At 72.2% G+C, this 55919-nt stretch carries 57 protein-coding genes (2 of these 57 only partly in view); 37 read left to right on the top strand and 20 right to left on the bottom strand.

What is annotated here, in order from left to right; translation table 11 throughout:
- The 3 genes from B0675_RS29400 to B0675_RS29390 all read left to right on the top strand — a co-directional run.
- Positions 1-1131, top strand: partial view of a sulfite oxidase gene (locus B0675_RS29400; RefSeq protein WP_081222632.1) — the 3' portion only. Its footprint begins 525 nt before the window's first position; only the last 1131 of its 1656 coding nucleotides appear in the window; its start codon lies off the left edge, out of view; it ends in the stop codon at positions 1129-1131.
- A gap of 112 nt (positions 1132-1243) precedes the next feature.
- On the top strand, positions 1244-1894 hold the full coding sequence (locus B0675_RS42250) for a helix-turn-helix transcriptional regulator (protein WP_081222631.1): 651 nt from the start codon (positions 1244-1246) through the stop codon (positions 1892-1894).
- Between the two features lie 125 nt (positions 1895-2019).
- Positions 2020-2877, top strand: a complete 858-nt coding sequence (locus tag B0675_RS29390) for a DMT family transporter (RefSeq protein ID WP_081222630.1) — start codon at positions 2020-2022, stop codon at positions 2875-2877.
- A gap of 93 nt (positions 2878-2970) precedes the next feature.
- On the opposite strand, the gene B0675_RS29385 is transcribed toward B0675_RS29390, so the two are convergent.
- The 4 genes from B0675_RS29385 to B0675_RS29370 all read right to left on the bottom strand — a co-directional run bounded on the left by B0675_RS29385 (position 2971) and on the right by B0675_RS29370 (position 11748).
- Positions 2971-3396, bottom strand: coding sequence for an SsgA family sporulation/cell division regulator (locus B0675_RS29385; RefSeq protein WP_081222629.1), 426 nt, complete (start codon positions 3394-3396; stop codon positions 2971-2973).
- 252 nt (positions 3397-3648) lie between these two features.
- Complete coding sequence (locus B0675_RS29380) at positions 3649-6075, bottom strand: SpoIIE family protein phosphatase (RefSeq protein ID WP_107482939.1); 2427 nt, start codon at positions 6073-6075, stop codon at positions 3649-3651.
- A gap of 162 nt (positions 6076-6237) precedes the next feature.
- A complete protein-coding gene (locus B0675_RS29375; protein ID WP_081222627.1) occupies positions 6238-10509 on the bottom strand; it encodes a HAMP domain-containing protein in 4272 nt (1423 codons plus the stop codon).
- 357 nt (positions 10510-10866) lie between these two features.
- The gene (locus tag B0675_RS29370; protein ID WP_081223956.1) at positions 10867-11748 is read right to left on the bottom strand and encodes an RNA polymerase sigma factor SigF; all 882 of its coding nucleotides are present in this window, start codon (positions 11746-11748) and stop codon (positions 10867-10869) included.
- 422 nt (positions 11749-12170) lie between these two features.
- Between B0675_RS29370 and B0675_RS29365 the strand changes: the two genes are divergently transcribed.
- The gene (locus B0675_RS29365) at positions 12171-13106 is read left to right on the top strand and encodes a sensor histidine kinase (RefSeq protein ID WP_081223955.1); all 936 of its coding nucleotides are present in this window, start codon (positions 12171-12173) and stop codon (positions 13104-13106) included.
- 131 nt (positions 13107-13237) lie between these two features.
- On the opposite strand, the gene B0675_RS29360 is transcribed toward B0675_RS29365, so the two are convergent.
- On the bottom strand, positions 13238-13795 hold the full coding sequence (locus B0675_RS29360) for a DNA starvation/stationary phase protection protein (protein ID WP_081222626.1): 558 nt from the start codon (positions 13793-13795) through the stop codon (positions 13238-13240).
- A 306-nt stretch (positions 13796-14101) separates the two neighbouring features.
- On the opposite strand from B0675_RS29360, the gene B0675_RS42620 reads away from it, so the two are divergent.
- Positions 14102-14461 (top strand): DUF5133 domain-containing protein, encoded by a 360-nt coding sequence (locus B0675_RS42620; RefSeq protein WP_081222625.1) that lies wholly within the window; start codon positions 14102-14104, stop codon positions 14459-14461.
- A 103-nt stretch (positions 14462-14564) separates the two neighbouring features.
- Here B0675_RS42620 and B0675_RS29350 read toward each other — a convergent pair whose 3' ends face one another.
- On the bottom strand, positions 14565-14966 hold the full coding sequence (locus B0675_RS29350; protein WP_081222624.1) for an STAS domain-containing protein: 402 nt from the start codon (positions 14964-14966) through the stop codon (positions 14565-14567).
- Between the two features lie 450 nt (positions 14967-15416).
- Here B0675_RS29350 and B0675_RS29345 point away from each other — a divergent pair, with 450 nt between their 5' ends.
- On the top strand, positions 15417-15860 hold the full coding sequence (locus B0675_RS29345; RefSeq protein ID WP_143661132.1) for a hypothetical protein: 444 nt from the start codon (positions 15417-15419) through the stop codon (positions 15858-15860).
- Positions 15861-15946: 86 nt separating this feature from the next.
- On the opposite strand, the gene B0675_RS29340 is transcribed toward B0675_RS29345, so the two are convergent.
- Together B0675_RS29340 and B0675_RS29335 are read right to left on the bottom strand one after the other, a co-directional pair.
- On the bottom strand, positions 15947-16531 hold the full coding sequence (locus B0675_RS29340) for a DUF4383 domain-containing protein (protein WP_081222622.1): 585 nt from the start codon (positions 16529-16531) through the stop codon (positions 15947-15949).
- 127 nt (positions 16532-16658) lie between these two features.
- Positions 16659-17120 (bottom strand): SRPBCC family protein, encoded by a 462-nt coding sequence (locus tag B0675_RS29335; protein ID WP_081222621.1) that lies wholly within the window; start codon positions 17118-17120, stop codon positions 16659-16661.
- A gap of 169 nt (positions 17121-17289) precedes the next feature.
- Here B0675_RS29335 and B0675_RS40760 point away from each other — a divergent pair, with 169 nt between their 5' ends.
- The 8 genes from B0675_RS40760 (at position 17290) to B0675_RS29300 (ending at position 23458) form a co-directional block, all read left to right on the top strand.
- A complete protein-coding gene (locus B0675_RS40760) occupies positions 17290-17466 on the top strand; it encodes a hypothetical protein (RefSeq protein ID WP_107482873.1) in 177 nt (58 codons plus the stop codon).
- Between the two features lie 178 nt (positions 17467-17644).
- Positions 17645-19312 carry a PP2C family protein-serine/threonine phosphatase gene (locus tag B0675_RS29330; RefSeq protein ID WP_107482872.1) on the top strand — a complete coding sequence of 556 codons (1668 nt, stop codon included), beginning with the start codon at positions 17645-17647 and terminating at the stop codon, positions 19310-19312.
- Positions 19309-20412, top strand: coding sequence for a cobalamin-dependent protein (locus B0675_RS29325; RefSeq protein ID WP_081222619.1), 1104 nt, complete (start codon positions 19309-19311; stop codon positions 20410-20412). Before B0675_RS29330 ends, B0675_RS29325 begins: the two co-directional genes overlap by 4 nt.
- Entirely contained in the window at positions 20409-20792 is a 384-nt protein-coding gene (locus B0675_RS29320; RefSeq protein WP_081222618.1) for an STAS domain-containing protein, read from the top strand. The genes B0675_RS29325 and B0675_RS29320 overlap by 4 nt, the downstream gene beginning before the upstream one ends.
- A gap of 213 nt (positions 20793-21005) precedes the next feature.
- Entirely contained in the window at positions 21006-21371 is a 366-nt protein-coding gene (locus B0675_RS29315) for a PRC-barrel domain-containing protein (RefSeq protein ID WP_081223954.1), read from the top strand.
- Positions 21372-21527: 156 nt separating this feature from the next.
- Positions 21528-21899, top strand: a complete 372-nt coding sequence (locus B0675_RS29310; protein WP_081222617.1) for an STAS domain-containing protein — start codon at positions 21528-21530, stop codon at positions 21897-21899.
- On the top strand, positions 21896-22435 hold the full coding sequence (locus B0675_RS42480) for an ATP-binding protein (protein ID WP_081222616.1): 540 nt from the start codon (positions 21896-21898) through the stop codon (positions 22433-22435). Before B0675_RS29310 ends, B0675_RS42480 begins: the two co-directional genes overlap by 4 nt.
- Positions 22436-22798: 363 nt before the next feature.
- Complete coding sequence (locus B0675_RS29300; protein ID WP_081222615.1) at positions 22799-23458, top strand: fasciclin domain-containing protein; 660 nt, start codon at positions 22799-22801, stop codon at positions 23456-23458.
- Between the two features lie 235 nt (positions 23459-23693).
- On the opposite strand, the gene B0675_RS29295 is transcribed toward B0675_RS29300, so the two are convergent.
- The 3 genes from B0675_RS29295 to B0675_RS29285 are packed head-to-tail and all read right to left on the bottom strand — an operon-like array spanning position 23694 to position 25242.
- Positions 23694-24032, bottom strand: a complete 339-nt coding sequence (locus tag B0675_RS29295; RefSeq protein WP_081222614.1) for a hypothetical protein — start codon at positions 24030-24032, stop codon at positions 23694-23696.
- Positions 24029-24664: a hypothetical protein gene (locus B0675_RS29290; RefSeq protein WP_081223953.1), complete on the bottom strand. Its 636-nt coding sequence runs from the start codon at positions 24662-24664 to the stop codon at positions 24029-24031. Before B0675_RS29290 ends, B0675_RS29295 begins: the two co-directional genes overlap by 4 nt.
- The gene (locus B0675_RS29285; RefSeq protein WP_241540052.1) at positions 24661-25242 is read right to left on the bottom strand and encodes a sigma-70 family RNA polymerase sigma factor; all 582 of its coding nucleotides are present in this window, start codon (positions 25240-25242) and stop codon (positions 24661-24663) included. The genes B0675_RS29290 and B0675_RS29285 overlap by 4 nt, the downstream gene beginning before the upstream one ends.
- 217 nt (positions 25243-25459) lie before the next feature.
- Between B0675_RS29285 and B0675_RS29280 the strand changes: the two genes are divergently transcribed.
- From B0675_RS29280 to B0675_RS29245, 8 genes are all read left to right on the top strand, one after another.
- Complete coding sequence (locus tag B0675_RS29280) at positions 25460-25990, top strand: Asp23/Gls24 family envelope stress response protein (RefSeq protein ID WP_081222612.1); 531 nt, start codon at positions 25460-25462, stop codon at positions 25988-25990.
- A gap of 69 nt (positions 25991-26059) precedes the next feature.
- Entirely contained in the window at positions 26060-26245 is a 186-nt protein-coding gene (locus B0675_RS29275) for a hypothetical protein (RefSeq protein WP_081222611.1), read from the top strand.
- Positions 26242-27360, top strand: a complete 1119-nt coding sequence (locus tag B0675_RS29270) for a DUF6286 domain-containing protein (RefSeq protein ID WP_179165465.1) — start codon at positions 26242-26244, stop codon at positions 27358-27360. Before B0675_RS29275 ends, B0675_RS29270 begins: the two co-directional genes overlap by 4 nt.
- A complete protein-coding gene (locus B0675_RS29265; RefSeq protein ID WP_081222610.1) occupies positions 27360-27941 on the top strand; it encodes a hypothetical protein in 582 nt (193 codons plus the stop codon). The genes B0675_RS29270 and B0675_RS29265 overlap by 1 nt, the downstream gene beginning before the upstream one ends.
- A gap of 100 nt (positions 27942-28041) precedes the next feature.
- Positions 28042-28845 carry a YihY/virulence factor BrkB family protein gene (locus tag B0675_RS29260; protein ID WP_241540102.1) on the top strand — a complete coding sequence of 268 codons (804 nt, stop codon included), beginning with the start codon at positions 28042-28044 and terminating at the stop codon, positions 28843-28845.
- 77 nt (positions 28846-28922) lie between these two features.
- Positions 28923-29201: a GlsB/YeaQ/YmgE family stress response membrane protein gene (locus tag B0675_RS29255; RefSeq protein WP_081222608.1), complete on the top strand. Its 279-nt coding sequence runs from the start codon at positions 28923-28925 to the stop codon at positions 29199-29201.
- Positions 29202-29424: 223 nt separating this feature from the next.
- A complete protein-coding gene (locus B0675_RS29250) occupies positions 29425-29910 on the top strand; it encodes a DUF427 domain-containing protein (protein ID WP_081222607.1) in 486 nt (161 codons plus the stop codon).
- Positions 29911-30078: 168 nt separating this feature from the next.
- Positions 30079-31287: a cysteine desulfurase-like protein gene (locus B0675_RS29245; RefSeq protein ID WP_081222606.1), complete on the top strand. Its 1209-nt coding sequence runs from the start codon at positions 30079-30081 to the stop codon at positions 31285-31287.
- A gap of 80 nt (positions 31288-31367) precedes the next feature.
- Here B0675_RS29245 and B0675_RS29240 read toward each other — a convergent pair whose 3' ends face one another.
- From B0675_RS29240 to B0675_RS29225, 4 genes are all read right to left on the bottom strand, one after another.
- On the bottom strand, positions 31368-32420 hold the full coding sequence (locus tag B0675_RS29240) for a MerR family transcriptional regulator (protein ID WP_081222605.1): 1053 nt from the start codon (positions 32418-32420) through the stop codon (positions 31368-31370).
- 339 nt (positions 32421-32759) lie between these two features.
- Positions 32760-33014 carry a DUF6480 family protein gene (locus B0675_RS29235; RefSeq protein ID WP_277625267.1) on the bottom strand — a complete coding sequence of 85 codons (255 nt, stop codon included), beginning with the start codon at positions 33012-33014 and terminating at the stop codon, positions 32760-32762.
- 60 nt (positions 33015-33074) lie between these two features.
- Entirely contained in the window at positions 33075-35102 is a 2028-nt protein-coding gene (locus tag B0675_RS29230) for an NB-ARC domain-containing protein (RefSeq protein ID WP_081222603.1), read from the bottom strand.
- Positions 35103-35217: 115 nt separating this feature from the next.
- Positions 35218-36111 carry an oxygenase MpaB family protein gene (locus B0675_RS29225; protein WP_081222602.1) on the bottom strand — a complete coding sequence of 298 codons (894 nt, stop codon included), beginning with the start codon at positions 36109-36111 and terminating at the stop codon, positions 35218-35220.
- A gap of 271 nt (positions 36112-36382) precedes the next feature.
- On the opposite strand from B0675_RS29225, the gene B0675_RS29220 reads away from it, so the two are divergent.
- From B0675_RS29220 to B0675_RS29205, 5 genes are all read left to right on the top strand, one after another.
- On the top strand, positions 36383-36637 hold the full coding sequence (locus B0675_RS29220; RefSeq protein ID WP_081222601.1) for a WhiB family transcriptional regulator: 255 nt from the start codon (positions 36383-36385) through the stop codon (positions 36635-36637).
- Positions 36638-36805: 168 nt separating this feature from the next.
- A complete protein-coding gene (locus tag B0675_RS42475; RefSeq protein ID WP_277625263.1) occupies positions 36806-36931 on the top strand; it encodes a hypothetical protein in 126 nt (41 codons plus the stop codon).
- Between the two features lie 69 nt (positions 36932-37000).
- A complete protein-coding gene (locus tag B0675_RS29215) occupies positions 37001-37729 on the top strand; it encodes a DUF2071 domain-containing protein (RefSeq protein WP_179165464.1) in 729 nt (242 codons plus the stop codon).
- A 224-nt stretch (positions 37730-37953) separates the two neighbouring features.
- The gene (locus B0675_RS29210) at positions 37954-38580 is read left to right on the top strand and encodes a sigma-70 family RNA polymerase sigma factor (protein ID WP_081222599.1); all 627 of its coding nucleotides are present in this window, start codon (positions 37954-37956) and stop codon (positions 38578-38580) included.
- Positions 38581-38783: 203 nt separating this feature from the next.
- Entirely contained in the window at positions 38784-39122 is a 339-nt protein-coding gene (locus B0675_RS29205; RefSeq protein WP_081222598.1) for a hypothetical protein, read from the top strand.
- Between the two features lie 84 nt (positions 39123-39206).
- Here B0675_RS29205 and B0675_RS29200 read toward each other — a convergent pair whose 3' ends face one another.
- A complete protein-coding gene (locus tag B0675_RS29200; RefSeq protein ID WP_081222597.1) occupies positions 39207-40157 on the bottom strand; it encodes an NAD(P)-binding domain-containing protein in 951 nt (316 codons plus the stop codon).
- On the bottom strand, positions 40154-41116 hold the full coding sequence (locus tag B0675_RS29195; protein WP_107482870.1) for an IclR family transcriptional regulator: 963 nt from the start codon (positions 41114-41116) through the stop codon (positions 40154-40156). The genes B0675_RS29200 and B0675_RS29195 overlap by 4 nt, the downstream gene beginning before the upstream one ends.
- Positions 41117-41281: 165 nt before the next feature.
- Between B0675_RS29195 and B0675_RS29190 the strand changes: the two genes are divergently transcribed.
- From B0675_RS29190 to B0675_RS29170, 5 genes are all read left to right on the top strand, one after another.
- The gene (locus tag B0675_RS29190) at positions 41282-42673 is read left to right on the top strand and encodes an amidohydrolase family protein (RefSeq protein ID WP_081222595.1); all 1392 of its coding nucleotides are present in this window, start codon (positions 41282-41284) and stop codon (positions 42671-42673) included.
- On the top strand, positions 42670-43749 hold the full coding sequence (locus tag B0675_RS29185; protein WP_081222594.1) for a membrane dipeptidase: 1080 nt from the start codon (positions 42670-42672) through the stop codon (positions 43747-43749). Before B0675_RS29190 ends, B0675_RS29185 begins: the two co-directional genes overlap by 4 nt.
- 80 nt (positions 43750-43829) lie before the next feature.
- Positions 43830-44828 carry an LLM class F420-dependent oxidoreductase gene (locus tag B0675_RS29180; protein WP_081222593.1) on the top strand — a complete coding sequence of 333 codons (999 nt, stop codon included), beginning with the start codon at positions 43830-43832 and terminating at the stop codon, positions 44826-44828.
- A 250-nt stretch (positions 44829-45078) separates the two neighbouring features.
- Positions 45079-46428: a transaminase gene (locus tag B0675_RS29175; protein WP_081222592.1), complete on the top strand. Its 1350-nt coding sequence runs from the start codon at positions 45079-45081 to the stop codon at positions 46426-46428.
- Between the two features lie 43 nt (positions 46429-46471).
- A complete protein-coding gene (locus tag B0675_RS29170; RefSeq protein WP_081222591.1) occupies positions 46472-46912 on the top strand; it encodes an Lrp/AsnC family transcriptional regulator in 441 nt (146 codons plus the stop codon).
- Between the two features lie 18 nt (positions 46913-46930).
- On the opposite strand, the gene B0675_RS29165 is transcribed toward B0675_RS29170, so the two are convergent.
- Together B0675_RS29165 and B0675_RS29160 are read right to left on the bottom strand one after the other, a co-directional pair.
- The gene (locus B0675_RS29165) at positions 46931-49129 is read right to left on the bottom strand and encodes an FUSC family protein (RefSeq protein ID WP_241540101.1); all 2199 of its coding nucleotides are present in this window, start codon (positions 49127-49129) and stop codon (positions 46931-46933) included.
- Between the two features lie 271 nt (positions 49130-49400).
- A complete protein-coding gene (locus B0675_RS29160) occupies positions 49401-49736 on the bottom strand; it encodes a UBP-type zinc finger domain-containing protein (RefSeq protein WP_081222589.1) in 336 nt (111 codons plus the stop codon).
- Between the two features lie 488 nt (positions 49737-50224).
- On the opposite strand from B0675_RS29160, the gene proP reads away from it, so the two are divergent.
- Both proP and B0675_RS29150 read left to right on the top strand, forming a co-directional pair.
- Positions 50225-51721 carry a glycine betaine/L-proline transporter ProP gene (gene proP / locus B0675_RS29155; RefSeq protein WP_081222588.1) on the top strand — a complete coding sequence of 499 codons (1497 nt, stop codon included), beginning with the start codon at positions 50225-50227 and terminating at the stop codon, positions 51719-51721.
- A gap of 204 nt (positions 51722-51925) precedes the next feature.
- On the top strand, positions 51926-52546 hold the full coding sequence (locus tag B0675_RS29150; protein WP_179165463.1) for a GNAT family N-acetyltransferase: 621 nt from the start codon (positions 51926-51928) through the stop codon (positions 52544-52546).
- A gap of 161 nt (positions 52547-52707) precedes the next feature.
- Here B0675_RS29150 and B0675_RS29145 read toward each other — a convergent pair whose 3' ends face one another.
- Entirely contained in the window at positions 52708-54162 is a 1455-nt protein-coding gene (locus tag B0675_RS29145) for an MFS transporter (protein ID WP_081222586.1), read from the bottom strand.
- A 187-nt stretch (positions 54163-54349) separates the two neighbouring features.
- On the opposite strand from B0675_RS29145, the gene B0675_RS29140 reads away from it, so the two are divergent.
- The 3 genes from B0675_RS29140 to B0675_RS29130 all read left to right on the top strand — a co-directional run.
- Positions 54350-54805: a MarR family transcriptional regulator gene (locus tag B0675_RS29140; RefSeq protein ID WP_081222585.1), complete on the top strand. Its 456-nt coding sequence runs from the start codon at positions 54350-54352 to the stop codon at positions 54803-54805.
- Between the two features lie 74 nt (positions 54806-54879).
- A complete protein-coding gene (locus tag B0675_RS29135) occupies positions 54880-55446 on the top strand; it encodes a 3'-5' exonuclease (RefSeq protein ID WP_081222584.1) in 567 nt (188 codons plus the stop codon).
- Positions 55447-55587: 141 nt separating this feature from the next.
- A protein-coding gene (locus tag B0675_RS29130) for a beta-glucanase (RefSeq protein ID WP_081222583.1) crosses the window boundary here: on the top strand, positions 55588-55919 show its 5' end (the start). It continues 367 nt past the right edge of the window; the window shows 332 of its 699 coding nt (coding positions 1-332); the start codon lies at positions 55588-55590; its stop codon lies off the right edge, out of view.

Genomic DNA, 55919 nt, shown 5'->3' with positions numbered 1-55919 from the left:
GGCGGAGCTGCCGCCCCGGCCGTCGCGTCGAGGGAGTCCGGCTGGGACCGGCGCGGATTCATCATCGCGGCCACCGCGGCGGCCGCGGCCTCGGCCGGAGCGGGAGCCCTGGGCCGTTCGCTGAACGGCAACCGCGGCCAGGACGCCGTCGCCTCGCGCGACAAACTGGTGCTGCCGGCCGCGTCCTCCCGGGCCAGGCCCGTCCCCGGCGGCGCGCAGCTCCGTATCCCCGGGATCAGCCCCTTCGTGACCCCGAACGGCGACTTCTACCGCGTCGACACGGCCCTGGTGGTCCCCAAGGTCGACGCGAACGCCTGGCGGCTGAGGATCCACGGCAAGGGCGTGACCCGCCCGACGACCTTCACGTTCGACGACCTGCTCCGGCGCGAGCTGATCGAGCGGAACATCACGCTGACCTGCGTCTCCAACGAGGTCGGCGGCCCCTACGTCGGAAACGCCCGCTGGATCGGAGTGCGGCTCGCCGACCTCCTCGCCGAATGCGGAGTCCGGCCGCCGTCCAAGGGCGGTCCCGCCGATCAGCTGGTGGCCCGCTCGGTGGACGGCATGACGATCGGCAGTCCCGTGGACGACGTGATGGACGGCCGGGACGCGATGCTCGCCGTGGGAATGAACGGGCAGCCGCTGCCCTTCGAGCACGGCTTCCCGGTACGGATGCTCGTCCCCGGCCTCTACGGCTACGTGTCGGCGTGCAAGTGGATCAAGGACATCGAGCTGACCACCTTCGACGCCTACGACCCGTACTGGGTCAAGCGGAAGTGGGCACGCAGGGCACCGATCAAGACCGAGTCGCGCATCGACACGCCGAAGCCCTTCGCGCGGCCGAAGGCGGGCACCGTCATGGTCGCCGGGGTCGCCTGGGCGCAGCACCGGGGGATCGACAAGGTCGAGGTGCGGGTCGACGACGGAGCGTGGCAGGAGGCACGCCTGGCGTCCGAGGACACCGTCGACACCTGGCGGCAGTGGTCGTTCCCCTGGCAGGCCACGAGCGGTGGGCACACCCTCACCGTGCGGGCCACCGACCGCACGGGCCGGGTGCAGACGGCCAAGCGCACCCAGACGATTCCGGACGGCGCCAGCGGCCGGCACTCCGTGGTCGTCACCGTCGACTGACGACTCCACGCCGGGGCGGACCGCACAGGGGCCACGCTTCGCCCGCTACTGCGGACGGGTGTATTGCCCGAACGGACAGTCACATGACCTGGAGTGCGGTTGTCCTACGGTCATGACGACCGACCTCCTCGCGCACCCGTCGCATCCCATGCCGTCCCACCCGCGCCGCCATGACGGCATGTCCCCCCTCCCGGCGCCCGAGGCCAGGGAGCGGTTGCGGCGCTCCTGGGGCCTGTCCGAACGGCAGGTGGCGACCGCGTTCGGGGTGACTCCGGCGACGGTCCGTTCCTGGGAGGCGGGCCGCACCGCGCCCACGGGCCGGCGCCGGGCCGCCTACGCGGCGTTCCTCAGCGGCCTGGCCCAGGGCCTCGCCCCCATGGCACTCGCGGACCCGCCCCCGGCCCCGGCGAAGAAGCGAACCGCGCCTCCGCCGAAGAAGAGAGCGTCGGCCCCGCCGAAGAAGGGGACCCCGGTCGCCCTGGCCCTGGCCCTGGCCCCGTCACCGGTGAGGTCGCCCACTCCGCCGCCACGCAACGCGTCGGCGTCCCGCCCGTCCCGGCCGGCGACGCCACCGCCCGCCACCGTGATCGTGTCGACCCGGCCGCTCGCGGAGCCGGCCAGGAGGTCGGCCGGCCTGCCGGTCGCAGGCGGACCCGACCCGGTGTCGGCGGCCCGCCGACGCAGGCTCCGCCTCGCGGCCGTCGCCGCCGGTGTGTGGCTGACCTTCGTCCACCTCATGGTCACCACGGGCCCGTCCTGGTGAACGACGTCCTCGCAAGAAGTCCCGTTCGGAGCGCCGGGTGAGGGCACGGGGAGCTTCCGGCGGGCGGCCGTCCGACCGGCGGGCCCGGGATGCCACCGCCCGCCGTCCCGGGGCATGGTGGAGGGGTGATAGCGCTGGCCGTACTGTTCGCCCTGCTGGGAGCCGCCAGCAACGCCATGGGAACGGCGTTCCAGCGCAAGGCGGCCGCCCGCGTCCCCGAGGGCGGCGGACTGCGGCTCATCCTGGAACTCGCCCGGCAGCCCGCCTGGCTGATCGGCATCGCCGGGGTGGCCGGAGCGGCGCTCTTCCAGGCCCTCGCGCTGGTGAACGGACCTCTGTCCCTGGTCCAGCCGCTGTTCATCCTGGAGCTGCCGTTCGCCCTGATGATCGCCATTCCGCTGCTGCACCGCAGCCTTCCGGGCGCGGGATGGTGGGCCGTCGCGGGAGTGGTGGCCGGCCTCGGTCTGGTTCTCGTCGCCGCCGACCCGTCGGGAGCGGACACCTCCGCCCCCATGGCCCGCTGGATCCCGATCCTGATCCTGTGCCTCTCGGCGGTCGCCGTCGCCGTCGTGGTCTCACGCCCCGGACGACCGCCGCTGTTCCGTGCTGCCGTGCTGGGGTCTGCGTCGGCCATCAGCAACGCTCTGACCGCCGCGCTCCTGAAGTCGGCCGTCGGCACGCTGGAGGACGACGGCTTCGTCGCCTTCCTGAGCGTGTGGCAGACGTACGGGTTCGTCGTGACCGGCATCGGCGCCGTGCTGCTGCTGGAGAACGCGCTCCAGGCGGGCCCGTTGGCCGCCTCGCAGCCCGCCCTCACGATCGGCGACGCGACGGTGAGCCTGTTCCTCGGCGTCTTCCTCTTCGGAGAGACCATCCGCACCGGCTGGTGGCTGCTGCCCGAACTGGCCGGAGCCGGGCTCGTCCTGTGGGGTGTCCTGCGGCTGACCCGCGTGGTGCCGCACGTGGGGGAACTCGCCCACTGACCGGCCGTCGCACCGCCGCCCACGGAGCTTCGGCGGTCGCGACGCCGGGAGGCCGACGGGGACCACACTCCGGCAGGCGGCCCCCGGGCCGCCTCAGCTGCCGGCGATGACCTCCGCGAGGAACCCGTCGAGGGAGACCCGTTCCTCGCCGGGTGCGACGATCCGGTGGGTCTCGTCCAGGAACGACAGGACCGCGGGGGCCCACCCGACGACCACCGCGTGCTGCCGCCCGCCGTCGGAGTGGGGGCGGCCGAAGAACTCCAGCCGCACCTCCCGCCAGATGCCGGTGGCCCGCGGACCGATGCGCACGTCCCCTTCGCCGACCGGACGCTCGATCCCCTCGGCCAGCATCTCGCGGTCGAGCCGCCACCGGGCGAGCACCAGACCGTCGTGACTGAAGGTCATGGTGACGGCGAACGGATCGTCGGCGCGATACGCGAGGTGAGCCATGACGGGGGAGCGCCCGGTGGTCTCGGTGACCAGCTGCATGACGAGCGTTCGGCGCACGGATGTGATCAAGACAGGCCCCTGGGGAAGGACGGACGGAGACCTCCCTAGTACCCGCACCGACCGCGCCATGCTGCTCCATCCGGGGGAAAGAAGCGCGGAAACCCGTGTGCATACAGCGCTGAGAGCGGGGCACCAGCATGCTGAGACAGCTTGAGGACGCCATCCCCCCTGGCGGACCCGAGCTTCGCGGCCCCGCAGGCAGTCACCCCCCCCGGCTGTCGGCGGGGCCGCCTCACGTCTCCGGTCCCGGACCGGCGCCCGTCAGCCGACGGCACCTCCGGACCCGTCGGCCTCGCCCCCCGGCTTCTCCGTGCCGTCCCCGGGTTCTGTCCCCTCCACCTGGATTCCGACGATGCACGTGTCGTCGTCCGTATCGGACCTGCTGTACGTCAGCAGCCGGTCGAGCTGGTGGTCCAGGGTCCGGGAGGTCGTACGCGCGGCCTGGAGCAGTTGGCGCAGCGACACCTCCACCGAACGGTCGCGCCGCTCGATCAGACCGTCCGTGAACATCAACAGCGTGTCGTGGACGGCGAGTTGCACCTCGTCCTCCTCGAACGTCGCCTCGGGCACGGCGCCGAGCAGGATGCCCTTGATCAAAGGGAGCGGGGCGGCGTCCGCGTCACGGACCAGTACGGGCGGCAGATGCCCGGCCCGGGCCCAGCGCAGCACACGGCGGCGCGGATCGTAGATGCCGCACACCGCCGTGGCGGTGACCCCACCGGTCAGATGGTGCGCCACGGCGTTCAGCCACGACAGCAGCTGGCCCGGTCCGGCACCCGTCACGGCCAGTCCGCGCAGCGCGTTGCGCAGCACCACCATGCTGGTGGCGGCCTCTATGCCGTGTCCCGCGACGTCCCCGACGCACAGCAGGACCAGACCGGAGGGCAGGACGACGGCGTCGTACCAGTCGCCGCCGACGAGCTGCTCGGTCTCCGCGGGGCGGTAGCGGACCGCCACGCCGAGCCCCGGCGCCCGCAGCGGAGCCTGGGTGGGCGGCATGATCGCGTGCTGCAGCTGGAGGGTCAGCCGGTTGCGCTCGTGGGCCTGCTGCTCGGTGTGGGCGAGCTGGTCGCGGGTGACGGCCAGGGCGACCTCGGTCCAGTGCTGCGCCGAGATGTCCTGGTAGGCGCCGCGGACGACGAACAACCGGTCCTCGGCGTCGAGCACCGGCTCGGCCACCATCCGGATGTGCCGGGTGACCCCGTCGGGCCGCTGCAGCCGGAACGCGGCCGACGCGGGCCGCCGATGGTGCAGGACCGTCCGCAGGAAGCGGCCGATGGTCACGGCGTCGTCCGGATGCGTGTGCGTGGACAGCTCCTCCAAGGGCACCGGCCCGACCGAGGGGGAACGGCCGTACAGGTCGAAGAGGGTGTCGTTCCAGGTGGTCTCGCCGGTCACCAGGTTCTCCTCGAACCCACCGATCCTGCCGAGCCGTTGGGCGTGCTGGAGCAGGCTCGCCAGCCGCGCCGTCTCGTCCTCGATACGCCAGATGAACAGCAGTGCCCCGCCGTGCCGGCTGACGCTGATGTCGGCCACCGACGACAGCGGCACCTGGTCGACCAGCGCCGTGAGGTCCATCCGGCGGGCCCGGAACGGCTCCCCGGTGGCATGCACCCGCTCGATGCACCGGAACAGCTCGCTGTCCCCGGCGGCCATCGGGTAGGCCTCCAGCAGCAGCGCGCCCTGGACACTTCCCCGGGGCCGGCCGGCCGGGTCGAGGAACCGGCTGTTCACATGGCGGATGCGGAAGTCGGCCAGCCGCCCCCGGTCGTCCAGGTACGGCACCAGCACGAGAGCGGGATCGTGCAACCCGTCGACCAGGTCGACCAGTTCGGCGACCTCCGTCGTTCCGCGCGCCTCGCGGTCCTCGCCGGGCGGCACGTGCGTCTCCAGCGTGTGCGAGCACAGCTCCGCCAGCGCCTCGACCTGCCGCACGACCTGCGGAGGCTGCGGTGCCAGCGGGGACGGCCAGACGATTTCGAGGACTCCGTGGACCCGGCCCCCGGAACCGGCGGGGACGGCCACCCGTCCGCCGTCCGGACGGTCCGCGTGCCCGATGGAGGGCAGTCCCGTGCCGGACAGCGCGGTGACCCACTGGGTGGACCGCTCGGTCAGCGCCCGGCGCGCCATCGTCGTCACGCCCGGTGGCACATAGCGCCAGCGTCCGGCCTCGTCGGCCGGGAATCCCGCGCTGCCCGCCAGGGACAGGGAACCGTCCGCGGCGGCCGCCCAGATGGCCACGGCGACGGCCCCGAGCGGGGCCAGCGCGTGCTGGAGCAGGGAGTCGGCGACGGCCTGGGTGTCGTTCGCGGCCAGGGCGCCGCTCTCCGCCGCGCGCAGCCGCACGGCGGGGGAGTCGTGGTCGGACGCGCGCGCCGCCGTGACGGCGAGGAAGGTGCCGGTCACCTCGGAGAGCCGGTCGTGCGCGGCCTGGTTGATGATCTCGACGGCGAGCTGGAGCTGCGGCACCCTCGCCTGCCCGGCCAACTCGGCCAGCTGACGGGCCGCCTGGGCGGGACCGCAGCTCAACCGCTCGACCAGGATGCCCTTGGCCAGCTCGATCAGCGCCCGTCCGTCGGCCTCCAGGTGAGCCGCCCGCACCTCATGGCGCAGCCGCTCGACCGTGGCCGCCAGCCGGCCGACGGGAGAGGGACCGCCCGCGTCCGCCGGGTCCTTTGCCCGTTCCATCTCCGACGTGCCGGACACGTCGTCGACGCCGGCGCCGGTCGGCTCAGGACTGTTCACCGTGCGACTGCTCCTCGGCGGGGACGCCCGAGGGCGCGGGGGAGAGGCGCCGGCGCGGGGGGTTCCCCCGCCGGCCGGCAGCGGCTGTCGGTGCCGGACGCCATGTCACTCTCCGAGCCAGCGGTGGACACAGGCGATGAGGTCATCGGTGTCGACCGGCTTGGTGACATGGTCGCTGGCCCCCGACAGGAGGCTCTTCTCGCGGTCTCCCGGCATGGCCTTCGCGGTCACCGCGATGATCGGCAGGCCCGCGTAGCGCGGCATCTTCCGGATCTCGGCCGTCGCCGCGTACCCGTCCATCTCGGGCATCATCACGTCCATCAGGATCAACGCGATCTCGGGCCGGGCCAGCAGCGTCTCGATGCCCTTCCTGCCGTTCTCCGCGTGCAGCACCTGGAAGCCGTGCAGCTCCAGAATGCCGCTGAGCGCGAAGAGGTTGCGGGCGTCGTCGTCGACGACCAGCACCGTACGGCCGCGGAACGCGTCGTCGATCGGCTGCGCGGGCTGCCGCCGTGCCTCCTCGGCGCGCACCAGCGGCACCACGTCGCCCGGCTGTTCGGCGGACAGGTGCAGGGCGATGCGTTCGCGCAACTCGTCCAGGCTGGACAGGAACTCCAGGGACCGGGCGCCGGAGCGGGACTGCAGCGCCTGTTCCTGCGCGAGGTCCACCCGGCTGCCGTTGTGGACGAGGACCGGTACCGTCGCGAGAGCGGAGTCGCCCTCGACGGCTTCGAGGAAGCGGGCCGTCTCCCCGCCCGGTGGGCCGAGTTCGAGGACGACGCAGTGCCACGGCTCGGCGGCCAGCGCGCTCGCCGCCTCCTGCGCCCCGACGACGGTGACGACGTCGACGGACTCGCGTGCGGCGCCCTCGTCACGGCTGCGCGCGACGTCCCCGACCGCGCTCTCCGCGACCAGCGTCAGCAGCCCCCGCGGCCGGTCCTCGACGACCAGCAGCCGGCGCCTGCGGGAACGGGCCGGGCCGGCCGAACCGGCGATCGCGTGCCGGGTCTCCGCGGGCGCCAACGCGTCCGGTCCCCCCTCGGGCTTCCGGCCGCCGACCAGCAGCGCCTCGAACTCGGGCCGGGCGACCGGCAGGAAGAGGGTGAACGTGCTGCCCTGCCCCGGCACGCTGTCGACGGTGACCGCGCCGCCCAGCAGATGGGCGATCTCCCGGGTGATGGACAGCCCCAGCCCGGTCCCGCCGTATTTGCGGCTGGTCGTGCCGTCGGCCTGCTGGAAGGCGCCGAAGATCGTCTCCAGCTGCTGCTCGGGGATGCCGATGCCGGTGTCCTTGACGCGGAAGGCGGCCACGGTCCCGCCGTGCCGGACGCCCGGCGGGATCTCCTGGTCCGCCGCGGGTTCGATCCGCAGCTCGACGCGCCCGCGCTCGGTGAACTTGACCGCGTTCGACAGCAGGTTGCGCAGCACCTGACGCAGCCGGGAGTCGTCGGTGAGGAGGTCGACGGGGGCGCCGGGCGCGGTGCTGACCGTGAACTCCAGGCTCTTCTGCGAGGTCATGGGCCGGAAGGTGGCCTCGACGTACTCCAGGAGCTGGCGCAGCGGGACCCGTTCGGGGGTGACGTCCATCTTTCCCGCCTCGACCTTGGACAGGTCGAGGATGTCGTTGATCAGCTGGAGCAGGTCGGAGCCCGCGGAGTGGATGATCCCGGCGTACTCGACCTGCTTCGGCGTGAGGTTGCGCGAGGGGTTCTGCGCCAGCAACTGGGCGAGGATGAGGAGGCTGTTGAGCGGGGTCCGCAGTTCGTGGCTCATGTTCGCGAGGAACTCGGACTTGTACTTCGAGGCCAGGGACAGCTGTTGCGCCCGCGCCTCCAGCTCCTGCCGGGCCTGCTCGATCTGCAGGTTCTTCGCCTCGATGTCGCGGTTCTGGGTCGCCAGCAGGGAGGCCTTGTCCTCCAGCTCCGCGTTGGACCGCTGGAGTTCGTCCTGCTGGACCTGCAACTCCTCGGATCGGGCCTGGAGTTCGGCGGTCAGCCGCTGGGACTCGCCGAGCAGCTCGTCGGTGCGGGCGTTGGCGACGATCGTGCTGACGTTGACGCCGATGGTCTCCATCAGCTGTTCCAGGAAGGTCCGGTGGCCCTGCGTGAAGCGCGTCACCGAGGCCAGCTCGATGACGCCGAGCACCTGCTCCTCGACGACGATGGGAAGCACCACGAGAGCGGTCGGTGCCGTCCGTCCGAGGCCGGACGAGATGGTGACGTAGCCCGGCGGCACGTCGTCGACGGTGATGGCGCGGCGGCTGCGCGCGGCCTGGCCCACGAGGGAACGGCCGAGGGGAATCCGGGTGGGCCGCCCCTCCTCGTCGGGGTAGCCGTACGAGCCGACGAGCCGCAGCTCCGTGCCCTTGGCCGTCTCCTCGGCCAGGTAGAACGCGCCGTACTGCGCGGCGACCAGCGGGGTGAGCTCGTCCATGATGAGGTCCGCGACGACGTCCAGGTCGCGATAGCCCTGCATCAGGCCGGAGATCCGCGCCAGGTTCGTCTTGAGCCAGTCCTGCTCCTGGTTGGCGCGCGTGGTCTCACGCAGCGACTCCACCATGGAGTTGATGTTGTCCTTCAGATCGGCGACCTCGCCCGAGGCCTCGACGGTGATGGACCGGGTCAGGTCGCCCTCGGCGACGGCGCTGGTGACCTCGGCGATCGCGCGGACCTGGCGCGTGAGGTTGCCGGCGAGCTCGTTCACGTTCTCGGTCAGCCGCTTCCACGTGCCCGAGACGCCCTCCACCTCCGCCTGGCCGCCGAGCCGGCCCTCGCTGCCGACCTCGCGGGCCACCCGGGTGACCTCCGCCGCGAACGCGGAGAGCTGGTCCACCATCGTGTTGATGGTCGTCTTGAGTTCGAGGATCTCGCCGCGCGCGTCGACGTCGATCTTCTTGGACAGGTCGCCCTTGGCCACGGCCGTCGTCACCAGGGCGATGTTGCGCACCTGGCCGGTGAGGTTGTTGGCCATCGAGTTGACGTTGTCCGTGAGGTCCTTCCAGGTGCCCGCCACGTTCGGTACGTGCGCCTGGCCGCCGAGGCGCCCCTCGGTACCGACCTCGCGGGCGACGCGGGTCACCTCGTCGGCGAACGCGGACAGGGTGTCGACCATCGTGTTGATGACGTCGGCCAGGGCGGCGACCTCGCCCTTCGCCTCCACGGTGATCTTCTGCGACAGGTCGCCGCGGGCCACGGCGGTGGCCACCTGCGCGATGGAGCGGACCTGACCGGTCAGGTTCGACGCCATCACGTTGACGTTGTCGGTGAGGTCCTTCCACGTGCCGGAGACTCCCCGCACGGTGGCCTGCCCGCCCAGGTTGCCGGCCGTGCCGACCTCACGGGCCACCCGGGTCACCTCGTCGGCGAACGCCGAGAGCTGCTCGACCATCGTGTTGATGGTCTCCTTGAGTTCGAGGATCTCGCCGCGGGCGTCGACGGTGATCTTCTGCGACAGGTCGCCCTTGGCCACGGCCGTGGCCACCTGGGCGATCGAGCGGACCTGGGCGGTGAGGTTGCCGGCCATGAAGTTGACGGAGTCGGTGAGGTCCCGCCAGGTGCCCTTGACCCCCTTGACGTCGGCCTGGCCGCCGAGGCGTCCGTCGGTGCCGACCTCGCGGGCGACGCGGGTGACCTCGTCGGCGAACGCGGAGAGCTGGTCGACCATCGTGTTGATGGTGTTCTTGAGTTCGAGGATCTCGCCGCGGGCGTCGACGGTGATCTTCTGCGACAGGTCGCCCTGCGCCACCGCCGTCGTGACCTGCGCGACGTTGCGGACCTGGGCGGTGAGGTTGCCGGCCATGAAGTTGACGGAGTCGGTGAGGTCCCGCCAGACACCTCCGACGCCGGGCACCTGGGCCTGGCCGCCGAGGCGTCCGTCGGTGCCGACCTCGCGGGCGACGCGGGTGACCTCGTCGGCGAACGCGGAGAGCTGGTCGACCATCGTGTTGACGGTCTCCTTCAGCTGGAGGATCTCGCCGCGCGCCGGAACGTCGATCTTCTGCGACAGGTCGCCCTTGGCGACCGCCGTGGCCACCTGGGCGATGTCACGGACCTGGGTGGTGAGGTTGCCGGCCATGGCGTTGACGGAGTCGGTGAGATCGGCCCACGTACCGGAGACGCCCGGCACCTCCGCCTGCCCGCCGAGTGTGCCCTCGGTGCCCACCTCCCGGGCCACCCGGGTGACTTCCGAGGTGAACACCGACAGCTGGTCGACCATGCCGTTGAACACGGTCGCGATGTCCCCGAGGAGGCCGCCGGCCTCGTCGGGGAGCCGGGTGCCGAAGTCGCCGTCGCGCACGGCGGTGAGGCCGGCCAGCAACTGGCGCAACTCCTGTTCGCCCGGGGTCCGCTCGGACGTCCCGCTCGCTGCCCTGGTCATGCCCACCCTCGTTCCGCTCCCCTGGAGTCCCGTGTCACGGAACTCGGAACCACGCCGGGCCCACGGCGGCCCCCACACCTGTCCGTGGAAATTCCGGCGGATCGCGGGTCGTCCCGCCAAGAAAATACGCCGCAGGCTAACCCAGAACGCAGGTCGTGAACAAAGCGTGAGAGATAACTCTTCGGCAGCCGGAAAATGTCGCCGGGAGCAGGAACAAGAGCGTGCGAAGGGATGCACAGGACCCTCTCCGTTCGGAGGGAAGAGCCCGCAAACGGCCAGGTCCCGCCGCCCCACGCCGGACCGGAGTCCTGGCGGGGAACGACGGGACCGTCGAACCGGGTGTGAAGAAGGGAGGGGTCAGGCGATCGAGGGGTCCAGCAGGCCCGTGCGGAGCCGCTTGATGATGCGGGTGATCAGCCGGGAGACGTGCATCTGGGAGATGCCGAGCTCCTCGCCGATCTGGGCCTGGGTGCGCTCCTCGACGAAACGCATGTGGATGATGCGGCGCTGACGGTCGTCCAGCTCGGCGATGAGCGGGGCCAGGGAGTTGAAGTCCTCGACCAGCTCCAGCGACGGGTCGTCCTCACCGAGGAAGTCCGCGAGCACGGCCTCGCCGTCGGCACCGCCGTCGGCGGTCAGCGCGGCGTCGAGCGAGGAGGAGTTGTAGCCGTTCGACGCCTTGCGGGCCTCGATGACCTCTTCCTCGGACAGGGACATCAGCTCGGAGAGCTCGCGCGTGGTGGGGGTGCGGCCGAGGCGGGTGCGCAGCTCCTCCGTCGCCTTGGCGAGCTCGACGCGGGCCTCCTGCAGACGGCGCGGCACATGCACGGCCCAGCTGGTGTCACGGAAGAAGCGCTTGATCTCACCGACGATGTAGGGCACCGCGAAGGAGGTGAACTCGACCTCACGGGTCAGCTCGAACCGGTCGATGGCCTTGATGAGCCCGATCGTGCCGACCTGGACGATGTCCTCCATCTCGCCCTGACTGCGGCTGCGGAAGCGCGCCGCCGCGTACCTGACGAGGGAGAGGTTCATCTCGATGAGGGTGTTGCGCGCGTACTGGTATTCGTGGGTGCCCTCTTCGAGCACCGTGAGGCGGTCGAAGAACTGCCGGGACAGCTCACGCGCGTCCTTCGGGCTGACCTTCAGCGGCTCGGCGATCTGCGGGAGCGTGCCCTCCACCGTCGTCGCCGCCGACTGCGCCGTGTGCGTTGCCTTCGCTGCCGTCACGGCTGTCATGCCGCCCACCCCAAATCGTCCGAAGAAATTGATGCCAGGGCCCGTCTGCCCTGCATCACACCACTCATGCCCCCCGACTCGAAACTTTCTTCAGATCCGTGTCCGGGGCATCCCGGCCCGCCCCGGGACGGGCCATGCCCGGGCCGGTGGAACCGTTCGGATGCACTCCGGCGTATCACTGCTCGAACGGAGACCCGGACGGTTCCGGCGGGCAAAGCGGGGCAAGTGAGGATCAGGCGCGGCCGAGACGGTGCGGGCCACACGGCGGTACCCGGGTCGGCCGGGACGGTCAAGAACGGTCGGCGAGGTGAGACGGTGGAGATCGAGTGGCAACGGAACGGCGGGCGGACGGGGTCCGCCGTGGCGCGCCGAAGGACCGGACCGGCCCGGCGCACCAGCGACGGGAGCCCGGAGGCCGGGTCGTGACGCCGACGGATCGGTGCGACGAATCCTTCGTCCACCCCGCGCTCCTCTATCGCGGTGACCGTGAATACGTGGAGACGACGACGCGCTTCGTCGCGGAGGGCGTAGCCGCCGGGGAACCGGTGGCGGTGGCCGTGCCGACCCGCCGGCTGGATCTGATCCGACGTGCGCTCGGACCGCTGGGCGACGACGTCCGCTGGATCGACATGACCCGGGACGGCCGGAACCCCGGCCGCATCATCCCCTCCGTGCTGCGACGGTTCACCGACACCCACCGGGGGCGGCGGGTCCGGATCATCGGCGAACCCGTGTGGCGCGGCCGTACGGCCGCGGAGTACCCGGCCTGCCTCCAGCACGAGGCCCTGATCAACCGCGCGTTCGACGGCCATGACGTAACGATTCTCTGCCCGTACGACGCGCGGGCCCTCTCCGACGAGGTGATCGCCGACGCGCACGCCACCCACCCCGTCGTCATCAGCGGCGGACAGGAGCGGGTCAGCCCTGCCTTCGATCCGGACGCGGTGTTGGAGCGCTGCAACGAGACGCTGTGCCACCCGCCGGGAGCGGCCACCGTCCGGTTCGACGCGGCGGGCCTGCCGGCCGTCCGTGATTTCGCGGCGGGCGCGGCCCGGGAACGCGGTATGACACCGGCCCGCCTCCAGGACCTGAGCCTCGTCGTCGCGGAGCTCACGACCAACAGCGTCGTGCACGGCGGCGGTTCGGGCACCCTGCGGATCTGGGCCGAGAGCGAGCAGATCGTGTGCGAGGTCCAGGACGCGGGACGGCTGAACGATCCGCTGGCCGGCCGCCGCCCCCTGCGTCCCGAGCAGATCGGTGGACGGGGCCTGTTCCTCGTGCACGTCGTATCGGACCTTGTCCGTGTCCACACGGGGGCTTCCGGCACGACCGTACGAAGCTGCATCGCGCGCGGCTGAGCGGTCGCACGCGAGGCGGCGCACGGGAGCAGGTCGCACGAGGGGACGTCGCAGGAGAGAAGGAAGGGCCCGGACCGATCCCGGTCCGGGCCCTTCTCCCGTCGGCGGCGCGCCGCCGACAGCTCCCGCCGCTACCGGGCGGCCGAGCGCGCGGCGTCCTGCTCCGTGTGGGCGTCGCGCTGGGACAGGGACCCGCCGGAGCTCTCCAGGTGCGCGCGGACGAACCACTGGAACTGTTCGAGTGAACGCAACTGTTCGATGAGCAGGTCCTCGGTGACCGGGTCGATCTTGCCGACCTCGGAGACGGCCGCACGGTGGTCCTCGACGATGCCCGTGTAGACGAGGTCGAGGGCGCCGAGATGGGCGATGGCGTCGGCGCGGCCCACACTGTAGTCGTCCCAGGTCCGTTCGGCGACGAGGGCGCCCGGCGTACCGTGCGGCACGCCGCCCAGCGCCGAGATCCGCTCGGCGGCGTCGTCGGCCATCTCACGGACGCGGTCCACCTGGGGATCGAGCATTTCGTGAACGGCGATGAAATGCGGACCCACCACATTCCAGTGAATGTGCTTCAGCGTCAGCGAAAGGTCGTTGAGAGCGTGCAGGCGCCTGCCCAGCACGTCGATGATCCGGCCGCCGTCGTGCGTGCTGATGCCGGGGACGGTGTACTTCGGTGTCGTGGACGTCGCCATCTTCCATTCCTTCCGCACAGGTTTCTCGCGGGTTCTTTCCGTGGTTCTCGGGGGCGCAGAGGTCCGCCGGCCTGGCGGTTCCGGTGCGACTGCCTGCGGTACCCGTGGCCCCGAGGGCCACGGGACGTGCCCGGACTTTCGAGTGCCCGAGTTCCTCCAGGTCACACCTGTGCCCTACACGTATCTCCTGTGGCGGGATGCGGGCGGAGAAGGCGTTGGGCCAAAAAGGTTGTGAGGGGCACCTGTTGTGAATGAATCGGCTCTCACCGGGCACACGGTCGGAAAATAGAGAGAGGAGCCCTCGCTGTGCTCGTGCCCGACCCGAAGGTTGTCCGGAGACTGCTGACGCGCTACGCGGCTCTGAAGATCGCCTATGCCGAGAAGGAGACGCTGGAGACGGCGCGTCGGCTGGAGGACGTCACGTACACCCTCTGCGTGATGACGGGGAAGACCGGTGTCCATGACGCCGTCGTCGCGGCCGACGCCATGCTCGCGGCCGGAGGCAACCGACGGGAGACCGACAAGAGCACGCTGGTGGCGAGCGGTGGTCCGGGCGCCGTCGCGACGAACGGCATGACGACGGTCCCCGCGCCGATGGCACGGACGCACACGGAGGCAGGGGCGTTGACCGGACAGGGTCCGGTCGTGCCCGGTCCGCGCGGCTGAGAACCGAACGACGACAACGCGGTGGGGCGGACCCTTTCGGGTCCGCCCCACCGCGTTGTCGTCTGTCAGGTACGAACGGTTCCGCTGAAAGGGGCCGGCCGGATCAGGGCGCCGGCGTCCCCGTCCGCTCTTCCTCCTCCTGCAACGAGTCCACCAGCGTCAGCGCCTCGTCGAGGGTCTCCGACACCGACACCGTGAGGCTGACTCCGGTGAGGTCGAGAACCCGCCGTACCGCGGGGGTCGGCGCGATGACGTGCACGCTGCCCGACACCTTGCGCGCTTCCTGATAACTCCGCAGCAGGACGTTCATGCCGGAGGAGTCCATGAACGGGACCGCGGAGAGGTCGATCAGGAATCGGCGCCGTCCGTGATGGAACTGGTTCGCCAGGTGATGCTGCAGCTCCGTGGCCGTGTCGATGTCCAGCGAACCCTCGACGGTCAACAGCACGGCGTCTTCACGGGGCAGCGTCACGTCGATGGACAGCGGTTCCAGCTCTGCGGACACGGTTACCTCCTACGTAAGAACATGGGTATAGGAGGCCTGGCTACCCCGGATGTTCGATTTGACGCACCTCGAACCCCGATCGTCGCAAAGATCGGGGTTCGACACGGCGGTCGCCGCCGGTGTCAGGGACGGCCGCGGAGCTTGCCGAAGAGCCGCTGTGCCTGGGCCCGACGCCGGGGATCCGCCGCGGCACGCCGAATCTCCTCGGCCGTACGTCGTCCCTGGGGACTCCTGGCGAACTCCTTGAGACGCTGCACCATTCCTGGCATGGCATTCCTTCCGGTGCGGGGGTCGGGCTTCTGCAGGCCCGCTTACCCCGTCATCGTCGGGTCAGGCCGGGCGATGCCCGGGCATCCCTGTCCTTCGAAGTCCTTCGAACGGCTGAACTACCTTGGCGGGTCCCGCTCGTTCTCCTCCTGTGAGCATCGTCGAGGCGGAGATGAGGAATCGATGAGCCGACACCGCAAGGGCCGCAGGCACCGCAAGGTGAACATGACGCCGCGTCCGGTCGGACCGAGGAGATCACCGCGCGCAGTGCAGGAGCAGGCCGCCCCCCGCATCGCGGGGGCGACACGGCCCAGTGCTCCGATCCCCGGGCAGGACAGCACCGGCGAGAGGGCGGGCGTCGTGTCGAGGAGGGTCAGCGAGAGCGGCCTGAGCCGGCACGCCGTACGGACCTGGGAACGGCTGGCCGAAGCCGGTACGGACGGAGCCGGGGTGGGTGAACTGAGCGCGACCGTGGGCTTCCAGCGTTCCACCGTGCTCGGCCACCTGAAGGGCCTGGCGGAACTCGGACTGGCCGAGGGTGACGAGAGCGTGTGGCGGGCGACCGGTCCGGTGGAAGGCACGGTGACGCGTGACGGCGTACGGGCCTCCGCCGGGACCGCTTCCTAGAGCGGATGCCTGAAAGGGGCGCTTCTCCCGGACTTCCGTCGGGGAGAAGCGCCCCTTCGTTTCGTGGTGCTCGGCCGCCGGGCGGTTCAGCCCGTGCGGTGCCGGCCGGGTGCGCCGGTCCGTCCGTCGAGGGCCGTCCGGGAGCCGCCCGCGGGAAGGGAGCCGGCCCCGGCGGGCTGCCTGCGCCGGGCCAGGGACTCCCGCGCGGCCTCGCGGGGATGGCGGCGCTGCCAGTACGGGTTGTCGTGCGGCAGCTTGCTCGACACGCGCCCGTACATGCCGAACGTCAGGATCACCAGCCCCATCACGAAGCTGAAGATGACGTTGGTCATGCCGAAACCGAGGATGTTGGCCGGCCGGTCGAGGATGAAGATGTGCACGAATCCGCTGAGCAGGAACAGTGTTCCGACCACCATGTTGAGGCCGGAGGCGACGTTCCCGCCGATGAACCCGCCGACGATCAGCGCGACGCCGACCAGGACGGAGATCAGGCTGAGCGCGCCGTTGCTGGACAGCCCCGCGACGGTGTTCCCGTCGGTGGTGAACGGGCTGAGTTCGTCGGCGAAGCCGAGGCTGCCGAACACGAGCAGCACCACACCGCAGAAGGCCGCACCCCAGCGGTACACAGCACCGAGCTGATGGTCGACCGGCAGTTCGTCCTGGAGCTTCATGCGACGTCCCTTCGCGTACCGGGAGAGGGCATGCGCGCGATGCCCGTAACCTGAGCTTTGCCCCTTTATTCCGATGAAGGCGGCCGGTCGGTTGCACCGCCGGTACGGGAAAACGGCGAAAGCGCGATCAACGGGCCGGGCGCCGCCCGGCGCCGAGGTGACCGTCCACAGCCTCCGGCATCCGCCGGACCACCTCGTCGCCCAGCCGCTCGAACTCCTTGCGGAGGAAGGGGGACGCCAGCCGGGCCACTCCGCGGAACTCGATACGGGCCCGGTAGGTGAGCCGGGTCCCGCCGTCCTCCTCGCCGAAGGTCATGTCGTCCGTCGACGTGGCCGTCCGGTTCCGCCCCACGAAGGTCAGCCGCCGGTCCTCGAAGCGGACCAGCCGGTAGAGGAGCTCGGTGCGCCGCCCGCGGAACTCCGAGACGTTCTGCCACTCCGATCCCTTGGCGACGGCGGCGCCCGCCCGGGCCGGGCGGCAGCTCACCGTCCCCGGGTCCCACTCCTCCGTGTGCGCGAAATCCGCCAGGTACGCCACCACGTCGGGCAGGGGGTGCTGCAGCGTGAGCGTGCGCTCGACCTCGATCATCGGAACTCCCTTGCGCGGTCGTCGGAGGGCATGTTGTACGGAATGCGGCGGGTCCTCCTGTCTTCCGGGCGGGACGGCCCCGCGGATGCAGCGGAATCGGCAACCGACAGAGTGTCGAGTCGCATCCGCTGGGCATCCGGTCTCCACCACTTCGACACAGGGAGACCTCATGCTCGGCATCGTTGCCGCCGTACTGTTTTTCATTTCGTTCCTCATCAACGCGGCGGACATATCGACGAACGACGTGTTCACCTCGACGAACATCATGCTCATCGGTCTCGCCCTGCTCGCCCTGCACGTCGCCGGCGTGGGCAGCGGCTGGGCCACGCGCAGCCGCCGCCGGTGACACCCCCGGGCGGGGTTCCGTCGACGCCGACGCGACGGAACCCCGGCCCGGGTGTCCCCTGTTCGTGTGACATCGCCCGAGTGACTTGCGGTGCACGGAGCGGCCGCGAGATGGTTGCCGGACGGAAACAATCTGTCGTCCGGAAAGGTGGTGGGCCCGCAGACGCGAGCCCTTGCTTGTGGACACTTCCCAGCAGCCTCCTGCCAGCCCGCGGAGCGTCGGCCTCGGCGCCACGTGGGGCTCCGCCCCCTACCCCGTGGTGGTCGCGGACCCATCCGGCGCGGTGATCGACCTGAACGTCGCGGCGGCCGCCCTCTTCCCGGGTGCCGTCACGGGAGCGCCGCTGCGGGACGTCGTCCCCGAATGGCTGGCCGACGCGCACACCCGGCTGCGGACCGACATCCCCGGCCCCCGGCGCTTCGGTCCCGCTCCGGCCGCGAGCGGAGGTGTCGGCGACCGTACGTTCGAGGCGCACCCCACCTGCACCGAGGACGGCGACGTCATGTGGTGGCTGGTCGACGACACCGACCGGCGCCTCGCCGAGGACGCCCTCAGGAGCGAGCGTGAACGCACCGCCTTCCTGGCCGGCGCCTCCAGCGCCCTCCTCTCCTCGCTGAACGTCGAGCGGTGCATGGAGGTCACGGCCCGCCTGGCCGCCGAACACCTCGCCGACGCCGCCGTGATCGTCGCCCCCTCGCGCGGCCGCAAGGTGCCCCTCACCTTCTGCGGCCCGGACGGCGCCCTGGAGCACCGCACGGTGCAGGAGGACGTCGGTCAGCTTCCCGGTCTCAGCGACGCGCTGCGCGGATTCCCGCCGGTGCCCTCCCGCTGGATCGACCCGGCCGGAGTCCCCGGATGGATCGTCCCCGACGGCTTCACCGAACCCGTCGGCTCCGCCGTCGTGACACCGCTGCCCGGCCACGGGGTGCCGGCGGGCGCGCTGATCCTGCTCCGCTCCAGCCACCACGCAGCGTTCACGGAGAGCGAGGAGATCTTCGCCCGCCTCTTCGCCGCACGCGCGGGCGCCGCCATGTCGGCCGCCCGTATGTACGCCGAGCAGGCGGCCATCACCACGACCCTCATGCGTGAACTGCTGCCGCCCCAGCTGCACAGCGTGCACGGCGTGGAGTTCGCCGGGAAATACCGTCCGGCGGGCCAGACCGAACGCGTCGGCGGCGACTTCTACGACGTGCACCCCGGTACCGACGAAGGGCAGGAGTCCCTCGTCATCCTCGGCGACGTCTGCGGCAAGGGCCTGGAAGCCGCCGTACTGACAGGCAAGATCCGCAACACCGTGCAGGCGCTCCTGCCGCTGGCCGCGGACCACCAGCGTCTGCTCGGCCTGCTCAACGGCGCGTTGATGAACTCCCACCACACCCGCTTCGCCACCCTCGCCATCGCCTCCGTCGTCCGCCGCGGCGGTATGGTCCACCTGCGCGTCACCAGCGCGGGCCACCCGCCGCCGCTGATCGTGCGCGCCGACGGCCTGGTCGAACAGGCGAGGACCCGGGGGACCCTGGTCGGTGCGTTCTGGGAGATCAGCTCCACCACGGCCCACGTCGAACTGGCGCCGGGCGAGACCTGCCTGTTCTTCACGGACGGCATCACCGAGGCGAGGGGAGGACCGTTGGGAGACGAACTCTTCGGCGTCCAGCGGCTGGAGAGCGCGCTCGCCCAGTGCGCGGGCATGCCGGCCGAGGCCGTGGTCGAGCACGTCCAGATGCTCGCCGCGCAGTGGGTCGGCCGCGGACTCCACGACGACATGGCGGCCGTCGCGGTCACCGCCCCCCACCACGCGCACCTGAGCGCGGTGAACGGCCACACCAGGGGCAGGTACACCGCGTGAGCGCCGCCTCCACCCAGTACGCCACGGCGACGGCGCTCGGCCCGGCCCGGGACCAACTGTGGGCGGCCGTCCACTCCGGCGACGAGTCCCGCGCCACCGCCGTCGTGCTCGACACGGCCGAGGCGTGCGGAGACCCCGAGACCGTCCTCCTCGACCTCATCGCCCCGGTGCAGGCCAAGGTCGGCATCGAATGGGCGGCGAACCGGCTCACCGTCGCGCAGGAGCACGCCGCGACCGCCATCCACGAGCGGGCGATCGCCGTCCTCACCCACCGGACAGCCCCCCGCCCGGACGTCGCGCGGATCACGGTGGCATGCGTGGACGGCGAGTGGCACGCGCTACCCGCCAGACTCCTGGCGGAGACGCTGCGACTGCGCGGCTGGCGCGTGGACTTCCTCGGCGCCCACGTGCCCACCCCGCACCTCATCGCGCACCTGCACCGGACAGGGCCGCAGGCGGTGGCACTCTCCTCCTCGATCCCCACCCAACTGCCCGCGGCGCACACCGCCATCACGGCCTGTCAGGCAGCGGGCGTGCCCGTCATCGCGGGCGGCGCGGCCTTCGGCCCCGACGGCCGCCACGCCCGCACCCTCGGCGCCGACGCCTGGGCCCCCGACGCCCGGCAGGCGGCGGCCGTGCTCGCCGCGGGGCTCGACCGTCCCGACCCGATGTCGGCTCACCAGACGGTGGACGACCTGCCCCACCTGGCCGACCAGGAGTACACGATGGTCGTCCGGACGGCGCACCAGCTCGTCAAGGCGACCCTCACGGAGCTGGAGAGCCGCTTCCCGCCGATGCGCGGCTACACCGAGGAGCAACACCGGCGTACCGCAGAGGACCTCGCCCACATCGTCGATTTCCTGGGGACGTCCCTGTACATGGCCGACGAGGACCTGTTCGCCGGGTTCATCGTGTGGACCGGCGAGATCCTGGCCGCGCGCCGTGTACCCGCCCGGAGCCTCGACCCCGCACTCGACCTGCTGGCCCTCCAGCTCAAGGATTTCCCGCGCGCCTGCCGCACGCTGGCCCGCGCCCGGGAGGCGCTCCGTACCCGAAGAGCGCCGGCCTTCACGATCCCCGGCCCCGGAAAGCCCGCATGACGACTTCGCATCCACCCTCCTTCACGCTCACCGTCGAGGCCGAGACCACCGATCTGGTGGTCCACGTCCGCGGAGACCTCGACCATGAGACCTGCGACGAGCTGATGACCACCGTCGACCAGAACCTCACCGTCCGGAATTCTGCCGAGGCACCCGTTCTCGACCTGCACCTCGCCTTCGCCGGGCTCCGCGGGATCGACTCGATGGGACTGTCGGCGCTGCTGATGATCCGGCGGCGTACCGACGCCGCCCGCGTCCGCCTCCACCTGGACGAGCGTCCTCCGCATCTGGAACGGCTGCTGCAGATCACCGGGACGCTCGACTACCTCACGGCGCCCTGCGACGTGCGGAAGGGCGACCAGCACCCCGGAACGGGCTGAAGGTCGTGGCGCCGCCGCCGGCCCTCGGGGGCAGGCGACTCCAGGAGCCGCGATTCGCAAAGAAATTCCACCGAATGCAGACCGCATAGCAGGGTATTTGCAGCTCAGAGGGTGGCACGGAGGCGGGTTCCCGCCTTCTGCCCTGCTCCCGTGCCGCATGCGCCCCTGGGCGCGTGGACGGCAGGGCGCACCGGCGAGCTGAAGGAGGACGACATGACCGTCGACAGAATCTGGTCGTACGCACCGGAGTTCAACCACCCCGAGGTGCACGAACTGGCGGGCTACAGCGTCGAGGCCACCGACGGGACCGTAGGGCATGTGGACCGGCAGGTGGACGACTCCGGGATGCGGCACCTCGTCGTCGACACCGGGGTGTGGGTGTTCGGGAAGAGCGTGCTGGTTCCCGTGGGCGTGGTCGCCGGCATCGACACCGAGTCGCAGAAGATCACCGTGGCGTGCAGCCGCGAGGAGATCAAGTCGGCGCCGAGGTTCAAGACCGACCGGGAGACGCTCGACCCGGCCTACCTCTCCAGCGTCGGCAGCTACTACCGGAGCCTGCCGCCGAGGCAGCCCGCGTGAGTCGCCGTAGGACGACGGCCGAGGGTGCGGACGCCGGGGTCCGCGGGCCCGCATCCATGAGCGGCCCTCGTGCCGAAAGGCACGGGGGACCGGCGCGGACCGCAACGCCCGGCCCGAAGGGTCTCCTTGCAGGAGCAGACGAGAAAGAGTGTTCAGATGCCCGACGGGTTGGAGGCCACCGTGACGCACGGGGCGGCCCAAGACGCCTTCGTCGTGCGCGTGGGCGGCGACATCGACTACGAGACCTCGAGCCAACTCGAAGAGGCGCTCGATCTCGCGCAGCGTGTCGGCTCGGCCCGCACGGTGGTCGACCTCTCCGGGACGGCCTTCGCGGACTCGTCGATCCTGCACGTGCTCCTCGAAGCACAGCGCGCCCACCGGGCCTCGGGCACGCTCATGGTGGTCTGCGGGCCGTTCAGTGACATCGTTCGGAGGCTGTTCGACGTGACAGGGACCGAGGGCTTCTTCGTCCTCGCCGACAGCGTCCAGGAAGCGCTGGAACTCCCGGACACGGCGAGCGAGCGATGACCCCGGCCAACCGCCCTCCCGCGGCCGACGGCAGCTTTGGAGCAGGTGGTCCGGGGGAGTCCGGGTTCACGCGCACCGGCACGACGCGTCCGGACGAGGCCCCGCAACTCGTCTCCCTCACCGAGCCGACCGCTCGTCCGCCCACGGCCGAACTCGCCGTCACCAGCGCCGCGACCGCGCGCCGTCACGTCCAGACGGTCCTGCAAGAACACCCGGGCGGCCCGGACGGCGGCGTGAAACAGGAAGCGGTCATCGACCTGCTGCTCGTCGTCTCGGAACTGGTCACGAACGCGATCCGGCACGGTGACGGGCTCGCCGGGTTCGAGGCGGCCCTGAGCGACGGCGGTGTGCGGCTGGAGGTGCGCGACCGCAGCGACGTCGTGCCCATTCACGCCTACGGCACCGGGGAGATCCCGCAGCACCGCCAGGCGAACGGGTACGGATGGCCTCTGATCATCCGGCTCTCCCGCGACATCACCATCGAACCCTGCCCGGACGGCGGGAAGTCGATCCGGGTGTTCGTCCCCCTCGGCTGAACCGATTCCGTCCCCCCCCGTCCTGGAGCCGCGGCCATCGTGCCGCGGCTTCGATGCGTTCGGGCCCGGCCGCCCAAGTGGGGTGTGTGGGCGCCTTGTCCGAAGCTGCTCGCGGTCCGGATTGGTCCCGGAATGAATTTCCCTCGAATCGGTGATTGAGGAAACTCCGACCAATCCAAGACGGCCCCGGCGCCGGATTCCCCGTGTGAGCCGAGAAACGAGGAGTTCGACAACCGCCCCCGGGCGTGCGGCAGGTGCCTCTCCGAGGACCGCCCTTTCGTTCTCCACGGTATTTCCGCTCGAAAACCACGGCATTTGCAGGCCGACGCCGCGAATGCTGCTTCGTTCCGACAGGAGAACCTCATGAGCATGCGTATCCGTCACGTCGCGGTGGCCTTCGCCACTGCCGCTGTACTGCCGATCGCCCTGACGGCCTGTTCCAGCGACAGCAAGGACAGCGACGCGTCGAGTTCGGCGAAGGCCTCGGCCTCCGCGCCGGCCTCGGACGACGCCTCCACCGGTTCGTCGGGCATGGCGGGCAGCTCGGACCAGCCGTTCGGCCCGGGATGCGCCTCGGTCCCGAAGAACGGTGCGGGATCCTTCGACGGCATGGCCAAGGACCCGGTCGCGACCGCGGCTTCGAACAACCCGGCGCTGTCCACCCTGGTGACGGCCGTGAAGAAGGCCGGTCTGGTGGACACGCTGAACAACGCGGAGAACATCACCGTGTTCGCACCCACGAACGACGCGTTCGCGAAGATTCCGAAGGCCACCCTCGACAAGGTTCTGGCCGACAAGGCTCAGCTGACGAAGATTCTGACCTACCACGTCGTGGGCCAGAAGCTCGCGCCGAAGGACCTGGAGAAGGGTTCCTTCGACACGCTGGAGAAGAGCAAGCTGACGACGAGCGGTTCGGGGGAGTCGTACACCGTGAACGACTCCGCCAAGGTGGTGTGCGGCAATGTGAAGACCGCCAATGCCAACGTGTACATCATCGACACGGTCCTGATGCCCAAGAGCTGACGCGGCGCGTCGTCGGCCCCGCGGGAGACGGCCGCGGGGCCGCCAGGGGTTTCCTGCGGCGGGCAGGAAAGGGGAGTGACCGGGACACGCGTCCGTCCCGGTCACTCCCCGTCCCCATGTCCCGATGTCTCAGGCTCGCCATGTCGCCATGTCGCCATGTCTTCATGTCTTCATGTCTTCAGCTCCCGGCATTCCGAGGGCTCTTGCACCTGCCGGGTGGGACAGGCCGGCACCGTTACACGAGTCCGGTGACGGTGACCCGTACCGAGGCCTTGCTGTCCGGGAGCAGCGTCGCCAGCGACTCCTCCAGCGCCCGGCGGGTGGCGCGGGCGACGTCCACGGTGCGGCGCTCCTTGCGCGCCACGATCCGGACGTCCACCTCCCACGGCTCGGACTCGTCGCGGCGGGTCACCCGGATCCCCGCCGTGTGCCCGCCGGAACGGCCGGCTCCCGCACCCGTGCGCGAGCGGAGCAGATCGCCGAGGCCCGGCTTGAGGAAGGCGACCCCCGAAACCTCCAGGACCGTCCGCGCCAGTGCCTCCGTCAACGTGTCGTGCACGGCGTACCGCGTCATCGGTCCCGGCCTTCCTCGACGTCGGCCACGGGGCCGGTCAGATCGGTGATACGGATGTCCACGGCCGTCACGTCCATCCCGAGGCGGCCGCGCGCCACGTCGAGCACCCGCTCCCTCACCCGCTCGGCGAGGTGCTCCAGCGCGGCGTCCACCGGGGCGACGATCTCCAGCCGCACGTCCACCCCGGCGGAACCGCCCGGCGCCGACGGTGTGCGGGGCACGATCCGGCACGAGCCCGCGCGGACCCCGGCCACCGTCTCCCCCGCGGTGCGGAGCGTCCGGGCCGCGACCGCTTCCATGATCCACAGGTCCTCGGCGGGATCACCCAGCGGGAGGGGCCTGCCCGGCCGCAACTCGACCCGGACCACGTCCATCACCCGGCGCGTCAGCGGCGTGGCGTCGTACGAGGCGACGGTGTCCGTCTCGTCGCGGAGACCGCCGACGAGGGACTCCAGCCGGGCCCACTCGTCGAGGGCCCGGCCGCAGTGCGGGCAGGCCTCCCCGTGGGCGTCGACACGGGTGGGATCCTCCGCGATCTCCCAGACCTCGGCGAGCGGACGGCCGCAGGGCAGCAGTTCGTCGTCCTCGTCGGATCCGAGCCGGCGTTCCGGCGGACCGGAGTGGTGGGTCATCGCCACGCCCCCATCGCTTGTGTCAGTCGGTGTCGTGCGCGGAAGACACGGGCGCGGACCGCCTGTTGGCTGATCCCGACGGTGTCCGCGATGAACTCGTAGGACCGGCCGTCCAGTTCACGCAGCACCCAGCAGGTGCGCTGCTCCGCCGACAGGTCCGCGAGCGCGGTCTGCAACTCGCCCAGCGCCGCCCGGGACTCCGCCAGCCGGGCCGGCGAGGCGACGTGCTCGGGAGCGGCGACCTCCGCGACCGTGTCGAGGCCGCTCTCCTGCCGCCGGGCGCGCAGCACGTTGAGGCAGCGGTGGGTGACGATCCGGTACATCCAGGTGCCGAAGGAGGACCGGCCCTGGAACTCGGGCAGCTTGCGCCACGCGCTCACGAAGGCGTCCTGCACGGCGTCCTCGGCCTCCGAACGGCTGCCCAGCAGCCGCGCCGCCAGCCCCACCAGCCGCGGGGCGTGGCGTCGTACGAGCGATTCGAAGGCCTCCTCGTCGCCCTCGGCCGCCCGTGTGGCCAGCAGGGCGTCGTCGGTCGCGGCGTCCTCCGGCTGGGTGATCTGTCTCTGGGCCCCCGGCACTCGGTGGCTCCTCTCGCTTGCCTCTGCGGGTTGGACACGCCTGAGCGGTTCCCTGTTACGCACCCGCGGCGCCCGCGGATACACCCGTTCCGTCCTCCTCTCCGGCGGAGGAGGACGTACTCCGGAAAAAGAACGTGGTCGGACCGCGTAACAGAACGGCCCGGAGCGGGTCTGTCGTGGAGAAGGCACTTCCCCCCGAGTGAAATGGGAGATCGTCATGACGACCCAGCAGGCGGCACCCGAGTCCCGCCGCGAGACCGTCCCCTCCCGTCCCGAACCGGCGCGTGTGGCGGGCGGTGCCGGGGCCACCGGATCCACCACCCTGAGCGGTGGCCAGTCCGGCGCGGGCACACCGGCCGACAGCCGGGGCAAGACGTCCATCGCCGATGTCGTCGTCGTGAAGATCGCCGGGATCGCCGCGCGTGAGATCCCCGGTGTGTACGACATGGGCGGCGGGCTGTCCCGCACGATCGGCGCGGTGCGCGACCGCGTGCCCGGCGGCCGCCCGAACGTCGGCCGCGGGGTGAAGGTCGAGGTCGGCGAGCGCCAGACCGCGATCGACCTCGACCTGGTGGTCGAGTACGGGGTGCCCATCACCGACGTCGCGCGGGACGTGCGCGAGAACGTCGTCGCCGCCGTGGAGCGCATCACCGGTCTGGAGGTCGTGGAGGTGAACGTCACGGTCAACGACGTGCATCTTCCGGAGGACGACGGTGAGGAGGCGTACGGGGACTCGCGCGTGGAATGAGAGCCCCGATCGGCCCGTGACGAACGCGCGGCCGAGGACGCCGGCCGGACCGGCGGTGAGAGGTGAGGAATGAGCAGAGCAATCGTCGGCATGTTCGTGGGAATGGCCCTGGCGTACGCCGGCTACTTCGGCGGCTTCGGCGCGTTCCTGCTGGTGGCGGCACTCGGCGCGGTCGGATACGGCGTGGGCCGCTATCTGGAGGGCGGGGTCCGTCGTGAGGACCTCCGGGACCTCTTCGAGCGGAGGAACCGATGACGGACGCGGCGGTGCGCGGCACCACCACCGTCTCGGAGAAGGCCGTACGCAAGATCGCCGAGCGTGCGGCCGCCGAGGCACTCCCGGGCTTCGCGCGTCCGTCGGCGCGCGGATCCGCCTCCGTACGGGGGCGGCGGGCCGTGGTCTCCCTCGGCGTCACCCTCCCGTACCCGGCGCCGCTCGCGTCGACCGCCGAGCGTGTCGAGCGGCACGTGACGGACCGGACCGGCCGGCTCACCGGACTGCGTCTCGAGCCCGCGCGGGTCACCGTGACCGGACTCACGGGTCCGGCCCGACCGTCCGCGCCCCCGCTCGCGAAGCCCCCCGCCTCCGGTCGCGCACCGCGGCGCTCCTGGTCGGCGCGGCGCGTGCCCGCCGTGGGACTCGCTCTCGCGGCGGCCCTCGTCTGCGGCGCCGCCGCCGTCGACGTGCTGCGGGTCCATGCCGCCGGGCAGCCGCCCGCCGCCTGGCGGACGGACCTGCTGGACACGCTGGAACGGCGCGGTCCCGCGGACCTGCCGGTCGCCTTCGGCATCGTCCTCGCGGCCGCCGGCCTCTGGCTGTGCGTGCTCGCCCTGACACCGGGGCGACGGGGCCTGCTGGGCGCCGCCTCGCCCGGCCTGCACGCCGCGGTGGACCGCACGGCGGTGGCCTCGGCGATCCGCGACGCCGTCGCGGACGTGCCCGGGACCGACACGGTCCGGGTACGCGTCGGACGCAGGCGCGCCCGCGTCAGGGTCGCACTGGCCTTCGGCGAACGTGACCGCGCGACCGAGGCAGCCGTGGCCGCGGCCCACCGGGCCATGGACGCCTGTGCGTTGCGCCGGGCTCCGCGCCTGCGCGTGACGGTGCGGCCTGCTCCGACCTGGCAGCCACCCAGCTCGGGACCAGGATCGCCGGAATCCCGGCCGACGGGACCTCGGCCCGACGAACCACGGACGGGTGAACCCGGGCCGCACGCACTGCGGTATCCGGCACCCGCGACCGGGGGACCCACGCTTGCGGGACCGCGAACCGTGGAACACCCGTCAGCGGAGCCGCGGCTCGACGGGCTCGTGCCGGCGGACCCGCCGGCCCGCTCCGAGACCGCCCGGCCCGCCGGAAGCGAGGCGTGATGGAACACCCGTCCGGCACGGTCAACCGTGCCGCACTGGCCGGGGTGGGACTCGTCCTGCTGACGGCCGGCATCTGGTCGGCGACCGCCGGCGCGTCCGTGGCGGACCGGATGCCGGGCTGGTGGCCGAGGACGGACGCCGACACCGTGTGGGTATCCGCCCGGCAGGTGGCCGAACTGCGCGACCACGCCTGGTGGGTTCCCGCCGTCGTCGCCGTGACGGCCCTCGCCTCCCTCCTCTGCCTCCTGTGGGCGGCGAGCCGGATCAGCGGGGGGACCCGCCCGCGCCTGACCCTCACCTCGCGCGGCGCCGTCCTGCGCACCCGCGCGCTCGCCGACCTCCTCACCCGGCGCACGTCCGCCGTCCCCGGCGTCGCCCACAGCCGCGTCGCCGTCCGCGCCCGCCGCGGACGGCTGTACGTACGCGCCCATGTCCGGCTCGCCCCGGACACCGCACCGAACGGAGTTCTCTTGACCCTGGCCGCGCTCATCGAGGAAGCACGGGCCGCGGCCGCACCGTGCCCGGTCCTCACCCACGTACGGATCAGCAGCCGATCCCACCGGACCGCACATGTCCGCTGAGTCGGGGCCCAACAGCGCGATCGACACCGTGCGGCCCGCCGGGCTGCCTCGCCCCCGTGCCGGCCTGTGGTGGCCGGCGCTGCGCCGCACCCCGGTGTCGATGTGGAACGACGACATCTCGGACTGGGCCGCCGCCCTGACGTACTACGCGATCCTGGCCGTCCTGCCCGCGATGCTCGTCATGGTCGTCGCCTTCGGTCTGATCAGTCCCGACACCGCGGAGCAGTTCATCGCCCACGTCACGGCGTACGCGCCCGCCCAGTCGGGTGCGGAACTGCACCAGGCGCTGGGGGAGATGCTGCGGCAGCGGTCGGCGGCCTGGACCCTGCTCGTCGCGGGGTCGGCCAGCGCGCTCTGGTCGGCCTCCAGCTACCTCGCCGTGTTCCGCCGCGCCCTGCACCGGATGCACGACGTGGCGGACCGACGGTCGGTCTGGCGCACCGCGCACCGCCTGGTGCTGACCGCGCTGGCGCTGCTCGGACTCCTCGTCGTGAGCGCGCTCGTGCTGCTGCTGACGGGCCCGGTGGCCGAGGCCACGGGCCGGCTGTTCGGCCTCGACGGGCAGGTGGCCGTGGCCTGGGGCGTGCTCCGCTGGCCCCTGTTGCTGTGCCTGGTCGCCCTGTTGGTCGTCGTGGTCTTCCACACGGGCCCGGTGGTCGCCCGTCGACGCCGCTACAGCCTGCCCGGAGGCATGCTGGCGGCGTTCCTGTGGCTGGCCGTCTCCGCCGGATTCGCCGTGTACGCCTCCGTGTTCGGCACCTACAGCAGGCTCTACGGCTCGCTCGCGGGGCTCGTCGTCTTCCTGGTCTGGCTGTGGCTGTCCAACCTCGCGCTCCTGGCCGGCGCTCAGTTCGCGGCCGAACTGAGCGAGGCCGCTACAACCGACCAGAAGGCAACAGTTTGAGTTTCGAAGGTTTGTGTCGGCCCGTTCGGCGCACACGGACTGAGGACATCACATCCTGTACGGACGGTGGAGGAACTGTGGGCATCATCGCTTGGATTCTGATCGGGTTGCTTGCCGGTGCCATCGCCAAGCTGCTCCTGCCGGGCAAGGACCCGGGCGGCATCATCATCACCATGCTGATCGGTATCGCCGGCGGCCTGCTGGGCGGCTGGCTGGGCAAGGTCATCTTCAACGTCGACTCGGTCGACGGCTTCTTCGAGGTGTCGACGTGGATCGCCGCCATCGTCGGATCGCTGATCCTGCTGATTCTGTACCGGGTGCTGACGGGCAACCGTCGTTCGCACCGACACGCCTGAGGAGCCCGTACTCCCGCAGCGCACCGACGACTCACGGCTCGGGGCCGGCAACCGGAACATCCGGACGCCGGCCCCGAGCCGTTCGTCGTGCCGAGGGAGGCCGCCCGGCCCGGCTCCCGCCGTGCCGCGCATCCGCGGTCACGGCGATCCCCGAAGTCCTCGTGAACGGCCGGGCAGGCCGGGAGCGGAGATCCGCCTCGGACAGGATCGGACAGGAGTGGTCATGGCACCGCACGGACACCGGAGCCCCGAATCGGTGTGGGACTATCCGCGTCCCCCGGCGACGGAACCGGACGAACGCCTGGTCGTCGTCGAGTGGGCGGGAACGCGGATCGCGGAGACCACCCGAGCCCTGCGGGTCCTGGAGACCAGCCACCCTCCGGTCTTCTACCTGCCCCCGGACGACGTGCGCACCGACCTGCTCCGACCCACCACGGAACGCAGCTGGTGCGAGTGGAAGGGGCCCGCGGTGTACTGGGACCTCGCCGCCGGCACCGACGTGAGCCCGAGCGCCGCGTGGAGCTACCCCGAGCCGGTGCCGGCGTACGCCCCGCTCGCCGGGTACGTCGCCTTCTATCCCACGCGCGTCGACCGGTGCACGGTCGACGGCGAGCCGGTCACGGCACAGGCGGGCGACTTCTACGGCGGTTGGATCACCGCGGAGATCCGCGGACCGTTCAAGGGCGGCCCGGGCACACGTGGTTGGTGAACCTCGCGGCACGCCCCTCCTCGCGGCGGAGGCGCCCTCCCCGTCCGCGGCCCGTCCTGCGATGATCGTCGGACACCGTGTGCCCCGTCCGGACACCGGACCGGCCCGCCCGAGCGAGGCCCGGGTCCGGCCGGCCGCGGGGCGCGACGCCGACCGTGAGGAGCCCGAGTGACCTTCGACGTCGGCGCGCTGCGCGCCGAGATCCCCGCCCTGCAGTCGGGCATCGCCCACTTCGACGGCCCGGGCGGGACACAGACCCCCGCCCGGGTCGCCCGGGCGGTCTCCGACGCGCTCACGGGGCCGCTCTCGATCAGGGGACGGCTGACGCCCGGAGAGGCGAACGCGGAGACCTGCGTGCGCGCGTTCCGGGAAGCGATGGCCGACCTGGTGGGCGCCGATCCCTCCGGCGTCGTCTTCGGCCGCAGCGCCACCCAGCTCACGTACGACTTCGCGCACACCCTGGCGAAGGACTGGGGACCCGGGGACGAGGTCGTGGTCAGCCGGCTCGATCACGACGCGAACATCCGGCCCTGGATCCAGGCGGCGGAGCGGGCCGGGGCCGAGGTGCGCTGGGCGGACTTCGATCCGGCGACGGGCGAACTCCCGCCCGCGGCCGTGGGCGAGCTGCTGACGGACCGCACCCGGCTCGTCGCCGTGACCGCCGCGTCGAACCTGATCGGCACGGTCCCCGACATCGCCGCGATCGCCGAACTCGTCCACCGCCGCCCGCGGGCCCTGCTCCACGTGGACGGAGTGCACTACGCCGCCCACGCGTTCGTGGACCTCGAACGGCTCGGCGCCGACCTCTTCGTCTGCTCCCCCTACAAGTTCCTCGGCCCGCACCACGGTGTCCTGGCCGCTTCTCCTCGCCTGCTGGAGGGGCTGCGCCCGGACAAGCTGCTGCCGTCCACCGACGCCGTGCCCGAGCGCTTCGAACTCGGCACGCTGCCCTACGAGGTGCTGGCGGGCACCACGGCCGCCGTCGACCTCCTCGCCGGTCTCGCATCGGAGGCGACGGGGGGCCGCAGGGACCGCCTCCGGTCCGCCTTCGCGGCCGTCGGGCGCCACGAGGACGCGCTGCGCGAGGAGGTGGAGTCGGGGCTGGACGCGCTGCCCGGCGTGATCGTCCACTCCCGCGCCGCCGACCGCACGCCCACGCTGCTGGTGACGTTCGAGGACCGGGACACGGCCGACGCCTACCGGTTCCTGGCGGACCGGGGTGTGCACGCGCCCGCGGGATCATTCTACGCGCTGGAGGCGTCCCGGCACCTCGGGCTCGGCGACACGGGCGGACTCCGTGTCGGCCTGTCGCCGTACAACGACAAGGACGACGTGGCACGGCTGTTGGAGGGCCTCGCCGCGTTCCTCGGGTCGTAGCGCGACGCGGGAAGGGGGGAGGCTGTTGCCGCCGAGGGGGAGAGGGCGCGGCGGCAGCGGACAGTGGCGCCCGGGACGGGTCAGTGCTCGGGGGCGCCGATCAGGCGCAGCGCGTCGGCCAGGTGGCGGGGGCGGAGGAGGCCCGGACCCGACTGCCTGCCCCAGCCGGGTCCGCTCAGCAGGACCTGGCTCTGGGTCCGCGCACCTCGGACGCCCCAGCGGGTGGCGGCGATGTGCCGGGCCAGTGGCAGGTTGGCGGTGCCCGACGACTGCGACCACAGGACCACCGCCGAGGGGCCGACGCGGTGGAACGCCGTCATCAGCGCCTCCGGCGGCACGGCACCGCCGAGCATGAGGACCGGGATCCCGCGTTCCGCCAGCGCCGCGTTGAGCGCCTCCAGCGGCAGGGTGTGCGGCTCGCCCGGAAGGCAGGCGAGCAGGACGGGCGAGGTGTCGTCGTCGCGTCCGTGGCCCGCCGCGGCCACGTACACGTGCCGCAGGGTGGCGGAGACGTGCCAGGACAGGAGGTGTTCGACCTCGACGTACCGGTCGCCCGACGACTCCCACTTGCGGCCCACCGCGCGCAGCGTGGGCACCATGACCTCCTCCCACGCCTTGGCCAGACCGTGCGCCCGCACCGCCGCCGTCAACTGCTCCTGGATGGCGGAGGCGTCCAGACGTACGGCGGCGCGTGCGAGCCCCCGGCACTCCTGGCGCACGTCGCCGAGCGGCAGTCCGGAGGGCGACCGCGAGGCATTGGGCCGCTCCCGCGGGGGTGTTGCCGACGGCCGTTCCGGGAAGCGGACGCCGGCCGGTGGCCGCGCGAGCGCGACAGGGGAGCCGGGGGCCCCGCGCCGGGCCGTCTCCTTCGCGGTGCGCGCGGCCTCGGCGGGGGGCAGGCCGACCGCCGTGAGCCGGCACATCTCCTGGACCATGGCGACGTCGTCGGGGGACCAGCGGCGATGCCGCCCGTCGGGGCGCACGGCGGGACCCAGCCCGTACCGACGGTCCCAGGACCGCAAGGTGGTCGGTGACACCCCGAGCTTCCTGGCCAGGAAGCCGGTGGTCACTCCCGCGTCGGCGCCCTCGCCGCTCTCGGTGTCCGCGTCGTCCGCGCGGGCGCTCAGCTCCATGCGCCGACCCCCTGGAACATGCCGGGCTCGGCGGTCGCGCGGCGGTCCACGGGTGCGGCCCGGTTCGGGCCGGCGGGCTCCGGCGCACGGCGGCACAGGGTCATGGCAGGGGCTCGCCTCGCTTCCGAAGCCGTCCGGGACCGGCTGGTCCGCCGGGCTCACCCCTCCTTCGGCCCGAGGGCGCGGGACGGATGCAGTGACGGGCACCGGTGTGCGCCGAGGGGTGCGTCGACGGGGAGACCGGCCCGACCGGCGGACGGGGTACGTGTCGTGCCGGGTACGGCAGAACGTCCTCCCCGCGGAGCGCGAGGGCTCCGCGGGGAGGACGTGTGCGCCGGGTCAGAGGCCGCTGATCCTCGCCACGAAGAAGGCGGCGATGATCAGCGAGCCGATGACGATCAGCCCGAGCCAGAAATAGGGGTGTTCCCAGATCCCGCCGTCCGGCCGCTCCTGGTGCGCTTCCGCGATGGAGCCCTCGGCGGGCGGGGTCTCTCCTGGTGGTACGAGTGGATGTGCCATCTCTCCACCGTCCGCCCGAACGGGTGAGGGCGCATCTTCGCGGCGGCGACGTCTCCCGCGTCCGGCGTGGCGCAGAGGCCGGGCGGGTCCGCCCCAAGCAGCGCCGGAGCCGCTCCCCGGACGCCTGGCCCGCTCTCAGGCCCCCCGGCCGGAACCGTCGAGCAGGTGGCGCAGCACCGCTTCGGGGTCGGAGAGTGCCGAGCGCAGCAGCGCTTCCTCGTACCCGTCGTCGCCCAGCAGGGAACGGGCCGTGTGCTCGTAGCGTTCGCGGACCGGCCCGAGTTCGGGTGTGCCGCGCTGCGGGTGGCCCACCGCGCTCCAGTACGTCTCACCGGCACCGAAGGCGGCGACCGCCCGCTCTGCCGCGCCCTGCGCCGCCAGGGCGGAGGCGAGCAGGTCCAGGCCCAGCGCCAGGCCGAAGCTGTCCCCGATCCGGCGCTTGCCGTCCAGCATCGACAGGGCGTGGGCGGAGGCGTCCTCGGCACGGTCGGCGAAGAGGGAGATGAGCGCCAACTGGTAGTCGGCGTACGAGCGGGTCCACCACTCGCCGCGCCGCACGCAGCCGCTCCGCAGTTCCTCCGCCTCCCGGCGCGCGTCGTCGAGCAGCCCCTCGGCCGTCAGGGCGAAGACCCGCACCAGGTGACACAGGAGGTGTCCCGCCGAGGTGAAAGCGGTTCCGCCGGCGCCCCGCAGAGCGCCGTCCACGTGATGTCTGGCCGTCATGGGCCGGCCCTGGAGGAGGTGGGCCAGGCCCAGCAGATACGTGGCGTGCAGCGACCCGTCCACATCGTCCGCGAGGTCCGCGCGCCGTTGGCAGAACTCGGCGAGCTGGCGGGCCGCCTCGTGCTCGCCGCGGAGTGCACGGTTCACGCCGAGCGCCCACAGGGCCCGCGTTCGTTCCGGCCCGGAGGCGTCGGACAGGGCCAGGGCGTCCTCCAGGTAGGCCGAGGCCTCCCGCAGATGGCCGCAGCAGCTCCACGGGAAGCCGAGCAGTCCGATCAAATCGAGGGCCGTGTCTGGCCGAGCGTCGAGGAGATGGTCGAGCGCCGCGCACAGATCGGTGTGTGCCGCGTCCAGGCGGGCGTACCAGTGGGCCTGCCGGTCGCCCAGCCAGTTGTCGTGGGACGCGCGGGCCATCGTCAGGAAGTGGTCCGCGTGCCGTCGCGCCAACTCTGCGCTCTCACCGAGGTGTTCGAGCCACATGGTGCCGTATTCCCGGACGGTGTCGAGCATCCGGTGGGTGTCGCCGAGGCGGGTCAGGACCGATTTCCTCATCAGGCCCTCAAGGGCCCGGTCGACGTCCTCCGCCGCGAGGGGGCCACCGGCGCACACGGTGCGGGCCGTGTCGGCGTCGACGCCGTCCCGGAACACCGACATCCGCGCCCACAGCAGACGTTCGGCGGGCGTGCACAGCTCGTGGCTCCAGCCGATCGTGGTGCGCACGGCGCGGTGCCGCGGGGGTCCGGCGAGGACGGTGTCGGCGGCGATGTCCAGCCGCAGGCCCAGTTCCAGGTCGACCTCCGCGACCGTGCGCTGCGTCAGCTGACCCGCGATCAGTTCCACGGCCAGGGGCATCCCTTCGAGCCGCTGGCACAGCCGGGCGACGGTCACCATGTCCGCCGGGGCCGACACCGGGGTTCCCGCGGCCGCGGCCCGTCGGCAGAACATCTCGACGGCGTCCGTCGAGGGCGGCAACGGGTCGACGGCGACGACGTGTTCACCGGGGACGCCGAGCGGTTCCCTGCTGGTCGCGAGGACGGTCAGCCGAGGGCAGGAGAGCACCAGGCGGGCCACCATGCGTCGGCACGGGCCGACCAGGTGCTCGCAGGAGTCCAGTACGAGCAGGACGTCCTTGCCGGCCAGCCAGTCGGCCAAGGAGTCCATCGCCATGTTCGTCGTGTGGTCGGAGAAGTCCACCGCGTCGGCCACGGTGGCGACGAGCAGACGGTCGTCCTGCAGGGGCCAGAGGTCGGCCCAGGCCACCCCGCCCCCGCCGGAGCCGAGGTGCTGGTCCGCCGCGTGAAGGGCCAGACGGCTCTTCCCCACGCCGCCGGCTCCGGTCAGGGTGACGACGCGGTGTTCGTGCAACGCCTTGGCGAGATGGGCGAGTTCGGCCCCCCGTCCGACGAAGTCGGGCGGGACGGACGGCAGGTTTCTCAACACGCGGACAGTCTTTCGGCCTTGGGTCCTCCACGGCACGGACTTCGCCGACTCGGTCCCCGGGTTGTGTACGGCAGGGAACGGTGCGCCCGGGCGGGCACTCCGTCTCGGTCGCGGTTCACCCGGCGGTCGCCGGGGCGGGGGCGGCCGGGCGCGACGGCGCCATCGCCCAGCGGACGACCGAGGTGACGGCGCAGCCGAGCGGACGGACGCACACGGTGTCGACCAACGGCAGCCGGGGCAGACGTAGTTCGGCGGCGGCCCAGGAGGGCAGCAGGGACACCGCGTTCGCCGCGAGGACCCCGTACGGGAGGCGCACGGCCAGCGGCACGGGCGGGTTCAGCAGGAGGAACCGGGCGGCCTCCCGGGCCTCCGGGGTGGCACGCACCTCGCCGCGGTAGGAGTCCAGCCGTTCGGCGAGTTCGGCGCGGTTCGTCGGTGGGTCCGCGACGCCCAGCGCGGTGGCCACGCGTGCGGTGTCGGCGACGTAGCCGTCGCATCCCTCGTCGGTCAACGGACGTACGCCGTACCGCTGGTGTGCGCGCAGAAAGCTGTCGACCTCCGCGACGTGGACCCAGCCGAGGAGGTGAGGATCCGCCGCGTGGTACGGCGTGCCCTCCGAGGTCGTGCCGCGGACCCGCTCGTGGACGGCGCGCACCCGCTCGCAGGCCTCCTGGGCGCTCTCCGCGGTCCCGTACGTCGTCGTGGCGAGGAAGGTGCTCGTGCGCTGGAGGCGTCCCCACGGGTCTCCGCGGAATCCCGAGTGGGCGGACACGGCCGCCATGGCGAGCGGGTGGAGCGACTGGAGCAGCAGGGCGGAGAGCCCGCCGATGAACATGGACGCGTCCCCGTGCACCGTGCGGATGGGCCGGTCCGGGCCGAACCAGCGGGGTCCTGGCGTGTCGTGGATCCGGGCGCGGTTCTTCGGCCCCTCGGGACCCGCGACGCGGGCGAAGAGCGCGCTGCCCAGCCGCTCCCGTACTCCGGCGGTGTCCGGTCCGGTGACTCTCATGGGACGGGCGGCCTCCCTCCGTGTCGTCCTCCGGGCGGCCCGCGTCGCACGGCGGACCGACCCCCGGTGCATTCGCCGGGGCGCGACCGGGCGGATGCAGCCCGTGACGGCGAGTTCCGGCCCGTCACGGGAACCGGCCGAGGCACTCCCCAGCATGGCCGAATTCGTCGGGAAAGCCTAGATTGATGCCTACCTCTGCCGGGTCCGGCGGTGCCAGGAGCACCGCGGAGACGACCTGCCCGCGAGCGCGCGGCGACCGGCGGAGGACCGGATGAGTCAGAACTGGCGTGAATCGGCGGCCTGTCGCACCGAGGATCCGGAACTCTTCTTCCCCCTCGGTGAGGACGGCCCGTCCAGAGGGCAGATCGAGCAGGCCCGCGCGGTCTGTCACCGCTGCCCGGTGCTGAGCGCGTGCGCGAGCTGGGCCCTGCTGAACGCGGAGTACGACGGGGTCTGGGGCGGCACGACGGCGGCCGAGCGCCGTGCCCTGAGACTCCGCGCCGCCTCGGGGCGTCCCGACCCCTGACGGGCGCGGCCACCACCGGCCTGCGCCCGCGGATGCGGCAAGCGCACGGCTACCCCGCCCGTCCGCGGAGGGCGCCCCTCAGCGCCGCATCCGGGCGTCGATCACGGGCCGAATAGGCAGACGAACTGGACCGCCCGGAGAACCGAACCGGGCCGTGGGAGGTACGGCATGCGGATCTGGGGTGCGCGGATGCAGGTGGCCGGATCGCTCGGAGCGACCGGAGCGCTCGGCGTGCTCGGCGGTGCCCGGTCGGGGCGGCCGAGCGGTGGCGCGACCTCCGGCGTGGCCCGGTAGCCGGGGCGGACGGCGAGTCACGTGTCCGCCCGTGGAGTATCCCGACAGCACCACCGGACCGCGCGTCCCGTGGAGCCGGTCACGCCGCTGGCGCCGAGACAGGTGCGGCGGACGCTGTTCCGGCAGAACTGGCGCGACCTGGTGTTCCTGCACTGGCCGACGGACCCCTTCCAGGTGGCCGGGCTGCTGCCGCCCGGAACCGTCCCCGACCTGCTCAACGGCCGTACGTACGTCGGGCTGGTCTTCTTCCGGCTGCGTGACCTCACCCTGGGCGGCACACCGGCCGTCCCGTACGTGGGCTCCTTCGACGAGGTCAACGTCCGGCTCTACAGCAGGGACGCCCAGGGGCGCCGCGGTGTGGTGTTCCGCTCACTGGAGTGCGACCGGTTGCTGCCCGTGCTGGCGGCCGACGCGTCCTTCCGGCTTCCCTACCGGTGGTCGCGCATCCGCAGCCAGTGGTTCGACACCCGCCTGCTGTACCGCACCAGCCGCCGCGGGGCGCCCGAGGCCCGGGCGCGGGTGTGGCTCGACGTCGGCACCGAGCCCGTCGCACCCGACCCGGTCGAGGAGTTCCTGACGAACCGCTGGGGACTGCACGGACGGGCCTTCGGGAGGTCGTACTACCTGCCGAACACCCATCCGGCGTGGACGTTCCGCCGCTGCGCCCTGCTCGACTGGGAGGACTCGCTCATCGCGGCGGCCGGTCTGTCCGAGCCGTGCGAGCAGCCGATCAGTGTGCTGTACGCGCCCGGTGTGCCGGTGCGGTTCGGCACCCCGACACTCCTTCCCGGGACGTGAGGCGCGGACGGTGCGAAGGCCGGAAGGCCCGGCGGAGAGCAATGCGATGCAGAGTCGATGCAAGTTGCCCTGGTGCATCGATATTGCGGATGGTGGCAGAGCCGGAACCCGCGGATCCACGCCGCGCGACCGGCACGCCCGACGCCTTCGGAACGGTGCTGCCACGAGGAACGGCCGCAGGACCGGAGGCGGGACGCCACCCCACGGTCCGAGGAGCAGTCGCCATGACCGCACAGCAGACCACCGAGCAGCCGCCGTACGGCTCTCCGCGGACGGCTCCGGTACAGGAGTCGCTCGACGACGAGGAACTCGCCGCCGCGTTCGTCCGCGGCGACGAGCTGGCGCTCGCCGCCGCCTATCACCGCTGGGGCCGGCTCGTGTACACCCTGGCCCGGCGGTCCCTGGGAGACGCGGCGGAGGCGGAGGACGTCAGCCAGGTGGTGTTCCTGGCCGCCTGGCGGGGGAGGGCCGGGTACGCGCCCGAGCGCGGTGCTCTCGCGGCCTGGTTCGTCGGGATCACCCGGCGCAAGATCGCGGACGCGTTGTCGGCCCGCACCCGTCGCGCCGACCTGGTGGCGGCCGCCGGTGCCGTGATGGCGCTGCGCACGCAGGACCGGTCCGGCGAACCGGACGCCGTCCTGGACCGCGTGCTGGTCGGCCACGAGCTGTCGAAACTCCCCCCGGCGCAGCGGCGGGTGCTCAGCCTCGCCTTCTACGACGACCTCACCCAGACCCAGATCGCCCAGGTCACCGGCCTGCCGCTGGGCACGGTCAAGAGTCACGCCCGCCGCGGCCTGCACGGCCTGAGCCGCTGCCTCCAGGACGCCCGGGAGGACGGGCTGCGCGCGTGAGGTGACGCCGGCCGGCGTCACCGTCCCGCCGGAGGTGCTGCCTTCGGTGATCCGGGAGCGGCCCCTGGGCGGCGGTGCGCGGGCGGACGTCGTGCCGGGTCGGTGCATCCGACGGGACGGCGGGCCCCGAAGCAGGGGCGAAGGACGGATGTCACGGTCCGGGGTTCCGCCCGCGAGCCGCTTGTGGCGCCAGGGGAAGCCGGATGCCGGCGACATCCGCGCGGCGGATCCAGCAGGTGAAGAGGTGGCACATGAGCGGCGCCCGGCTGTCGGGCCATCTCCCGCCCGCGGACCTCGCCCAGCACGTTCTCGACGGGGCGCGCACACCGTGGCCGCCCGCGATGCTGGACCACCTCGGACGGTGCGCCTCCTGCCGCGACCGCGTCCGCGCCTTCGAGCGTGTCGCCGCTGCGGCCCGTGGCGGCCTTCCCCCCGAACCGCTGGTGAGCCCGCCCGCCCGTGTATGGGAGGCGATCCTCGCCGAGGTGCGCGCCGAGCGGACCGGCCCCGCACCCGACACCCGTCGCCGCCGGTCCGGTTGAACACCGCGGTGCGCGAGGCCTGTCGAGTGCCCCCACCCCGTGCGTCGGTACGCCCGCGGACGCCGAACGCCTCCGCGTGAACGTCTACAGGCTGAGCCGGGTGCCCCACCCCTCCGCGACCGCGACGGCGTGCGCGACATGGGCCGCCGCGACATCGAGCGCGGCGTGCCCGGTCGACTTGAACAGCGTGAGCTCGACGTCGTCGCGGCGGCCGGGGAGGTCACCGGCGAGGACCGCGCCGAGCGGTGTCACCGGCCGCTCCGCCGGAAGGCCCTGCAATTCGTGTGCGCCGGACGGCGGCCGGGTCGTGGCGGCTCCGGACCATTCCGCGAAGAGAGTGGCGTCGCGGACGGTCGCCGCGTCCAGTTCCGGACCGTGGGAGCCGCCCACCGAGCTGATGTGCGCGCCGACGGCGAGCCAGTCCCGGTCGATCACGGGTCGCACGGCTCCGGTGCAGCAGAACACCGTTCCGGCTTCGCGGACGGCGTCCTCGATGCTCCGCGCGGCCCGGCCCGCGGGGTGGAGTGCCGCCGCGCTCGCCACCCGCTCGGGGTCACGGCCGGCCACCCGGACGGGGGTCTTCGGGTCGAGCGCCGCGAGCAGGGTCACCTGGGCCCGTGCCTGGGCGCCGGTTCCGACGACGGCCACCGGGCTCCCGTCCGCGCGGGCCAGGGTGCGGGCACTGATCGTCGCGCTCGCCGCGGTGCGGATCTCGGTGAGGGGTTCGGCGTCCATCAGGGCCAGCGGACGGCCGTCCACCGCGTCGAACAGCGCGACGACGCCGAGGTGACTGCTGCGCCCGGGCCGCTCGGGGTCGGCGAACACGGAGACGAGTTTGGCGGCGAGCCCGAGGCCGGGCACGTGACCGGGCATGGCGCCGAGCAGACCGCCCGGAGCGTGCGCCGCGATCCGTGGCGGCGCGGAGACCTCGTCCCGGCCGACGGCGATCAAGGCCGTCGCGACGGCGTCCATCACCCGTCGAGGATCGAGCGCGGCCCGTGTCTGCGCGCCGTCCAGGAACCGGATCTCGCTCATGACTGACCTTCAGGGGAGGGGGAGGGGGAGGGGGATGGGGAGCGGGAGACGGAGGGGGACGGTGTCACGGTCGCCGACTCGATCGGGTCCGTGACGTGCAGGCCGCCGGCGCGGTGGTCTCCGGCCGTCGGACTCTCGGCCGCGGCACCCGCCGCGTCGATCGAGGGCGCCGCCGAAGCCGTGGGCGCAGCGGCGGACGGTGAGAGCGGAGCGGATCCGGGACCGGAGAGGATCCGGCCCAGTTCGTCCGTCGCCTCGCGCAGCAACTCCTGGAGCAGGCCGAGACGGTTCTCGTCGATCTCCGCACCCAGGCCGACCAGGGTCACGGCGCACACCGGGGCGCCCGGACGGGTGACGACCGCGCGGCCGAGCGAGGCGACGGGCTGTTCATTGCGCCCGTACTCGACGGCGAACCCAGTGCGTGCGGTCCGTTCGACGTCGGCCAGCAGCCCGTCGGGTCCGTCCAGCGGGTGACCGTCCGCCTCGGCGGTCCGCAGATAGGGGGCGCGGTCGGCCGGTTCGAGCGCGGCGACCAGCGCGAGCGGGCCGGCGAACCGGTGGACGGGCAGCGCCTCGCCCATCAGCCGGCTGATCATCGCCAGGCGGTCGGGGCGTACGGCGTCGATCACACGGGACCGGTCGGCCTCCGGCACCTGGAGGTTGACCATCATGCCGGTGCGCTCCGACAGCCTGTCGAGCACCGGCCGGGCGAGCGCGCCGAGCGAGTTCCTGGCGGCCGAGGACGACAACCGCAGGACGGCCGTGCCGGGCAGATAGCGGTCGCCCGCGCGCAGTACCCAGCCGCGCCGGACCAGGTCGACGAGCACCCGGTAGGCGGTCGCCCGGTGCAGACCGACCTCCTCGGCCAGGTCGGTGAGGCGCGGTGGCCGGTCCGCGCGCGCCACGGCCTCGACGAGGTCGAGGGCCTTGTCCACCGCGGTCCGTGTCTCTGCGGGCAATTCCGGCCCCTCCTTGTGATGCCGTCGGATGCGAGCGTACGGTAACGCATGTTGCGGAAGACGATACGTCTGTTACGCACACCGTAACAAGATCCGGGTGGTGTCGACCGGGCGGACAGGAGTCCGACCGCGACGCGGTTCAGGCACGGCTATGACGAGGTGAAGATGACGGACGAGGTTTCGGGCGCACCGGCCCCGCACGCGCCCGCGGTGGAGGGAACCGTCGCGGTGTACCGCGGCGCGACGCTGTTCGACGGGACCGGGCGTCCCGCGCGGCCCGGCACGTCGATCGTGGTCGACGGTCAGGTCGTCCGCGCCGTCGGCGACGACGCCGCGATCGCGGCCGAACTGCCCGCCGACGCGCAGGTCTTCGACCTCGACGGCGGCTTCGTCGTGCCCGGACTGATCGACGCGCACCAGCACATCGCGACGCCGCCCGACCGCCCCGCGGCGGAGGCCGTGCTGCGTCGACTCGTGTACAGCGGCGTCACCGCCATCCGTGACATGGCCGACGACCTGCGCCAGGTCGGTGACCTGGCGCGGGCGACGCTCGTCGGCGAGATCCCCGGTCCCGACATCCGGTACGCCGCGCTCATGGCGGGCCCCGGCTTCTTCGACGACCCGCGCACCCACCAGGTGTCGCAGGGCGAGACGCCCGGCGCCGTGCCGTGGATGCAGGCGATCACGAAGGACACCGATCTGCCCCTGGCGGTCGCTCTGGCCCGCGGAACCCACGCCGTCGCGATCAAGGTGTACGCGGACCTCGACCACACCACCGTCGCCGCCGTGACCGCCGAGGCACACCGCCAGGGCGTTCCCGTCTGGGCCCACGCGACCGTCTTCCCGGCCTCGCCCGGCGAGATCGTCGAAGCCGGCGCGGACAGCGTCTCGCACGTCACCCTGCTCGCCTTCGAGGGCACGGACGAACCCCTCACGAGCTACAAGCACAAACCCCGCGTCGCGTACGAGAGGTTCGCCGCCGGCGACGACCCGCGCATCGAGGAACTGTTCGCCCTGATGCGACGGCGCGGGACCGTCCTCGACGCCACCGCCGGCATGTGGGCGAGCGAGGCCCTCGCGGGCGACGGCCCCGAGGACGCCGAGCGGGCCGCGGCCAACACCGAACTCGCCGCCGTCCTCACCGCGCAGGCCCACCGGGCCGGCGTCGACATCGCGACCGGCACGGACTACGAGACCGACCCCGGGGAGCCCTTCCCGGCGCTCTTCGAGGAGTTGTCCTTCCTCGTGCGCCGCTGCGGCATGACACCCGCCGAGGTGCTCCGCTCGGCCACAGTCGTAGGTGCCCGCAGCGCGGGAGCCGAGGACGTCATGGGCAGCGTCGAAGCGGGAAAGCTCGCCAACTTCGTGGTCCTGGCGGACGATCCGCTGCGGGACATCGAGAACCTGCGGAGTGTCACGCTGACCGTCAAACGCGGCCACCGCTTCGAGCGCCGTGCCTTCGACGGCACCGACTCCGGCGCGCGGCGGACCGCCGCCGTCCCGTCCCCCGAGGCCGAAGCGCCCGGACCGACCCACCGTGCCGAGGAGACCCGATGACCACCCTCCCCCTGATCGTCAACGCGCTCGGACAGCTCGACAACCCGAACGCTCCCCGGTCGGCCGAGGCGGCAGCCGAGTTGAACCCGTCCAGCGAGCAACTGACCATCGACGCGCGCACCCTGGCCGACGCCCACGCCTCGGGTCTCACCGCCGTCAACATCACCCTCGGCTACACCATGGGGGACCTGCCCCCGTACGAGCACACGCTGCACGAGATCGACGTCTGGGACGGGATCATCCGCGACCACGCGGCGGACCTCCTCAAGGTCCGCACGGTCGCCGACGTCCACCGCGCCCGGCGGGAAGGGCGGATCGGTGTCATCTACGGTTTCCAGAACGCGGTCGCCGTCGGGAACGACACGAGCCGCGTCGCCACCTTCGCGGAGCGCGGCGTACGGGTCGTCCAGCTCACGTACAACCAGGCCAACCACATCGGCGACGGCTCGATGGCTCCCGAGAACCGGGGGCTGACCGACTTCGGCCGCGGTCTCGTCGAGGCCCTCGACGAGCACCACCTCATGGTGGACCTCTCCCACAGCGGTGAACGCACCTGCCTGGAGGCCGCCAAGACCGCCCGGCTCCCCGTGTCGATCAACCACACCGGCTGCCGCGCCCTCGCCGACCTGCCCCGCAACAAGACGGACGAGGAACTGCGCCTGGTGGCCTCGCGCGGCGGTTTCGTGGGCATCTACTTCATGCCGTTCCTGAACCCGTCCGGCCACGCGAGCGCCGCCGACGTCGTCGAGCACATCGTCCACGCGGTGAACGTGTGCGGCGAGGACCACGTCGGCATCGGCACCGACGGCACGGTCACCTCCATCGACGACCTCGACGCCTACCGCGCGCACCTCGCCGAACACGTGGCCCTGCGGCGCGAGGCCGGCGTCGGCGCGGCCGGAGAACGGGACGACACGCTGCCGTTCGTGCTCGACCTCCGCGGAGTCGACCAGTTCCGTGACCTGATCCGCCTCCTGGAGCAGCGGGGTTACAGCTCCGGGCGCATCGAGAAGATCCTCGGCACGAACTTCCTCGACTACGCGGACCGGGTGTGGGCGCCGGAGGCCTCGCGGTAGCCCGGACGCGCCCCGCCCGCACAAGTCCGCGTCCGGGGTGCCCTGTTGTTCCCGCTCCGGGCCTGACTACGGTGACAGGCATGAAGATCAGCGTGGTCGCCGCAGCGCGAGAGGACGACAGCCCGGTAGAGGAACCCCTGAGGGTGGCGGCGGTCGCCGACCGGCTCGGGTACGACGAGGTGTGGGCGGGGGAGGGGCCCACCTGGGACTCGTTCGTACTCGCCGCGGCCGTCGGACAGGTCACGGAGCGCGTCTCCGTGACGGCCGGACCCGTGCCGGTCTCGGTCCGGGACCCCCTCACCATCGCCCGGGGCGCGGCGTCGGCCGCGGCCGTGATCGGCCGCCCGGTCGGCGTCGCCCTCGGGACGTCCAGCAAGCGGGTCGTGGAAGGCGTGCACGGCCGGCCCCGGACCCGGCCGGCTGCCGAACTCGCCCGGACCGCGGAGGCTGTCCGCGCCCTTCTGCACGGTGAGCCCGGCGAGCCGGTCGTGCCCGGCAGCTCCTTCCGCCGCCGGCTGCGGCCGCCGGGCGGCCCGCTCACCGTGGCCGCCTTCGGCGACCGGGCGATCGCGGCGGCCGCCGAACACGCGGACCGGATGCTCCTCGACGTCGTCTCACCCGAGCAGGTCGCAGAGCTGCGCGCCGAACTCGTCGCCGCCGCCGAGCGCCTCGGCCGGACACCGCCACGGCTCGCCGCATGGCTGCCCGCCGCGGTCGACCCCGAGCCGGAGTCGGTCCGCCAGATCCTGGGCAGCGTCGTCGGCTACCTGACGGTGCCGGGCTACAGCGACATGTTCACCACGGCGGGCTTCGGCGAGTCGGTGGAACAGGCGCGCTCCGGCGCGGACCGGGAGGCACTGCTCGCCGAGCTCCCGCGGGAGGCCGCGACCACGGTCGGCCTGGTGGGCGACCTCGCCGCCGTCGAGGCCCGGATCGCCGCCTACGCCGCCGCGGGTCTGGACGAGATCGCCCTCGTCCCGGCCACCGACGGCGACCCGGCAGGCGAACGCACGCTGACCGCGCTGGCGCCGGGCGGGCGCGAGGGCACACCGTCCGCCCCGCGGCGGAACAACACCTGAGGAACGGCTCCACCGGGAACCCGCACAGGTGGCGGGGCGCGCGTGGTCGCGTGTCCCGCGCCCGTCCCTCACCCGTTTCCGTTCGGCTGCCTCGAGAACGAGGCTCGAACGGACCGTCCGGGGCTGTCCGGGCCCAAGCGGCGATCGATTCGCGTGCAGTCGCAATCGAATCCGTCGTCGAACCTTGATCCGATGACGTATCCCTTCGTAGCATCGCCTTATTCGTTCACCGGACCGAAGGAGGCCCTCGATGGACCGCACCCGTCTGCAGCAGCTCCTGGCCCGGGAGAGCGCCGAGGCCCAGCGCCGCAACCCGCGCTCCAAGGCCGCCTACGAACGGGCCGACCATCTGTTCGGCAGGGTCCCGATGACCTGGATGAACAAGACGGCGGGAGCCTTTCCGCGGTACCTGGACACGGCACGTGGGGCCCGCGTCACGGACATCGACGGTCACGAGTACGTCGACTTCTGCCTCGGCGACACCGGCGCGATGGCCGGACACTCCCCGGCCGTGGTGGCCGGGGCCGTGCAGCGCCGCTTCGCCGAGAGCGGTGGCGCGACCGCGATGCTGCCCACCGAGGAGGCGGAGTGGGTCGGCGCCGAACTGACCCGCCGCTTCGGGCTCGCCCGCTGGAGTTTCGCGCTCACGGCGACCGACGCCAACCGCTGGTCGATCCGGCTCGCGCGGGCCGTCACCGGACGCCCCAAGATCCTCGTGAACAGCTACAGCTACCACGGCAGCGTCGACGAATCGCTGATCGTGGTCGGCCCCGACGGACAGGGCACCGCCCGCCCCGGCAACGTCGGCGCACCCTGCGACGTCACCCTCACCAGCCGCGTCGCCGAGTTCAACGACCTCGCCCAGCTGGAGCGCGAACTCGCCCACGCAGACGTCGCCGCCGTCCTCATGGAGCCCGCGCTCACCAACATCGGCATCGTCCTGCCCGAACCGGGCTACCTGGAGGGGGTCCGCGAGCTCACCCGCCGCTACGGCACCCTCCTCATCAACGACGAGACGCACACCTTCTCCGCCGGACCGGGCGGCTGCACCGCGGCCTGGGGCCTGGAGCCGGACATCCTCACCATCGGCAAGGCGATCGGCGGGGGCATCCCGGCCGGTGCCTACGGCCTCTCGGCCGACCTCGCCGAACAACTGCTGGGCCGCGCCGACCTCGACCTGATCGACATGGGCGGGGTCGGCGGCACCCTCGCCGGGAACGCCCTCTCCGTCGCCGCGATGCGGGCCACCCTCGAACACGTCCTCACCGACGGGGCGTTCGCCGCCATGGCGAAGCTCTCCGAGCGGTTCGAGGCCGGGGTGCGCGCGGGTATCGAGCGGTGGGAGCTGCCCTGGTCGGTGAGCCGCCTCGGTGCCCGTACCGAGTACCGGTTCGCCGACCCCGCGCCGCGAACCGGCACCGCGTCGGCGGCCGCCGCGGACACGGAACTCGAGGACTTCCTCCACCTGTACCTCGCCAACCGGGGCATCCTCCTCACCCCCTTCCACAACATGGCGCTGATGTGCCCCGACACCACAGAGCGGGACGTCGACCTGCACACCGAGGTCTTCGCCGGCGCGCTCGCCGAACTGGCCGGCTGAACACCGCCGTTCACCCCCTGCGAGCCGGACGGAAAGGAACCGCGTGGACGAGATCGACAAGGCCATCCTGCGCGAACTGCAGATCGACGGCCGTATCGCCTACGCCGAACTCGGCCCGAAGGTCGGCCTGTCGGCGTCCGCCGCCCGCCAGCGGCTGCAACGTCTGCTCGACTCCCAGGCGGTGCAGGTCGTCGGCGTCACCGACCCGATGGGCATGGGTGGCCAGGCGATGGCTCTGCTCGGCATCGGCGTCGACGGGGACCCACGGACCGTCGCCGACACGCTCGCCGAACGGACCGAGGTGGTCTACTCGGTACTGACCTCGGGCGGCTTCGATCTGTTCGCCGAGGTCGTCTGCGCGGGCCCGCGCGAGCTGCTGGACTTCGTCAACGACGTCGTGCGGCCGGTCGAAGGGGTCCGCCAGGTGCAGTCGTTCCCGTACTTCGGGATCCACACGCACCGGTTCCTCTGGAACGTCGGCTGAACGGACGCCCCGCAGGGGCTACGGCGCGGTACTGCGCGGCGAGGTCTTCTCGGGCGTGGCGACCTGCACGCCGAGCGGGCGGGCCAGACCGATCACCCCCTCGTCCAGGCGCTGGAGATGGCGCAGGACCCGGCCCGTGACACGGTCGTGGCGCGGGAGACCCGGCGCGTCCGGCTCCAGCATCGAGGCGAGACTCGCACCCGTCTCCGCGACCCCGTCGGCGCTCTCGTCCTCGACCCGCGCGACGAGGACGTCGATGTTGTGGCGGATGCGCCGGCCGGCGAGCTTGAGCCGCGGGTCGGCCGCCACCGTCCGGCTGTAGGGCAGGAGTTCGGCCGTCGCCGCCAGCGACCGGGCGTGGTACGCGCAGGTCTCCAGCAGGGCGACGAGATAGCGGGCGGTCTGGCGACGGGCCCTGAGCGGGGTGATCGGGTGCGTCAACGGCTGCGTGGAGGACCGCAGATCCTCCAGCGCCGTGTCGAGGTCACGCGCCTTGTCGAGCAGATCGAGCGCCACCCCACCGCTCAACTGGTCCACCGCCGCGCTGCTGACGTCCCCGAGCCGGGTCAGCACGGTGGCGAGGAGCTCGTCGGTACGCCGGTCCGTGGGCACCGGCAGCACCAGGGCCGCCGCCACCACCCCGCAGGCGGCACCGAGCGCCGTCTCCTCGATGCGCAGGAAGAGCACCGAGGCGCTGTAGGTGTTGAGGAGCGTGTACAGCAGTCCCAGCATCGCCGTCACGAAGAACGACATCAGGGCGTACGACAGCGGGGCGGTGAAGAACATCGCGAAGATGAACAGCAGCACCAGCGTGAACGCGATCCAGGTGTGGTCACCGACCACACCGGCCAGGCCGACACCCGCGACGACGCCGAGTACGGTCCCGAGCAGCCGGCGGTAGCCCTTGACCAGGATCTCCCCGGTCGAGGACGTGTTGAGGAAGACGACCCAGCAGGTCAGCACCGCCCAGTACCAGCGCTGGGTGGACAGGAACTCCCCGCCGACGATGGCGAGGGCCGAACCGACCGAGACCTGCACCGCCGCGCGCGTCGTCGGCCGCTGCAGACCCTTGCGCGCCGATTCGTCCTCCTCGGCCTCCTCGGCGCCCGCGATGGCGACGTCCTCGGCGTCGAGCTCCTCGCGCGAACGCGTCGTCTCCGGCGAGTCGTCCGACTCGTCCTGGGGCCCGTCGAGCGCCAGCCGCAGACCGAGCACGGAGCGCGCCGCCTCGCCGATACCGCGGAACACGTCCTGCACGGCGGCCGAGGCGCGCGGCAGGTTCTCCTCGTCCCGGTAACCGAGCAGGCGGTTGCGGACCTGGGCCACACCGGTGCCGCGCTCCCCGGAGACCGGCCGGGCGACGAGCATCCGGAGCGCGTCGAGATCGCGCCGCAGGACCGCGGTCGTGTCGTGCTGCGGCAGCAGCCGGTCGCCCGGCGCGGGCAGCGGCGCGTCCGGCAGGTGCAGGGTGAGGGTGTCGGCCCGCTCGGCACTGCGCGCGGTGAGGATGAGGACACCGAGCCGCTCCGCGGAGATCTCCGCGTCGGCCACCCGGCGCTGGAGCAGCGAGGCGACGGTGCTGTCGCTCGTGCCCTCCTCCAGACGGCCCTGGATCATCATCGCGCTCTCGTGCAGCCGCGCGGTGTTCTGCCGCACGTCCTCCAGCGCCTTCTCGGCCCGGTCGGGAGTGGCGTCGAGGAGGTCGATCTGTGCGGACACCAGTTGAGCGAGCCGCGCCCGGAACGCCTCGCGCAGCCGCAGCAGGACGCGTTCGGGTGTCTCGACGACGAGCCCGAAGCGGACGACGGCACTGCAGACGAACGCGACGGCGAGCGTCGCGACGAGTCCGGGGAGCGTGGAGAAGGTGACGCCGACGAACAGCGAGACGAAGTAGACCTGGAACCCGATGAGCCCGAGCGCCCACCCGCGGTCGCCGAACCGGCGGCTGTAGACCGCGGTGAAGATGAGCGCGACGAAGAACAGGTCGCCCGCGACGACATGGTGGTTCAGCCACGCGCCGAGCGTCATCGCGACGATGGCGACGGGCAGCCCGAGCAGAAGCGTGCGTGCCTGATCGCCGCGCTGCTTCTCCTTGATCGCGAACGTGCCGACCATCGCGGTCATCGCACCGGCCACCATGTGAGTGACATTGGCGCCGAGCAGGCTGAGGACGGCGAGCGCCAACGCGATGGCACCGACGGTCCGGAGGCCGGCCATCAGCCGCAGCAACCCCGGGTCGGAGGCCGCGTACCGGTCCCAGATCCCCGCCCGACTCGGCCTGGTCACTGTCCTCACGCTGCGCTTTTCCCCGCTCCCGCGTCATGATCCGGAACTCCAGCATGGCATGCGCGGGTCGCACGGTCCGCGTTGCCCCACCGTCCCTCCGCGCCGGCCGTCGGACACGGACGCCCTAGTTCCGTCCGGCGGAGGGCCGTCGCGCGCCGCCGGGGTCCGGGGGCGGCGGCGGTCGGCAGCGCACGGGAGCTCCTCACGGTCCGGGCCGCAGGAAGACCTCGTCCTCGTAGCACCACGCCCAGGTCTCGCCCGGCTCCACCGACCGGACGAGCGGGTGGCCGGACCGCTCGTGGTGGGCGTGGGCGTGCTGCCCCCGCGAACTGTCGCAGCAGCCGACATGACCGCAGGTCAGACAGGCGCGCAGATGGACCCAGGTGCCGCCCCGGGCGAGGCACTCCGCGCACCCTTCCGGTTCCGGGAGGCCGGTCGCGGGCACGGCCTGCTCCCGGTGGGAGCAGCTCCGTCCCTGCGGTCGTCCGCCGTCGGGCGCCACCACCCAGCCCTGCGCTGTCGCGTCGTCCGGTGTCATACGTCGAGTGTCCCCGCCCGGCACGGGCCACGCAGTCCGTCCGGAGGCCGGATCGCCGAGAAGCGCGATGAGGGCGCCGAGTGGGCGCGGAAAAGGGGTGCGGAGGACGCCGGTCAGAAGATCACGGTGCACCATCGGTTGGCGACGGCGGACCGGTCCGGGGCAGGCGGCGCCCCGCGGCCCTCGGACCGGCGGGGGACCGGCGCCGCGGAGGCGTCGGGGCGGTGCCGGTCCCGGCCGGTCGGGACCGCCGTGTGCTGGGGACCGACGGCTTTCGGCCCGTTGATCGGATCAGCTGGTGACATGGCCGGTGAACGAGCGAGCGCCCGGCGAGGACACGGCGCCGCCGCGGTGCCGGACCCCGGCCGGCGCGTGACGAAGATCATCCTTGCCGTGAATCTGTTTGCATCTGCCACGAACGAGTAAACGAGTCTCTGGACATCTCCTGGGCTCAGAGCAGAGAACACAGAAGGCAGAGAGGACGCTTCATGGCGGTCACCGAGACGAACCCTGTCGATCCGGAGGCGGTCAAGCGTCATCGCGCGCTGTTCAGAGCCGTACGGAGGCGTAGGAATCCCCCGCTGCGGCGGACCGACATCACGGTCACGGACGAGGCGGCGGTCAAGCGCGCGGTGAAGGCGGCGTCGCTCGGCAACGCCATGGAGTGGTTCGACTTCGGCATCTACAGCTACCTCGCCGTCACCATCGGACGCGTCTTCTTCCCGTCCGGGAACGGCACCGTCCAGCTGCTGTCGTCGTTCGCGACCTTCGCCGTGTCCTTCCTGGTCCGCCCGCTCGGCGGCATGGTCTTCGGGCCCATGGGCGACCGGATCGGCCGCAAGAAGGTCCTGGCCGTCACCATGATCATGATGGCGGTGGGCACCTTCGCCATCGGGCTGATCCCCTCGTACGCCACCATCGGTTTCTGGGCCCCGGTCCTGCTGATCCTGTTCCGTCTCGTGCAGGGCTTCTCCACGGGCGGCGAGTACGGCGGTGCCTCCACGTTCATCGCCGAGTACGCGCCGGACCGGCGCCGCGGCTTCTTCGGCAGCTTCCTGGAGCTGGGCACGCTCGCCGGGTACGTGGGCGCGGCCGGCCTGGTCACGGTGCTGACCTCCGCGCTGGGCAGCGACGGCATGGAGTCCTGGGGGTGGCGCGTGCCGTTCCTGGTGGCGGGGCCGATCGGTCTCGTCGGTCTCTATCTGCGACTGCGCCTCGACGAGACGCCGGCGTTCCGGAAGCTGGAGGACGAGTCCGCGCACAAGGCCTCCGACGCCGCCTCCGCCGTGGAGACGACCGCCAAGGGAGACCTCGCGAAGATCTTCCGTGACTACTGGCCGACGCTCATCCTGTGCATCTGCCTGGTCGGCGCCTACAACATCACCGACTACATGCTGCTGTCGTACATGCCGACCTACCTGTCCGACGAGATGGGCTACAGCGAGACGCACGGGCTGCTCATCCTGATCGTCACCATGGTGGTGCTCATGCTGATCATCAGTCAGGTCGGCAAGCTCTCCGACCGCTTCGGCCGCAAGCCGCTGCTCATGGCCGGCATGCTCGGCTTCCTGGTCCTGTCCGTCCCGGCCTTCCTGCTGGTCCAGCAGGGCAGCCTGGCGGCGGTGTCGGCGGGCATGCTGATGCTGGGGCTCTCGCTGGTCTGCATGCTCGGCACGATGTCGGCGGCCCTGCCCGCGCTGTTCCCGACCCAGGTCCGCTACGGGTCGCTCTCGGTCGGCTACAACCTCTCCGCCTCCCTCTTCGGCGGGACGACCCCGCTGGTGATCACCGCGCTCATCTCGGTGACCGGAAGCGAACTGATGCCCGCCTACTACGCGATGGGGGCGGCCCTCGTCGGCGTCGTCGCGGTGGCCTGCATGAAGGAGACCGCTCGGCAGCCGCTGGCCGGCTCGCCGCCCGCCGTGGGTACTCCGGAGGAGGCCGCCGAACTGGTGGAGAGCCAGGCGCCGGTCCCGCGGTTCTGAGGTCCTGGGCTCGCGTCCGGCCGGAGGCGACCGGACGTGGCAGGCGCGCGGCAGCCGCTTCACACGGCTGCCGCGCGTCCGTCGTGTCCGCCGCGTCCGCGGAGGAGCGGCCCCCGTACATCCGAGCGGGTGGCCCCCGTAGGTCCGGGCGAATGCTGTTCCACCCCCTTGTGGGAGCGCTCCCAAGGCGTCACCATGCCGTGCATGAGCGCATCGCCGAGCATTCGTCCCTACCGGCCCGCCGACCGGTCCGCCGTCGCCGACGTCTGTGTGAGCACCGCGGACGAGGGAGGGGACTCACGTGGCCTGTTCCCCGACGAGGGGCTGATGCCGGCGATCTTCGCGGAGCCCTACTGTCATCTGGAGCCCGAACTCGCCTTCGTCCTCGACGACGGCGGGCGGGCGGTGGGCTACGTCATCGGTACGGCGGACACCGAGGCGTTCGTCGCGCGGTTCCGGGAGTCCTGGATCCCGCGGGTCACGCACCGCTATCCGCCGCTCACGGGGGTGCCGCGCTCGCCCGCGGAGGAGATGGTCGGGCTGCTGCACACCCCCGAACGCATGGTCCTCGCCGAACTGGCCGCGTATCCCGCGCACCTGCACATCGACCTGCTGCCGGCGTATCAACGCCGCGGTCACGGACGGGCGTTGATGCACACCCTGCTGGCCGCGCTGCACGACCGCGGGGTGCCCGCCGTCCATCTCGGCATGGTCACCGCGAACAAGGCGGCCCGGGCGTTCTACGACCGGCTCGACTTCCACGAGATACCTGTCGCCGACCCGGGGCCGCTCACCTACCTCGGCAGGTCCACGGTGGTCGCGTAGGGGCGCGCGCCGAAAGGGAGTTGACGGACGCGAGCGCCGCACGGCCTTCCGTTGGTCTCCGGGAAGGACGTACGGCTCGCGTCCGGGAAAACCGGCTCGGGCAGGCAGCCGGGCCGACCGCCTGCCCGAGACAGGTGCGGACCGCCTTTCGGCCCGCGGTGTCAGCGCGCGGCGGCGGTCACCTCGGGCGCGGCCGTCGGGCCCGCCGTGTCGGTACCGGCCGTGGCACGGACCGCCGGGATGACGGCCGCGATCGCCGCGGCGACCAGGGCGACGCAGCCGCCGACGACGAGCCCGGTGCGGAAACCGTTCTCGGAGGTGAAGGTGTAGCCGCCCGCGGTGGTCGTCATCTGCGCGAGGACGACGCCGACGACCGCCGACCCCACCGAGGTGCCGAGCGAGCGCATGAGGGTGTTGAACCCGTTGGCCGCGGCGGTCTCGGAGAGGGGCACGGAACTCATGATGAGCGCGGGCATGGAGCCGTAGGCGAGTCCGACCCCGCTGCTGACGACCATGCCGACGAGCATGAGACCCCAGGCCGTGCTCATCAGGGCCAGCGAGAGACCGTAGCCGAGGGCGATGATCAGGACACCGCAGACCAGGGTGAACTTCGGGCCGCGGGCATCGGTGAGCTTCCCGCCGAAGGGGGAGACGATCATCATCATGATGCCGCCCGGCGCCATCCACAGGCCGGCCGCGAGCATCGACTGCCCCAGGCCGTAGCCGGTGCTCTCGGGGAACTGGAGCAGCTGCGGGATGATCAGCATGCTGGCGTACATGCCGAACCCGACGAAGATCGAGGCGACGTTGGTCAGCAGGACGCGGGGGCGGCCCGTCGTGCGCAGGTCGACCAGCGGGTCCCGGGTGCGCAGTTCCCAGGCGCCCCAGGCGACGAGGACCACGACGGCGCCGACGAGCAGTCCGAGCGTCGTGGCGGAACCCCAGCCCCAGTCGGCGCCCTTGGAGACGCCGAGGAGCAGGCACACCAGGCCGACGCCCAGCCCGAGCGCCCCGAGGACGTCGAAGCGCTGACCCTTGGAGCCGGCCGGCACGTCGGGGACGAGGAACCAGATCAGTGTCCCGATGACGACGGCGAGGACCGCCGAACCCCAGAAGAGCACACGCCAGTTCGCGTACTGCGCGACGGCCGCGGAGATGGGCAGGCCCAGCCCGCCGCCGATGCCCATCGAGGCGCTGACCAGCGCGATCGCCGAGCTCAGCTTCTCCGCGGGTACGACGTCGCGCAGCAGGGCGATGCCCAGCGGGACCATGCCCATGCCCATGCCCTGCAGGCCGCGCCCGACGATCATCGGCGTGACGGACGAGGACAGCGCGCAGACGACCGAGCCGACCACGAGCGGGACGGAACAGGCGAGCAGCATCCGCCGCTTGCCGAGCAGGTCGCCCAGCCGGCCGGAGACCGGCACGCAGACGGCGGCGACGAGCAGCGTCACGGTGATCACCCAGGCGCTGTTCGCGGGGGTGGTGTGCAGGATCTGCGGCAGCTCGGCGATGAGCGGAGTGACCAGCGTCTGCATGATCGCCGCCACGGTGCCGGCGAAGGCGAGTGTGGCGATCACACCGCTCGCTCGGGCGGTGGGCTGGGGGGCGTCCATGAGGGACTCCTCGGGTGTCTCGGTGTGTCTCGGGATGACTGCCTGCGGGACAAGGGATGTGCATCGTACACGTCATATGTATCGCGCATGTGATGTGGCTCATGCATGCAGATGTGGGACCATGGTCGCGGGCCGTGCCTATACGTGTGACGCGCGGTCCGTGCGACAGCCGGAGGCGACAGGCGCGATGGTCAGGCCCACCCACGAGGTCGAGTACGAGCAGATGCTGCTGAGCCGTCACGGCCTGATGCACCAGAAGGGCGGCCGGACCAAGGACGGTGTCCTGGAGCGCAGCGCGTACATCCTGCTCAGCCGCATCCGGGTCCAGGGGCCCATGTCGATCGGTGAACTCAGCGACGCCTTCGGGCTCGACGCCTCCACCCTCAACCGGCAGACCGCGGCCGCGATGCGGGCCGGGCTCGTCGACCGCATCCCGGACCCCGACGGCGGCATGGCCCGCAAGTTCCGCATCACGGAGGAGGGTTCACGCCTCCTGGACCAGGAGCGGCAGCAGCTCATCAGCTCCCTGGACCGTGTCATGGCCGACTGGCCGGAGTCGGACATCGCCGCCTTCGCGTCCTACCTGCGCCGTTTCAACGCCGACATCGAGCGCATCGGCGGACGGCCCTGGCCGCGCCCCTGACCCGCCCGTCGGCCGGCCGCGGCCCGTCCGAAAACCCGGTGACCCGCCGACCGGTACCCCCTAGCCTCACCTGCATGGACATGACCGGGGGACTGTTGAACGTCGTCGACGTCGAGGCGACCTGCTGGGAGGGGCAGCCGCCGCCCGGCGCCGTGAGCGAGATCATCGAGATCGGTCTGACGGTCGTCGATCTGGAGCAGGGCGTACGACGCGAGAAGCACCGACTGCTGGTGCGGCCCGCCCGGTCCACCGTCAGCGCCTTCTGCACGGAGCTGACGGGGCTGACGCAGGACGAGGTCGACCAGGGGGTCGGATTCGCCGACGCCTGCCGTGCGTTGGCCGCCCTGCACCGCGCGGGGGAGCGGCCCTGGGCGAGTTGGGGCGACTACGACCGCCACCAGTTCACCCGCCAGTGCGCCGCCACCGGCACGCGCTACCCGTTCGGCCACCGGCACACGAACGCGAAGGCCGCCTTCACCGCCGCCCACCGACTGCGCAAACGCCCGGGCATGGCGCAGGCACTGCGGATCGCCGAACTGCCCCTGGAGGGAAGGCATCACCGGGGTGAGGACGACGCCTGGAACATCGCGGCCCTGATCCTCCGGCTCGCCGAACGGGACGCCTGGCCGGACACGCCCTAGAGCTCGCGAGGAGACGGAGAGGGCTGTTGCCGTTCACTCCCAAGGGTTGTTTGCCGGCAGGTCCATGCGAACGGCGTGTGAGCCGGGGCTCCCGGGGGAGAACCTGGCCCGAACACGAACGCTGTCGCCGAGGAGCCCCGGGTGTCCGATGTCGTTTTCACCGCGGATTTCACCTCCACCAGCCAATGGGTCGCCGGCCGCTCGTGGGCCTATCCCGACGGCGGCCCGGTCAACCCGGGCGATGACAAGCTCGACCACCTCGTGACCGACCCGGCCTACTGCCGTTCGGGAGTCTTCCGCGCGACCCGACGCTCCGACGGTGCGTGGGACGCGGGACTGCTCACCACCGAGGGCAGCGAGGACGCGTTCATGGTCCGCACGGGGGACGTGCTGGAGGCCCGGGTCAGGCTGCCCACGGCGCTCGGCGCGTGGCCGGCCATCTGGACGTGGCGGGACGGCGGACAGGAGATCGA

It is taken from the genome of Streptomyces sp. M41(2017) (genome assembly GCF_002078175.1).
Classification (GTDB): Bacteria; Actinomycetota; Actinomycetes; order Streptomycetales; family Streptomycetaceae; genus Streptomyces.
This window is presented reverse-complemented; position numbering and strand designations above follow the sequence as displayed.

Excerpts from the sequence above, each read along its gene's own strand:
- B0675_RS29265 (WP_081222610.1), top strand. The coding sequence starts at position 27,360 with ATGGAACACCCGTCCGGCACGGTCAACCGTGCCGCACTGGCCGGGGTG.
- B0675_RS29165 (WP_241540101.1), bottom strand. The coding sequence starts at position 49,129 with ATGGCCGGCCTCCGGACCGTCGGTGCCATCGCGTTGGCGCTCGCCGTC.
- B0675_RS29145 (WP_081222586.1), bottom strand. The coding sequence starts at position 54,162 with ATGGACGCCCCCCAGCCCACCGCCCGAGCGAGCGGTGTGATCGCCACA.
- B0675_RS29250 (WP_081222607.1), top strand. The coding sequence starts at position 29,425 with ATGGCACCGCACGGACACCGGAGCCCCGAATCGGTGTGGGACTATCCG.
- B0675_RS29240 (WP_081222605.1), bottom strand. The coding sequence starts at position 32,420 with ATGGAGCTGAGCGCCCGCGCGGACGACGCGGACACCGAGAGCGGCGAG.
- B0675_RS42250 (WP_081222631.1), top strand. The coding sequence starts at position 1,244 with ATGACGACCGACCTCCTCGCGCACCCGTCGCATCCCATGCCGTCCCAC.
- B0675_RS29360 (WP_081222626.1), bottom strand. The coding sequence starts at position 13,795 with ATGGCGACGTCCACGACACCGAAGTACACCGTCCCCGGCATCAGCACG.
- B0675_RS42475 (WP_277625263.1), top strand. The coding sequence starts at position 36,806 with ATGCGGATCTGGGGTGCGCGGATGCAGGTGGCCGGATCGCTCGGAGCG.
- B0675_RS29135 (WP_081222584.1), top strand. The coding sequence starts at position 54,880 with ATGGACATGACCGGGGGACTGTTGAACGTCGTCGACGTCGAGGCGACC.
- B0675_RS29340 (WP_081222622.1), bottom strand. The coding sequence starts at position 16,531 with ATGAAGCTCCAGGACGAACTGCCGGTCGACCATCAGCTCGGTGCTGTG.
- B0675_RS29185 (WP_081222594.1), top strand. The coding sequence starts at position 42,670 with ATGACCACCCTCCCCCTGATCGTCAACGCGCTCGGACAGCTCGACAAC.
- B0675_RS29205 (WP_081222598.1), top strand. The coding sequence starts at position 38,784 with ATGCCGGCGACATCCGCGCGGCGGATCCAGCAGGTGAAGAGGTGGCAC.
- B0675_RS29180 (WP_081222593.1), top strand. The coding sequence starts at position 43,830 with ATGAAGATCAGCGTGGTCGCCGCAGCGCGAGAGGACGACAGCCCGGTA.
- B0675_RS29320 (WP_081222618.1), top strand. The coding sequence starts at position 20,409 with ATGACGACTTCGCATCCACCCTCCTTCACGCTCACCGTCGAGGCCGAG.
- B0675_RS40760 (WP_107482873.1), top strand. The coding sequence starts at position 17,290 with ATGCTCGGCATCGTTGCCGCCGTACTGTTTTTCATTTCGTTCCTCATC.
- B0675_RS29310 (WP_081222617.1), top strand. The coding sequence starts at position 21,528 with ATGCCCGACGGGTTGGAGGCCACCGTGACGCACGGGGCGGCCCAAGAC.
- B0675_RS29140 (WP_081222585.1), top strand. The coding sequence starts at position 54,350 with ATGGTCAGGCCCACCCACGAGGTCGAGTACGAGCAGATGCTGCTGAGC.
- B0675_RS29315 (WP_081223954.1), top strand. The coding sequence starts at position 21,006 with ATGACCGTCGACAGAATCTGGTCGTACGCACCGGAGTTCAACCACCCC.
- B0675_RS29260 (WP_241540102.1), top strand. The coding sequence starts at position 28,042 with ATGTGGAACGACGACATCTCGGACTGGGCCGCCGCCCTGACGTACTAC.
- B0675_RS29175 (WP_081222592.1), top strand. The coding sequence starts at position 45,079 with ATGGACCGCACCCGTCTGCAGCAGCTCCTGGCCCGGGAGAGCGCCGAG.
- B0675_RS29220 (WP_081222601.1), top strand. The coding sequence starts at position 36,383 with ATGAGTCAGAACTGGCGTGAATCGGCGGCCTGTCGCACCGAGGATCCG.
- proP (WP_081222588.1), top strand. The coding sequence starts at position 50,225 with ATGGCGGTCACCGAGACGAACCCTGTCGATCCGGAGGCGGTCAAGCGT.
- B0675_RS29150 (WP_179165463.1), top strand. The coding sequence starts at position 51,926 with ATGAGCGCATCGCCGAGCATTCGTCCCTACCGGCCCGCCGACCGGTCC.
- B0675_RS29270 (WP_179165465.1), top strand. The coding sequence starts at position 26,242 with ATGACGGACGCGGCGGTGCGCGGCACCACCACCGTCTCGGAGAAGGCC.
- B0675_RS29335 (WP_081222621.1), bottom strand. The coding sequence starts at position 17,120 with ATGATCGAGGTCGAGCGCACGCTCACGCTGCAGCACCCCCTGCCCGAC.
- B0675_RS29160 (WP_081222589.1), bottom strand. The coding sequence starts at position 49,736 with ATGACACCGGACGACGCGACAGCGCAGGGCTGGGTGGTGGCGCCCGAC.
- B0675_RS29225 (WP_081222602.1), bottom strand. The coding sequence starts at position 36,111 with ATGAGAGTCACCGGACCGGACACCGCCGGAGTACGGGAGCGGCTGGGC.
- B0675_RS29290 (WP_081223953.1), bottom strand. The coding sequence starts at position 24,664 with ATGACCCACCACTCCGGTCCGCCGGAACGCCGGCTCGGATCCGACGAG.
- B0675_RS29210 (WP_081222599.1), top strand. The coding sequence starts at position 37,954 with ATGACCGCACAGCAGACCACCGAGCAGCCGCCGTACGGCTCTCCGCGG.
- B0675_RS29190 (WP_081222595.1), top strand. The coding sequence starts at position 41,282 with ATGACGGACGAGGTTTCGGGCGCACCGGCCCCGCACGCGCCCGCGGTG.
- B0675_RS29200 (WP_081222597.1), bottom strand. The coding sequence starts at position 40,157 with ATGAGCGAGATCCGGTTCCTGGACGGCGCGCAGACACGGGCCGCGCTC.
- B0675_RS29275 (WP_081222611.1), top strand. The coding sequence starts at position 26,060 with ATGAGCAGAGCAATCGTCGGCATGTTCGTGGGAATGGCCCTGGCGTAC.
- B0675_RS29380 (WP_107482939.1), bottom strand. The coding sequence starts at position 6,075 with ATGGAACGGGCAAAGGACCCGGCGGACGCGGGCGGTCCCTCTCCCGTC.
- B0675_RS29375 (WP_081222627.1), bottom strand. The coding sequence starts at position 10,509 with ATGACCAGGGCAGCGAGCGGGACGTCCGAGCGGACCCCGGGCGAACAG.
- B0675_RS29295 (WP_081222614.1), bottom strand. The coding sequence starts at position 24,032 with ATGACGCGGTACGCCGTGCACGACACGTTGACGGAGGCACTGGCGCGG.
- B0675_RS29300 (WP_081222615.1), top strand. The coding sequence starts at position 22,799 with ATGAGCATGCGTATCCGTCACGTCGCGGTGGCCTTCGCCACTGCCGCT.
- B0675_RS29345 (WP_143661132.1), top strand. The coding sequence starts at position 15,417 with ATGAGCCGACACCGCAAGGGCCGCAGGCACCGCAAGGTGAACATGACG.
- B0675_RS29280 (WP_081222612.1), top strand. The coding sequence starts at position 25,460 with ATGACGACCCAGCAGGCGGCACCCGAGTCCCGCCGCGAGACCGTCCCC.
- B0675_RS42480 (WP_081222616.1), top strand. The coding sequence starts at position 21,896 with ATGACCCCGGCCAACCGCCCTCCCGCGGCCGACGGCAGCTTTGGAGCA.
- B0675_RS29370 (WP_081223956.1), bottom strand. The coding sequence starts at position 11,748 with ATGACAGCCGTGACGGCAGCGAAGGCAACGCACACGGCGCAGTCGGCG.